We start from the raw sequence: 57,671 nt of genomic DNA on the forward strand, positions 1-57,671 counted from the left end.
CCCATTGCTTGAAGTTGTCTTATCGTTTGATCCAAAAGCGCCAAATCATTTTGACTTGCCGTTTTTCTCCATTCCTTTTCGCATTCCAACGCATCGCAATAAATCACAATGCTTGCTATATCAACTCTATCTTTCATATCATTTCTCCTCGCTCAAAAGAACCTTTACTGCAACCATACACTTGACAAAAATATGTGTTCGCCGACTGCCAAACTCTATTGTTTTTACTATAAAGCTTATCGCCTAAACAATAGCAATACTATATCACACAATGCAACGCTTGTAAATACCTTATATCATTTTTCGCGTCAACGCTCTTTGCTTTTCGTAAGAGGGCGTCTCCCGCCGCAAAGCTGAATTTCTCCTCGATCCGCGGCGCATTTCTGCGAAGCCGTCTTGAATTCGCGCGCGAAACATTGTATAGTATAAGTGATCGCGCGGAAGGATCCGATCGGAACGCGTCCCGCGCGAAAACGAACACACGAGGTAACTATGAAAAAGCGTTTTATCTTTTGGATCCTGCTGATCGCCGCCGCCTGTCTTTTCCTCTCGGTCGGATGCAAACCGCCGAAAAAAGAGACCTTGACCATCGCCTTCCAAACGGGGACGAGCGAAACTCTCGCGGAACGGTCAGTCGATCTTTCGAAAGCGGACGAGCTCTCGCTTCCCTCGCCGTCGCGAGAGGTCTTCCTCGCGGAGAGCGAGAATCAAGACGGTTGGTATTTCGACGGTTGGTATTTCGACCGCGCCTGTCAAGCCGCCTATTCTCCCGATCTTTTACGGGAAAAATCGGAAAACGGGAAAGTTACGCTTTATGCGAAATGGGAGATTTATATGCAGATTAACGGAAAGATCGGCGGGAAAACCGTCCTGAACCCCGAATTTGCTTGGAAAAACCAAGCGAACGACAAAGCTTTCGGCGTCCTCATCCGCGACGAAGCCGGCAACACCGTCCTGCGGGACGACGTCTCGGAGAACTTCTATCAGCTTCCGATCAACTTGGCATACGGAAAGAAATACACGTTCATCGTCTCGGGAAAGACGACGAACGCCACCTTTACCTGCCCCTTCGAGACGATCGCGGGAGAAGGCAAGCCCGACTACCGCTCCGCGGAGTTCTCCGTCTCGGAGCCCTTTAAGTCGCATATGGTCATCCAGCGCGGAAAGCCGATCGAGATCAAAGGCAAAGCGCCCGCGAAAGCGCTCGTCATCGCCGATTTTTACGGAACGCAGTATCTGCAAACCGCAAGCGACGCGGGCGAATTCTCGTTTGCGTTCCCCGCTATGGAAGCGAACGCGACCCCGACCGACCTCTCTTTCCGAATTCTGAAAGAGAAAAAGATCGTCCTCGAAGACGTCCTCGTCGGCGACGTCTATTTGGTCAGCGGACAGTCCAACGTTCAATGGTGCTTGAAAGACTCGGACTACACCGAAGCGGACGTGGATAACGCCGTCCGTAACGACGTCCGTTTTTACTCGATGAGCACCTCGCGCGCGGAGGAACCCATCGACACGGTCAAGGACGGAAAATGGTTTAAGATCAATAAGCTCAACCCCGGTTACACTTGGTACTCCGCGATCGCCTTTATGGTCGGCTCGATGCTCGGGACGGAACTTGCCGAAGCAGGCGTTCCGATCGGCGTGATGTCCGCTTCGCAGGGCGACACGAATATCGTAAGTTGGATGGGTAAGGAGTACTACGACGGACCGATCGCCAATAAAAACCTGCATTACAACGCGATGATCCATCCCCTCAGAAACGGCAATCTCAGCGGCGTGATTTGGTATCAGGGCTGCAATAACTCGGCGAAAGGCTCGGACTACAAAGCCCTGCTCGGAAAACTCAAACAGAACTGGCGCGCCCTGTTCCGAAACGAGGATATGCCTTTTTATATCGTCCAACTCCCCGTCTTCGACGGCGACAGCGGCAATAATTACGACTTCTCGTTCGTCCGCGAATCGCAATACCTTTCCTGCGAAGAGGACGAGGACGCCTACCTGATCGCGACCTGCGACGGCGGCGACCCGACCTATATTCACCCGCGCGAAAAACGCTATATCTGCGAACGGCTCACGAAATCCATCCTTTCGACCGTCTACGGAAAGCCCTATCTCCCCCAAAGCCCGACCTATCTTTCCCACGTCGTCCAAGGGAACCGAGCTATCGTCTCGGTCAAGAACGGCGAAGGGCTGAACGCGAAAGGCGCGATCGTCGGGTTCGAACTCGCGGGCGTGGACGGGAAATATTACGGCGCGACCGCGTCGATCGAGGGCGGCAAACTCGTCGTTACGTCCGAAAGCGTGGCGGCGCCCGTCTATATCAAATACGGGTTCTCGAAGAGCCCCTTCCTGAACGTCTATAATAAAGACGGCTTCCTTTTGAGCCCCTTCCGCACCGACCGCTATAACCGCGGGATCGATCTTTTGGACTATAAGAGCGGCGCGAATTACGCGCAATCGGGCGGCGACGAAATGACCTACGAGATCGTTTCGGTCGGAAACGGAAAGGGTTTCCGCGTCAGCAAAGCAGGCGGCAGCGCGGGCTACGGCATTTTGAAACTCGATAAATGGGGCGCGATCGGCTATGAGGAAAGCGCGATGAAGATCCGCGTCGTCGGGACGAATTCCGGCGCGACCGTCCGCTTCCGCATCCGCGAAAATTCCTACGAGATCTGGGCGTACTCCTTTACGGACGACTTTACGGGCGAGAAAACCTTTACCTTCCCCCTCTCCGACCTGACCTGCCTGGACAGCCCGTCGGACGGCATCCTCGACACCCAAGCCGTCCGCAATATCGATATCGCGATCCAAGCCGACGGCGCGGCTACCGTCACCTTCCTCGACGTCAAGTTCGTCGATCCGCAAGTCTGAATCGAACCATAAGAGACGAAAAAAGGGCGGGAACTTCAAATTCCCGCCCTTTTCGTTTTTATTTCGATTGCCAGCATCAAAAGAACGCGGCGTAACGCCCGATCAATTCGGCGAGGCGATCAAGGGTACTCTTTTTTAAGCATATGAGAACTTTTTCATCGGAGCCGTAACTTTTTGCGGAAGAAACCGTTAAACTTTTTGTTCATTTTCCAACCTCAATTTATAAAAACGACTTCCAAAGTCGTGACGTCCAATTTGTCCAAAACATAACCAAAAACATTTTGCGCATATCTCGGAGCGGTAACGGATTTATTTTTGAATTCTTTTTTAATTCGCATTTTCAAAACGTCGCCATCTTGTTCAAACCCTTCAAATCGATCGTTTCGCTTACTTGTCGTTCGGAAAAAGGCGATTGCGATCATTTGCGTTTCGGGATCGATTTCGGGTAACGTTTCGAATATTTCTTCTAGCTGTTCCGTTTCTTTTATAATATAGCATCGGGTTTCGGGTGAAGTTTTATCATAATCATTTGTGTGTTTTCCATCAATTAACCCAAGGCTTTTCGTTGAATTCTCCTCCATAAAAGACGACTTTAAACCGGAAGTGCCGGTTCTTCCCGAAAGGTCTTCTCTATAAATATGAATAATACGTTTCGCATTGTATCGGGTAATATCATACTCCTCTTTATCGCCGTTCTCTTTATTCGGATGATTGCATGACGCAAAAATCGTAAAACAAAGGATCAAAAGTAATAAAATGCAAATAATCTTTTTCCTCATACTCCCTCCTTTCGTTCGATTTTATGCCTGCGCGCTCCGTGGTTACTCTATATTATCAAAATATTTACAATGTCGTCAATATGGGTTTTACAGAGAAAAAGCCCGTTCGTCCGAGGCGCAGAACGGCAAATTTCCCTGTGGCGAGTATTCGAGCATTTCCATTGTGCTTGCGAAAAAGACGGCGTATCCGTAATCTTCAAAATCAACGTACAAATGATCAGGAGAATCATTAAGGCTGTATAGAATTTCAATTTTTTGAATTTTTTTATTTCCAAAAGTGGCTTCTGAATTCTTTTCTATTCCTAATCCAACTTCTGCTTCCGCCATTCTATCAGTTTCGTTAGATACAATAAAAAAAGAAACCCGCACAAAACATTATGACCGAAATTAATAGTAGTGTTTTTCTCATAGTAATAACTTCCTTCCATTAAGCTATCCTATAGTTATTTTTAATTCTTTTGCAATGGGTTTATCGATTTCAAACAAGAACCATCTTTGATTCGGGCTCGTTGCAGTTCCTCTTGGTTCACCTTTTACAGTTCCGCGACGATAAACGTTTATGTATAATTCATCATTCGCTTTGTTTACACTCGTAACATAATAGCTGTCATTTCCATACACGGTAGTACATGTGTAAAGAACATAGTATTTATGCTCAAAATCGCATGTTAATGTGCAATCATTTAGCATCAACTCTTCAAAATCCGATTTTGTTGAAATCGTCCAAGTGTATTCCGCCGGAAGTCCATCGACATCGGATTCGCACCCTGTTGTATGATAAGAGTTTTTTATTTCATCCTTAACAAAATCACCGTAATTGTCATATAAAACAACCGATCCATCTTTTCTTTTAAAATCACCACAGGAATAAAAAAAGCATAATCCAAAGATAATTAAAGCAATTCCAATATAAAAAGCTTTTCTAAACAACGTACTTTCTCTTTTGGCAAACTGGCGTACACTAATAACAAACTTATATATCCATATCTTTTTCATTTTTCTACCCGCGTAATATGATAACATCATCCTTTTCAGTTTTATCGACTTTTATAACCAAACACTTTTGTAACGGTGCGCTTAATCCCGGGGCGAAAGGATCCATCGATTCGTGCATTATCCTAATATATAATACGCCTAAATCCATATAACTCCTTTTAACATAATAAGGGCGCGGGACATAAGAAGTAAAAATATAGACAAGAAGCGTCTCATTTTTATAATCAATGGAGATATTAAAACTTGAAAAGATATTAGTTTCTTCCTCTTCGTCTTCTAAAATATACAAGTATTCGGTTGAAAATTCTTCGCCGTGCGTATTCAAGTACTCTTCTTGCCCTTCAAGTTTTATAAAGCAACTGTTACGCGTGATGTTTTTCATTAAAAATTCCTCACGCACTTCATATCCTTCGTATAAAACCTCGGCATGAAACGGATTTGATTCTTCAATCGATTCTTTACAAGAAAAAAGCGACATAGAAAATACAATACAAAATGATACTATTAAAATGAATATGTTTTTTTTCATACGCCCTCCTTTCGTTCGATTTTATGCCCGCGCGTTTTGCGGTTACTCTATATTATCAAAATATTTACAATTTCGTCAATATGGGTTTTACAAAGAAAAAGGGCGGGGACTTCATTTCCCGCCCTTTTCTTTTCACTCGTTTATTTCTTTTCGATCAAGCGGATCACGGGGTCTTCGAGGACGCCGCCTTTATCGAGGACATAGCCGCGGACGCGCCAAGGGAGCGACCTGCGATGGAACCAGCTCGGGCTGTCCGACCGCTTATACTTGCGGCGAATATGGACCGCGCCGAACGCGTTCTCGCGCGAAACGTACGCCGTCAGCGCAAGGGAGTTTTCCCCTTCTTTCGACTTGAAAGAGGCTTCGTACGGCGCGAAGAAGATATCTTTTTCCTCGCCGTTCAGATTCGCGGTCAAAAGCGCCGAAGCGTAGCGCGCGGAAAGGACGGCTTTTTCGCCCTGCGCCACGAACGAGGCAAAATAAGTGATCTTGCCGCTGTAAAACGGAAGGAACTGCTTCGTAACGTCGCGGAAGGCGAGCTTCTTCGGAAGCGGAACGATTTTTCCTTTCGTTCCTTTGAGATCGACGCCGAATGCGCCGAGGAGATAGCAGTTCTCGCAACAATCGTAGTTTCCCATCGGGATCGAAAGCTCGACGAGGTTGCGCCCCGCTTTGAGTTCGATCGGGATCGTTCGAATCGCCTGATCGACGTAGTACCCGTCGGGCGCTGCGGTCACGGCTTCCCCATTAACGGAAAGGGAATAATCCTCATACTCGCAGGCGAATTTCGCGGAGACGGAGATTTCGCTCTCGACCTCGAAGAGAAGGGAAACGCGCCCTTTCTCCGTTTCGGGAGCGCGGAGCCAAGGTTGGAGATCGGAGCGATAAGCTCCGAGACCGAGCGACTTTCTCGCGGCGTTCGTCAAAAGATCGAGATCGCGCCTTGCGTGAACCTTCGCGCCGCCCGCCGACCATTTCGCCTTATCGAGAAGCAGGACGTTCGGCTCGCCGAGCGCGTAATCGTATTCGCCCGAAAGGACGATCTCGCGGGAAATCTTTTCTTCCGCCGCCACCTCTTCCTTTCCGCTTTCGCCGCCCTCTTCCAAGCGAAGGAGCAAGCTGTCGTTATTGTATAAAGTCTTTCGGACGTAGGTCGCGCCGCCACGGATCTCAGCCGCAAGCGGTTTGATCTCACCCGTTATCGTGTCGAATTCGGTAACCTTCCAATTTCCCTTGATTTCAATCGTAACGCTGTCTTTTACGACGTTCGGATCGTTCGTCAAGGGGACGGAACGGGGATGGGGGAAGCCCGCGCGCGGCGCGGTCAGGAAAAGCCACCTGCCGCTCTTATCCTCGCGGAGCGTGGAAAGATATTCGTTCGGTCTCTTCTCGGACGAGACGGAAACGGAAACGTTCTCTTTGACTGCGGAAAGGACGGCTTCCTTTTCAAACGGCACGCTCTCGCATTCTTTTTCGAATTCGACCGCGTCGAAGGAAGTCTCTCCGTCGATCATCGCGGGAGGCGCGCCGAGGAAGACGACTTTGCCGCCCGCCTTGCGGAACGCTTTCAGAAAATCGAGCGTCGAGCGGCGCATCGTCAGAAGATCGGGGACGAGAATGGTCTTATATTCGCACTCTCCGACCGCAAGGGGATCTTCCCCTCTTTGCGAAGGGAGAAGCGCCTCGGAAATAAAGTCGAAATCGCACCCGCCGTAAAGCAGGATGTCGGTCAGACGCAGAAAATCCCGATCCGCTTCTTTCCGCCACTTGCGCGACATATTTTTCGCCGCGATATGCAGATAATAGCTTTCGATCGGATGGATCACGGCGACTTCGTTGATCGCCTTGCCGCGCGTCAAAGCGACGTTCAGCCTCGCGAAGTGATCTTCCAGCCCCTTCCATTTCAAATACCACGGAGACTGGTAGAAAAGAGAAGGCGGATAGTCGCGCTTCGCTTCGCCGCGCATGCTGTAATAGGAAAGGTGCGGCACGCGGACGGTGACGCCGAGGCAGGCGAGCCAATCGCCCTCTTCCTTGAATTTCCCGAATTCCGCGACCCAACGCGAAACGCCGTAGAGTTCGCAAAGCATCCCCTCTTTCCCCTCTTGGCGGACGACGGATTCCGTTTGCTTCGCGGTGGTGAATTCGTGTCTGCCGCAAAGCAGGTCGATGCCGGGGATCCCGAAATGCTTATAATGGCGCATCGTCTCGCCGACCGCCTTGCTTTGGGTGTCGAGCGTGGGTTCTTCCATTAAATGCCCCGTAAGGCGCAATCCGAGCGCTTCCGCTCTCTTGCCGAGATTATCCGAGAAGGCTTCCGCGAAACGCTCGGTGCGGTGGGTATGATAACGGAAACGCGTGCGGAACAGCGTCTCGGAAGGAAGATCGAAGAAAAGTTCGGGCAAAAGGTCCAGAATGTCCTCGCCGAAGGTCTTTTCGTAGGTCTCCGCGAAATCGTCCGTCCAAGGAAGGATCGCCTGCCCGGGGAAAAGCGAACACTTGAAGGGGGAAATAAACTTGGTCTGCGGTTCGTCCGTAAAGATCGCGGGAACGGTCTTTCCGAATTCTTCGCCGACGGTTTTTTGGTACGTCCCGTAGGTATAGTCCGCGAAGCGATCGAGCGCCTCTTTGCAGAGGGCGTCGACGTAACCCGCTTGGTTAAACTGGTCGGACGGCTCGTCCACGACGAGATAGGCGTAGAAGCGTCTGCCCGCGGCTTTTTCGCCCTCTTTTAAGCGCGTATAGCCCGAACATTTTCCGCAAAAGAGGCGAACGGCGTAGGTCGCGAGAAGTTTCGCGCCGCCGGTCTGCCTACCGCCCGAAAAGGTCGCCGTCTCGGCTTTCTTTTTCGGCGTAAAGACGAGCCCTCTTCTTCTGAATCTGCCGTCTTTCGTGACTTCGCCGCCGCCGAAGCCCGATGGATAACGGTCTTCGTCATACAGCCACGCAAGCGTCTTCGTCCGCTTCGCGTCTTCAACGCAAGCCCTTACGCACGCATTGAATTTTTCGCCGAGATAGGGCGTAGCGAGCCCCGCGCGCGGGTGCATATGATAGCCGCCGAAGCCCATCTCGCGGAAGATCCCCGCCTGCCTGACGCATTCTTTTTCATCCAGTTCGTCGTTCCAAGACCAAAAAGGCGCGCCGCGGTATTCGGCGGTCGGATCGCGGAACAGTTCTTCGCTTATCCGTTCGGATTTGTTTTTCTCGTATAACATAGGTTTCCTCCCGTTTATTTCGTGAGTTCGTAGACCGCGCACTCAAACGCCGCGTATTCCCCGTTCGCGCCGCCCTTGCGGTTCGCGTTCGAAAGAAGCAATTTCCCTTCGGGAAGACCTTCGATCGTTTGCGCGTTCTCGAAATTGCAAACGACGAGGATCTTTTCCTTTTCGTCCTCGCGCACAAAAACGAATTGATTCTCTCTTTCGGGGAATAGCTGACGGCAATCGCCGCGGCGAAGCGCGTTCTTTTCGCGGCGAAGCGCGAGGAGATCGCGATAATAGCGCCAAATCGATTTTTCGCTCGCAAGGTCGGATGCGAGATTAATCTCGCCGCTCCGCGTGGCGTAGGGAAGCCACGGCGCGGAAGCGGTCGTAAAGCCGTGATTCGGAGTCCCGTCCCAAGCGAAGGGGCGGCGGGTGTTGTCGCGGCTGCCGAAGTTGATCTCTTCGAGGAGTTTATCCTCGGGGATCTTCCCCTGCTGCTCCTTATAGTAGCCCAAACATTCGACATCGTTAAAGAAAGAAAGATCGGAATAATGCGAGTTCGCCGAGCCGATCTCCTGACCCTCGTAGATAAATGGGATCCCTTTTAAGAGACAGACCATCGTCGCGACCGTGGTCGCGCTCTCGTAGCGCAGCGCGCCGTCGTTTCCGACGCGGGAATTGAACCAAGGTCTGTCGTGATTATCGGTCAGAAGGATGTATAAAAGGTCGTGCTTCTCGGTGAAGCGTTCCCACCCCATCAAGATCTCTTTGACTTCGTCCATCCGATGCGGAACGGGCGTGTAGCGGCCTTGCCTGCCAACGTTCAAATGGGAGAATTGGAAGACGCTTTTGAGCTCCTTGCGATCCTGCCCGCAGGTCGCGACGATGCTCTCTTCCGTCGTCTCGGCTTCTCCGACCGTGTAAAGATTCGCGAGATGATCCCGCCCGAAGACTTCGCGAATGTATTCGTGCAAATGCGGTCCGTTTCGGCGCAAGCCTTTCTCGAAGTCCTTGGAAATATGATCGAGGACGTCGCAGCGGAAACCGTCCACGCCCTTTCCGACCCAAAAATCGACGATCGCTTTATACTCTTCGCGGACTTTCGGATTCGTCCAGTTTACGTCCGGCTGCCCGACCGCGAAGGAATGCAAATAATACTCGTTCGTCTGCGCGTTATATTCCCACGCGCTGCCGCCGAATTCCGCCCGCCAATCGGTCAGGGGGCGATCCGCCCAGTAGTAATAATCGTGATAGGGGTTATCCTTGGAAGAGCGGGCTTGCCGAAACCACTCGTGCTCGCTCGAAGTGTGATTCGCGACGAAGTCCATAATGACTTTGATTCCCTTCGCGTGCGCGGCGGCGAGCAGGCGATCGAAATCCGCCATCGTCCCGTACATCGGATCGACGTCCTTATAGTCGGAAATATCGTATCCGTTGTCGCATTGAGGGCTTTTGAAGATCGGGCAAAGCCAGATCGCGTTCACGCCGAGATCCGACAAATAATCAAGCTTGGAAATGACTCCGTTCAGATCGCCGATCCCATCCCCGTTCGTGTCGCAAAAACTCCGCGGGTAGATCTGATAGACGACCAAATCGTAGCAATCGGCGAATTCTTTCTTCATAAAAGCGACTCCTTCCTTTCATCGGAGAGTTTTTCCTATTAGGAAAACTCCTTTTCGCTCCGCACCGTTTATTGTATCGTCGGGGAAAAAGAAAGTCAAGGTTTTCGCATCGGTTCACCCGCCGCGTTTCGTCTCATTCTCTTGATGTTTTTTCGGAAAAATCCATTCATTACAAAGAGAAGCGGCGAACGTTCTCACCGCTTCTTTCACTTTTCGTTCTTTCCCCGTTTCGGGGGTTTTCCCGCGCCGCGACGCTTTCGCCCGAGCGAAGATCAGGAATCGTAAAAATGCCGACCGTCGTCCGTCAAAAGGCGTTCCGCCTTGGGATAGGAAAAGATCGCGTCGTTTTCGGCGTTCGCTTCCAAATAGCGCGCGAATTCTTCGGCGTACCATTTCGCCATTTCGAGGTTATGCATACGGTAACACCCGCAATTAACGGGAGCCGCGCCGGGCACTTCTTCCGCGCGCTCCACCGAGCGAAACGCATCCAAAATCAGCGCGTACAGCTCCCGCGGCGCGCGATTTCCTTTCAGAATCAGATAAAAGCCCGTAAGGCACCCCATCGGCCCCCAGTAGACGACCTCGTCTTTCCAAACGGGATCGTTGCGAAGGTAGGTCGCGATAATATGTTCGAGCGAATGCATCGCCGCGACGTCGATCACGGGCTCCCGATTCGGGCGTTTCAGCCGAACGTCATAGGTCGTTACGGAGTATTCCCCCAGCCGATCGACCCTGCTTTCGAAAATCCCGGGGACAATGCGCATATGATCCACAGAAAAGCTTTGTATCAATTCCATATCGTTCTCCTTCCCGATTTAAGCCCTTGACAAATTAAATAAAAATGTCGGATATTTCCGACATTTTCGAGTTGGTGGGCAATAAGGGACTCGAACCCCTGGCTTCCTCCATGTGACGGAGGCACTCTACCAACTGAGTCAATTGCCCGATTTGGTCTGAGTGAGAAGATTCGAACTTCCGGCCTCTTGAACCCCATTCAAGCGCGCTACCAAACTGCGCCACACCCAGATAAACGTATTAAACTTTTAAGAACCGAACTGCCGCTTGCGTTTGGGAGCGCGCTGCGCGCATATGCCGAAGGCCATGCCGTAAGTCTCCTGAGAGCGAGATCCGATCCTTATCCGAGCAGACACCTTGATTTTGCACTACGATTATGCATACCAAACTGCGCCACACCCAGATAATGCTATGTATTCAGTTGTTTGGGTTCGAGCGGTATTCCCCACGCGAACATAAGAATTGTATCACGATTCAAAAAAGATTTCAACTGTTTTAGACTTTTTTATAGGATTTCTTCAAAAGCGCGCTTTGCGCGGCGAAGGCTCCGCCTTTTCGCGCTCGCGCGGGAAAACGCGCCTACCGCCTTGTTTTTTCTTGACAACAGGGAATGCGTATGCTACAATACGGGAGATTTGAAACGGAATCATAGCTCAGCTGGTAGAGCACATGCCTTACAAGCATGGGGTCATAGGTTCGAGCCCTATTGGTTCCACCACAGGCAGTCTAATACAAATATTTCGTTAAGACTGCCTTCTTTTTTTTCGGAAAATCCATCCGTTTCCCATCCTTAATGGGTTTCGAGTAAGCGGGATTTGTCAACTGCCCTACTTACAGATTGGATACAAACTCCCACAAAGAGTCTTTGCTGTTTGTAAGATCTGACAAAATATCAACCATACGTGATGTCACTTTTAAATTTGGAGAATAAATCCATCCCTCATCACCCTTATGTTTTGTAATGATTTCATCTGTTATCATTTTATTAATAATCTTTTCACAGATTTTGCTATCGCCTTTATCGCCCAATCCACGTAGCAATGCCTCTTCTTTTCTTCCATTTCCTTTTGTAACCGTTGAAAAAATCTTTTTTATTATAGTCACCAAAATTGTTTGCGATCTCGTTAAATTTGCATTTTTTATGCGATTAACGGTACTGACTGGCTCGAACTCATCTACACTACAATTATTATTTATTCCACCAGGCAAGCTTTTTTTCGTTGAAATACCCTTTATTCTTCCAATAGTAGTATCTTCTATACATACAGTTGCAAAATCACAATTCGTTAGGTCTAAGAATTCTATTATTGAACCCCTAATATCTAAATTTGCTATTTGTTTATTTGAAAAGTCAAGAAACGGAATATATACATTTTTTAAAATAATATTCCTGAAATCTATTGATTGATATGTTGCTCCTTTAGCCAGCGCCATAATTATATCTAATGCGAAAAACATATTAACTCGGCGCGACGATAAAAGAGCTGCATTCAAGAATTCTTTTTCACGACTTTCATCAAAAAAAATATAATCCGATAAGATATTTATTCCTTCTTTATTGAGAGAACAATTCCACTTTTCATCATAAACTGTTTTATCCATTTTTTGTACAGATCTTATGACATCTTCGGCTCTTAATCCATTCATTATATATGAGTCAACAAACATGCGCTCATTGCTATTTGAATCTACCCGTCCCAGTCCCGGTAGACGATGTAGCATAATTGCTGATTCTTCATTGGGACGCTCTCCTGTTATATCCTCAAATGCTTGATTAAGTTCGCTAAGCGAAATAGGCCCGAAATCTTTATCCTTCTTTCGGCCAATACGTCCAACTCTAATCATAATATCCTTTATCGTATCTTCATTTAATGCCGGATTAATTCTTGATTCACGCTTTGCCAACAAAGTTAAAAAATTATCCCAAAAGTCGCATTCATTAACAATTGCTCCTTTAACGTCAAATAACTCCCCCAAATTGTGTACTGCAATGCTCATAATTAAAGGGCGTTTTGGCAACCATTGCGGAATATATGACACCTGCTTGTTTGCCGTTTTTTCAAGATAATCTTTTATTTGTTGTTCACTGAATTCTTCAGCGCAACTAAGGATGATGGTATTCTTTGAATTTAATCCAAAACTCGAAAGCATTTCTTCATCCGAATTAAAATAATGTTCTCTCCCAGTTATCAAGCAACCGCCTTGGGTGTTCATAATTAAATCTTTAACTGCACGAACTGCATTTGCTCTAAGTGAACTCATTTTTTCCGGATCTACACTCCATGATTGCGATCCTATTTCGTCAAACCCATCCAAAAGAAAAACCATATCTTTATCGTAGAAGACTTCTTTCAATCCCTCCGATGTGATAGATAAATCATCCAAATGTCTACGCAATAATTCTTTATGGTTTTTTGCGCCCCAGTGTTCTCGCAAATTGATTGCGACAGTATATAAAGGCTTCTCGAAATGTAATTTGCTTATTCTTTCAAATAGTTCTTTTACACATCTACTTTTTCCTGTTCCAAAACCACCTTTTAAAATTATTCTACTTCCTTGCAACAGCTTTTTTACAATATTTTCAATGGTATAACTCTCTCCGGTTTTGGTATTCGTATAATTTACTGGGATATAAACATTATTTTCTATGGAACCAGTTTCTATCTCAACAAGACTCCCAAAAGGTTGCTTAAGACGGTGAAAAACATACAAATCATAATTGAACCACATATTTTCAAATTCTGAAAGGGACATAACTGTGACCTTAGCGGCATCGCCAGTTGTTCTCATACTATTCGTAGGAGTTTCGGTCATTACTATATACTTTTCGGTATAAATATTTTTACTGAATAAAGCGAAACCAACCGACGATAATTTGCTTATATCTGTCCTAATTTTATCTAACGTGTTATTCTTTGAGACTTCAACCAAGCAATAATAATCATTGTTTTTTTCAACATAAGAATCAATTTGCACGCCTTCTATTACCTTGCTAAATGCAGGCTTTCCCCATATTCTAGAAGCTATTTTTCTTACTTGTTCCTCGACATCTTGCCACTTAATCTTTTCTTCCATATTAATGCTCCTTTTTATTTTTCAAAACTATCTTTTTCCAACAAGAAATCCCTCAAAGACAGCATCAAGATGCCCTGCTCGTTATATCCGCTGAGAATCGGTTGATTGACGATGATGATCTTGCGGAAGGCGTCGTTTATGGCGAGCAAGGATGCTTGCTCCTGCTTCATCTTCTCCTCGGAAGGGATATTGTAAGCCGACTGAATGTAATACCTGCGGTTGCCGAGATTGACGACAAAGTCCACTTCCAACTTATTACGCGTAAAGGTGCCCTTCTCTTTTTCAACGGTTTCCACTACCCCGACATCCACGGAATAACCACGTAGGCGAAGCTCGTTGTAGATAACGTTCTCCATAATATGCGTATATTCCTGCTGACGGAAGGAAAGGCGGGCGTTGCGAAGTCCGAGGTCAACGAAATAATACTTTGCGGGCGTGTTGATATATTTTTTGCCCTTGATATCGTAGCGGATCACTTTTTCAATCAAGAAGGCATCCTCCAAATAATCGATATAGGATGCGATCGTATTCGCCGAAAGCTTGACGTTCTTCACGCTGGCAAAGGTGTTGGAAAGCTTCAAAGGATTGGTCAGCGCCCCAATGCTCGACGCAAGCACGTCGGTCAGTTCGCCGATCTCCGAATTCCCGCGCAGATTATTCCGATTGATGATATCCGCGAGGTACGTCGTCTCAAAAAGGCTCGTCAAATACTTTGCCTTATCCTCGGGAGTCTCCATCGAAAGGCAAAGAGGCATTCCGCCGTAATTGCAGTACATTACCCACGCTTTCTCGAATTCGCCGCCGTAAACCGAATAAAACTCCGAGAAACTGAGAGGATAGACTCGAATCTCGTCGCCGCGTCCTCTGAACTCCGTGATGATATCGCTGGATAGGAACTTGGAATTACTACCGGTGATGTAGATATCCGCATTGTCAATATGCAGAAAGCCGTTTACTACGCTTTCAAAATCGGGAACAAGCTGGACCTCATCAAGAAGGATATAGTAGTCCTTGTCGTCAACGATCTTGGAAGTGACGTATTCGTACAGCTTATCCGGGGACTGCAAATGCTTGTTGCCATACCCTTCAAGAGCGATGGAAACAATGTGATCCTCGGGGACGCCGCTATCCAGCAAATGCTTTTTAAAAAGCTTCAAAAGCAAATAAGACTTCCCGCAACGTCTGACGCCGGTAACAATCTTCACCATCCCGTTCTTTTTGTGCCCGATAAGCTTATTCAAATAAAAATCACGCTTGATTTCCATGATTGCTCCTTATGGTCTTGATTGTTTACATTATACCATTGAGCTATGCCCGAGTCAATATAGCCGTTGAGAATTTTTGTAAAAAGTTGCAGTTTTTCTCAATAGAAATGAGCGAAGTGCCCGGATTTTCGTTACCATTGCCCCGCTTTAAACAGCATAATAAGCCCAATTAAGTCATTTTGTTTTATTTGCACATCTTTTGTATTATGAAAAACAAGTAAAAACACCTCGTTTTTAATGGAAAATTCAATATTCGATTTGGTTTGCGTCGTCTCCACCAAAAAACCTCGCCGACAGTCAGCGAGATTTTTTTATTCAAAGCAAAGCCCTATGAATCAAGGAAACGCCCTATCGTCAGCCCTTCACCAACCCGAAGATCACTTCCAAAACCCCGGAACTTATAACCTTATTCAAATAGCGCCAGCCCGCTTCTTCCGAACCCGGAGCGTGGCGATGGATCGTAACGCCACCGAGAAGATCCGCCGTCACTTCCCAAGGCTGGGAGTAATAATCGGCGGGCATGTTCATAATAGACGGGATCGCGATCGCGAAAACGTACTTCAAAAATCCGATCAATTGATACTGCTCGTAATGCCCGTGCTCGTGCTTTAAGAGTTCTTCGAGGAGGAAAAGGTCTTTGATATTTTTGTCGTGCGCGTGCAAACCGAGCAACCGCCCGAAAGAACCGGAGCGCCCGTTCGACCAGTCGCCGAAGAACAAGACTTGCCCTTTGTAACCCGCGAAATAGTAAGCCGCGCTGACGCGAGCGGGATCTTCGTTATCGAGATCGAAAAGCAACGCGTCCGAGACCAATTTGCAGAGGAAGATCGCGAATTTTTCCTTGACCCCGAGTTCTTCGAGATCCGCCGCCCCGTCCGTTTCGGCGCAAACCGCCGACTCTGCCGCGCTCTCCTTTTCTTCCGCGCTCGCATAGACGGCGAACGCGCTCATGCTCGGAGCGAGCAAAACGAGCGCCGAAACGAGGATCAGGATCGTCCGCCCGATCCCCCGCCAAAAAGATCTCCTATTTGAAAAACTCATACCCTTCTCCTTCCTTTCGATTCCTTTCACTTATAACCGCTTCGAAGACACGATCAGTTCTTTTTTCTCGACGCGTTCGTTCAGCGCGGCTTTGGGGATCGGCTTCCCGAAAAGGTACCCTTGCAGGCGATTACAGCCGACCTTATTCAAAAATTCCGCTTGCGCCTTCGTCTCCACGCCTTCCGTCAAAGTCAGCATATGGATGCGGTTCGCCATCTTGATGATGCAATCGATGAGCATCCGCGCCTTCTCGCTGTTTTCGAGGTTGGAGAGGAAACGCATATCGATCTTGATGACGTCGAATTGATAATCTTTCAGAACGTTCAGCGAGGAATAGCCGCTCCCGAAATCGTCCAGCCACAGCGCGTAGCCCAATTCTTTGATCCGATTCATCGCTTCGTTCAGCTTCGTAAAGTTATCCGTCAGCGCGCTTTCCGTGACTTCGACGTGGATCAAGTCTTTCGAGACGCCCTTCCTTTTTGGTGAAGACGACGAAATGGTCGTCGGCTTGCCTCGCGCACAAAGCGCCTCGGAAGGTTTCGGAAAAGTCTTTCCCGATCGAGACCAAGAACGCGTCGCCCGCCTCGAACCCCCGTTGATCGTTAAACTCTTTGAAGTTATAGACGTTCAAAAAGAGCATGACGTTTTCTTCGAAATTCCCGTCGAGCCCTTCGATGCCCTCTTTCGCAAGTTCGGTGAAGTAAGCGTAATTATACAGCCCGGTCAACCCGTCTTCCTTCGCATTCTTTTCGAGTGCTTTGGATTTCCGCGCTTCGTTTAACCGCCCGTGATAGATCGCGAAACAAATCGTCGTCAGAGAAATAAAGAACGTAAGATAGTTCACGGCGTTACCGGAAATGATCTTCCGAACCGCGCCGCCGATGAGGATCTCTTGGTGCTTAAAGGTCAACCCGCCTTGGAAGGTAAGCAGGATGAAATAAAAGCCCAAAAATCCCGCGCCGAGGATCAGGACGGTGATATACGGGCGATAGATTAACAGACAGCCGACGTAAATGACCATCGTCAAAAAGCAAATAATCTCTTTTCCGCCCCAAAAATCGCTGTATGAGACGTAGACGCCGAACGCAAGACAGATTAAGGTAAAGCAAATGATCGCGGCGTGTTCCAAAGCGACGATATTTTGATTCTTAACGAATTTGAAAACCGCGTAAGTGACGATCGCCGCGCCGATCGCAAACAAAAGAACGTAGATCGTGATCAGCATCGCGTTCATAATATTCGCCATAACGGGCGTAACGGTCGCGCTCGTCTTGGTAAAGGTTTCGAGCTTCAAAACCGCGGTGTACAGCATACACGCCGAACCGACCGAAACGAGGGCGATAAACCGCCCTTTCGAAAGCTTTTTGTCCCTTTGGTAAAACATACAAAAGAGCATCAGCGCAAGTCCGATCAATAAAAACAGCCAGTATTTGGACGTGTACTTGACGAGCAATTCGGAAAAGCTTCCGCCGGCTTGAACCTTGGGCGCGATCTTGGAATACGCCTGACGGATCAGCATCCAAAGTTCGAGCATAACGACGATAAAGCCCATATACCGACTGCTGCGGATATTGGCGTCGTGTAAATAATCGTTTTCGTATTTACTCAGTTTTTCAAAACCGAAGAGATGCGAAAAGAAACCGAACGCTTTTTTCATAGTAATCATTTTATCATAAGATCCTATAAAAAGGAATACCCTTCGGTTTTTTTGTTGCGTATGCGGAAAACCTTCGAAGCGAAAATGACAAATACGGCGATCAAAAACGTAAAGCGAGAAAAAAAAATCGAACCGAATAACGCTCAATGCACCTTCTTGCAATGCGGGCAGAGGTAGGCGGAAGGGGTCAGGCGGTTGATGTTGCGGAAGTTCAGGCGCGCTTCGGGTTCGACGATCTCTTTGGGGTTCTTCGGGCGGATGAAGCGGTCGATATAAGTATGATAATACGGCAGTTGCTTTTCGGGGCAGACGAGCTTTTCGACGACCTGATTACAAGCGCCGCAGACGTAACGTTCCTTTTCCCCGTCCTTTTTCATCGCACCCAAGCAAAACGGACAGACCTCGAACGAAGTCGAGGACATAACCATTCCTTTCAAAAGGATCTGCCACAGGCGGCGGAAGGAATCGAGCTCTGTGATCCCGACGAGCCGCGCGCCGTCGGACGGAACGGGCGACAGGAATACGACCTCGTCTGCGCCGAAATCGGCGCTCGCCTTGGGGTTCTTATCGTATTTGCAAACGGGCAAAAGAAAGATCGTGTACGTCCGATGATTGACGAACGTCAGAAGAAAACCGCGGTTTTCCCACGCGCCGACCTTTCGGACGTTCAACCGATAGTTTTTCGCGGCGACGGAGAGATCCAACGCGTCGAACCGAAGCGTCTGCCTCTCTTCCTCCGCAAAGCCGAAATGTTGAAGGGAAAAGAGCAACAGGATCTCGCAAAACCAAAAGTAATTCGCGTTGTCAAAAGGGAGTTGCTTTGCGATCGCGTCGTTTTTGCACGCATCGAAGAAGCGATAAAGGTTATAGATCTTCCGATAGTCTTTATCCATCGAAAGGATATTCGTCTTATAGAGTTTTGCGACGCGCTTGTCGCGGTTCGCGCGATAGACCTTTTTATACAGCCGCCCCGCGATCTTATGATAAAACGCAACGAGTTTGTCTTTGAGCTCGCCCGCCTCGTCCGTGTATCGCCCGAAATTGCGGATATAGCCCGTGTGCAATTTTCCCAAAACGATATAGTATTCGAGATGATTCGTTCGATCCAAAATGTTGACGTTATGGAGTTTTTGGGAAAACATCATATCGTCGAGAAGCCTCACTTTGGCGCGAAGATAGCCGAGGACGAGATCGACGGTGTTCGCGAACACCACGTTTTCATAGATCGAATAATTGTCCTTATAGGTGCGCGACAAAAGTTTGCGCGGTTTGATCCCCTCTTCGTTTACGTCCGCCCATAACTCGATATGGGACGCGACGTGATCGAGGGATTTATTGTTTATATAACGAATGGATTCGACGGGAAGGATCTCTTCTTCTTCGATCAAGTGGATAATGGGTTTGGAGAAAATGCGAGCGACGGAAGGAAGCGCCGCCCCGATCTTTTCCGCGGCGAGTTTGATCTCGGCGAAGTCGGGTTGCTCGTAGACGGCGTACAGGTTCAAATTACGGGTGCAATAATAGTCGAGCTCGGAAAAAAACATTCCGTCGTATTTCCAAACGAACGACCCGAAGGAATCGTACCACGCGTTCAGCGCGTCTGCCTCTCGCATTTAGATATCCTCGTTGAGCTTGCGAATGAATTCGGCGCACTTTTTGAGCCCGATCTCCTCAAACTCCGCCGCGAGTTCTTCTTTATTCTCGACCGTCTTGAATTCGAGTTTGGCGACAACCTTGCTGAGATAGATCTTCTCCGCCGCTTCCGCCACGACGTCTTTCCCCTCGAAACACGCCGAATAGATCTTAACGAAGTTCTCGATCTGACGCTCGATACGATTTCCGAAAGAAAGGTTATACGCCGAGAGAATCTCCTCCGCTTTCGCGATGGGTTTATAACTCGAAAGATCGAACTGCTTGCGCTCGGTCGCCTCTTTCAACAGCCGAGAGAATGCGCCCGCGTCGAGGAAACGCGGCGCCATCGGTTCGCCGAACGACGTGATCTTCTTCGCGCGGCGGGTAAAATTCATCGTGTTCGCGCGATCGTAAACCTTATCCGAGATCTCGAAGGTGGATTCGTCGCGGTTCGCGGTCCCGACGAACCAAACGTTTTTGGGAATGGGCAAAGTCATATCGTCTTTCAACATCTTATAGGAGACGCGCTCGCCCGACTCGCGATTCGCGATCCGGATATTGACGAGCTTGATCTCTCTTTTATCCTCTTCATTCTCCATCAGGGACAGAAAATCGGAGAAGTAGTACTCGATACGCGAGAGGTTCATTTCGTCCAAAACGATGAAAGTAACGACTTCGGGATTCAACTTCGCCTTATAAAGATCCTGCGTAAACTTCTTGGGCGTGTAGGTCTTGGAAAACTCGTTGTAATAGCCGAGAAGTTCGTTTTTATCTTTCCAACTCGATTCGACTTCAATGATGTCGCAGGTCCCGAAGATCGCTTCGGCAAAGATCTTCGGAAGACTCGTCTTACCCGTTCCGCTCATACCCTGCAAGATCGAAAGGCGACTGATCCCGAGCCCCGCGACAAAAGTCGCGATATCTTCGGGAGAGTAAGAAAGGCGCAGGCGGGAGTTTTTCGCGTAATCCACGACGAACTTTACGAGCGCGGGAAGCGTAATCGACGGGAACGCCGCCGCCTTACGCTTTTCGAGAAGCGCGTCGAATTCCGTCTTTTTGGAATCGAGGAAGGTAAAGGGCGGGCATTGGTCGATCGCCGTCTGTTTTACGGCTTGCGTTTCCACGCGCAAAGGAGATTCGGCTGTCCCGACGGACGCGCCGGTTCCCGCAGGCGCGGGCGCGACCGCGCCGCTTCTCCTCTCCGTCTTTTCCCCTTCGGAAACGGGAGAGTCTTTCCCCGAAACGGACGGCGCTCCGCCTTCGAGCGCGAGTTTTCTCACTTTTTCCTCTTCGATCGTCAATTTCGAATAAGGTTTCAATATGAAAAGAGCGGCGATCAAAAGGATCGCGCCAATGAAGAAAAAGATCGTGTCGGTGCGAAAATCCCAGCCTTCGTCCAGCGTAACGCCGTAATACGCAAACAGGGTCGACAGCCGTTCGATGTTGGATTTTTGGACGACCTCGTACGATACGCCGAGAGCGGTCAACGCGCCGACGCTCGCGAAGTCGAGGACGATGGATCCCAAAAAGACGGATTTGAAGGTCTTGGAATCGCGGAAGAACGCCAAAACGGAAAAAAGCGCGCCGAGCGAAACGAAGACGAGGATCCCGAGAAGGAAATACGCGATCAACTGGAAACTCTCTCCGTAATCTTTGTAATGATTCAGGATCTCGTAGCCGTTTAAAGTAAGCACTTGCGAGGAATCGCTTTTCATGGTCGCGACGAGAATATTGGAAAGCGCCGTAACGATCGCGAGGAGGGTCGAGATCAAAACGAAGATCAGCATAACGACGCGAATCTTCGTTCCCCTTTGGGTAGAACCGCGCAAGACTTCGCGATACTTGCCGTTCAGGATCGCCTCCGGCAGCATAAGCGCGGCGGAAAGCGCGAACGGAAGATAGGAAAGCGTGTAGACGGGATCGGAACCCGCGCTCTTTTTATAAAACAGGGAAACATAGACCCCGAGCAAGAAAAACGCGAACGTTATCGAAGCGCAAAGATAGAGGACGCTCCCCGTGTTTTTATTGAACTCGTCGTTCTTTTGAAACAGATAGCGAAAATGCGAGATCGCGTACAGAACGGTCAGCAACAACGGGATCAGATACGACAAAAAGATGATCGAACCGAGGGGTTTGAAAGAATCCCGCGCGAAAACGTTATACAAAAACTTAAAGCGATACGCGGCGCCCGTATCGTCGACGGAATAACACACGGGGACGACGAAGATCAACGCTTCGAACAAGAGCGCCAACGCGATGAAAATGATACTGCGTTTTTTTCCGGCAAGCGACGCGCGTCCGAACTCGACCCGCTCGGCGGATTCTGCGGTTTTCGGAATCGTTTTATTCTTCTCGGTCATAAACACTCCCCTAATGCTCGAATTAAGAAAAGTATATATCAAAAATTCAAAATTTGCAAGACCTTCCGTCGAGGTTGGCGGCTCGAAAAGGTCCCGCGATCTATTTGCGCCGAAAAAAGAAACACGCTATAATGAGATTATGAAAGCTTCGAAATATACGTTGATCGCGCAAGCGATCGGAATGTACGTTATGCACTCGCCGCTGTACGCGCTCCTGATCTTTTTGAGATTCGACATAAGCAACGGCGTGCAAAAAGGATTGCTCATCGCCGCTTTGGTCCTGACGATCCTTCTTTTCCCGCTTTGCGTCGCGAATATCGTCTTGGCGGGATTCTCCGTTTTGTACGGCGATTTCGATCCGCGCAAGACGACGATGGGCGTTAAGCTCGCGCTGATCCCTTGGTACGTCTTGAACTTCGTGATCGGTTTGGCGTTCGTCGGCATCCTCGCGAACCCGTTTTTGATGGTCGCAATCCCCGTCGCGCTCGCCGTCTTGATCGGGACGACCTACTTTTATATGATCGCGACCTCGTTTCCGAACGTCGCGTTTATCATAAAAGGCTTCGTTAAACAAAAAAAGCCCGCCACGGCGGCGACGATCGTTTCTTTGGTCTTTTCTTTTATTTTCGGATTGGATATTATCGGAAGCGTGATCGCCTATCGCGCGAAAAAGCGCGAAGTCGCGGAATCTTCCTACACGATCGAATAACGATTTACAAATTTATTATCAACCGAATAACCCGCCCGATACTTCAAGGATCTGCCCCGTGATATACGAGGCTTCTTCGCTTGCGAGGAAGCGAACGGCGGCGGCGACGTCCGCAGGTTCTCCGATGCGGGCGATCGCGAGTTTATCCACGAAATCCCTTTTTTCTTCTTCGGTAAGGCGGGAATTCATCTTCGTGTCGATGAGCCCCGGAGCGACGGCGTTTACGGTGATCCCGAGCGAACCGACTTCGGCGGCGAAAGACTTGGTAAAGCTTTCCACCGCGGCTTTGGACGCGGCGTAAGCCGCTTCACACGGCGCGGAGCGTGAGCCCCAGATCGAAGACACGTTTACGATCCTGCCGCCCCCTCTCATCAAATTCGCCGCCCATTTCGAGGTCAAAAAGACCGAGCGAACGTTTACGCGAAAGACCTCGTCCCATTCCTCTTCGGACAGATCCAAGACGAGCCCCGCGCGGCTGATCCCCGCCGCGTTCACGAGGACGTCGGGCGCGCCGAATTCTTTTTCAAGCTCCGAAAGCGCCGTTTCCGCGCCGCTTTTCGCGAAGTCGATCTTTTTGAGGACGATCATTTCGCCGTATTGCGCAAGCTCGGAAGCGAGGGCTTTTGCGGCTTCCTCGTTTTTATTCCAGACGAGAGCCACTCCGAACCCTCTTTTCGCAAAATCGCGGGCGATCGCGCTTCCGATCTCGCCCGACGCTCCCGTCACGACCGCTTTCATTCTCTTTCCTCCCAATTCGCGAACAACGCGATCGAACTGCCGTTTACTTTGAACAGTTCTTTTTGATGCGCTTCGACGAAACTCGGCGTCAACGCGCGAACGTATTCGCCGTCCGCCGCGCCTCCGACCGAGAATCCGAGAAAACGCGCGTCGGAGCGCGAAAGGTCTTGAAGAGGGAGTTCCTCTCCGAAGACGTAGAAGGCGGGATTCGGATTTTCCGCGTCTTCCAATCCGATATACAGGACCTCGTAGCGGACGGGCTCGAAGACGGCGCGCAGAACGATCGAGCCTTCCGTCCCCTTTTCAATTCGGGTGACGGTGCTTTCCGGGTCGTCAAAATAACTCCATTTTACGAACTTCCAACCGAACGGCGCGATCGCTTTCGCGAAGTTAAACTCGCTCGTCTTATCATAGGAAGAGGGATTCTCCGAGGCGTTTCTTCCCATTTGCAAAAGATATCGGATCGAATATTTCTTCGGGATCTCCACCGCGTACAGCGTAAAAGATTCGGTAACGGGCGACGAGAAATCGTAGGCATAGGGATCGAGCCCGTCCCGCGCCCAGACGACTTCGTAGCCGGCTTTCGCGTCGTAAGAAGCGGAAGGCTTTTGAAGAAGGTCGCCCCTCTTTACCTTCACGGGATCGGGCGCGAACGCCGAAGACGAAAGGTACGCCGTGCTGAAAGAAACGGTGTAAACCTCGTTTTTGAGATCGCCTTTTTTATCTTTGCAGGAAAAAAAGCAAATCGCGGCGGAAAAGAGAAAAAGGATCGCCGCGAAAAGCGCGAGAGATTTTTTCATAAGCGGGTCTTATATTTCCCGCCGATCTTCGCGAGAATGACCTTGCCCATCAGCCAAGAATCTTGGATCGGACCGTAATCTTCGCTGTCGTAGCTGTTGTTTCGGTTATCGCCGAGGACGAAAAGCTCGCCTTTGCCGACCGTCCAAGAGCCTTCTTTGACGCCGCCCGCCGCGACGAACAGCGTCGGATTCATCGGAAAATCGTTTACGATCCTGCCGTTTCGCAAAAGCTGCGCTTGGGAAACGGAAACGTAACGGATCTCGATCTTATCCCCTTCGACGCCGATCACGCGCTTGATGACGCAGGTATAATCGTTTGAGGATTCCTCGCTGACCTTCGGGATCTTATTGACGAAGGGGAGCGAATTGAAGAAATCCGCGATCGAAATGGAATTCGCCGGATTTTTGCTCGTTACTTCCGTCGAGTTCGGGCGATAAAAGACGATGACGTCGCCCCTGTCGATCTTGTAAAACTTCTTTTGGACGTAGACCTTATCGCCCTCCGAGTTAATGGTCGGCATCATGGATTCGCCGATAACGGCGACGGGCGCGAGGAAAAACTGCTGGATCAGACCGACGAGAATAACGGCGATCAGCAAACACAGCATAACCTCGACGATCACTTTCAGAAGTTTCGTATTCTCTCGTCTTTCTTCCATACCTTACATCCAAAGAAAATTATTATAGTATTTATCGTCCGTATCGGGCAAAATGATACCGAGAAGCCTTTCCCAATCCTTCATCGGGATCAATTCTTCGGTCTTAAAATCATCCGTTTCGAAGGAGAGTCGCGTCCACTCTTCCCCTTCCGCGTGCGCGACGGCGGTATAGGTCACGACCTTGCCGTCCTCATCCTTCATCAGGCAGACTCGGATCTCGGAATCCTCCTTGGAATAGACGCTGATATGAAGCGACGAAGCGGGTTCGTAGCGACCTTGCTCCGAAAGAATATTCGTCCGAAGCGCGCCTTTTCCCCAAAACCCCGGGACGCCGTCCGGCGCTTCTTTGATCGCGAAATCGCTTTCTCTCGCAAGGAAGGTCTCGCGGGAATTATCCGCATACATTCCGTGATCGGAGACGGTGTCGAGCAAGAATTGGCTCACGCGATACGGGATCATCGACGTTACGAGCGTGCCGATCCCTTTCGAAGCGAAGTTCGAGCCGCCGGGCGCCGCGATCGAAGCGTAAGCGAAGACCTCGCGATCCCCTTCCCAAACGGAAGCTTCGACGGAGAAAGAACCGTCCTCGTGGCGTTTCATCGGAAATTCGTGCCAATGGCGATAGGTCGGAGCCGCGTCGTTATAGCAAAGGAAGACGGAAGCGGATTGCGCCTTTCCGATCGGGCAAGACAAAACGAAACGGATCTTGCCGTCGCTCATCGAAGAAGAGAGCTTGATCTCGGGCGCGTTTTCGCCTTTGAGGGTCTTGTCCAGCCAACGATAGGTGGAAAACAGATCGGATTCGGAGATCTGATCGTTCAGTCTCGGAGTAATGGTCATCGCGAACGGGATGCCGTCCTTCATTTGATTCGCGACTTCGCTGATCTTTTCGACGTCGCCGCCGTGCGCGTTCGCGCAAGTCGCGATCAAGCAGGGGCAGGTGATGCGACGCGCCGCGCTCTTCGCGCTGAGCGACATCGTGTAACTGTCCGCATTGGAGCTGTCGCCGTCCGCGGAAACGGGAGGATCGGAATAATCGCCGAGAAGCGCGAGCAAAGCCGAAATGCGGGAATCCGCCGCGGCGACCTGCCAAGCGACGTCCGCCGCCGTCCGCGCGCCCATAACGGACACTTTCAGTTTCGGATAATAGTATTCGAGAAGCGTGATCGCGCGGCGAACGATCTTCGCCCAAAGAAAGACGGGGGAATTCAATGCGGACGGAGTCGCCGAAAAGCGATCGGGAACGCCCGCCGCATACGATGCGTAAGAGAAAGCGGAAGTATACTTCGTCGCGTTTCCGTTTTCGTCCGGAATGCCGCTGACGTCCACCGTCATGACGACGAAGCCGCGCTTCAAAAGTTCGTCGAAACTATCCGCAAGCGCGAGCTGATCCCGCTCGGTAAGGACGCATAAAAGAGCTTTCTTCGGTTGCGCGACGGAAGATTTGATCTCCGCGAACGCGCGCACCTGCTCTTCGCCGTCCTTAACGGCGGTAAAGTACGTTCCTTTCAAATTCGCCTCGCCGTCTTGAGAGGAATAAGCGACCGACAAGTCGAGCGGCTCGCTGATCGGATCGAAATCCTGCCAAAGCTGAGCCGGCGTTAAAAATTTAATAGCCACTACGCTACCTCTTTCTTTTTCTTTTTAGTATTGTACCGCAATTTCTTCTTTCTGTCAATTCCTTTGCCTTCTTAAAAGGGGAGCCGCGGCGCGTTCCTTTGCGCGCGAAGCGGGGGCAAGGGCGCGCTTGCTTTTCCTTTTTCGGCGCGTTTTCGCCCTCTCGCGTAGGATTTCTTTCCTACGCGCCTCGGCGAGACGTTTCTTCTTTTCCCTTTCTATTTCTTTTTTCTCGCGGATCTCGCGTTTTCGCGCGTCTCGTTTCGCTATTCTTTCGTCGCGCTTGACCCTCAGCCTTTCACAGATCGGGGAAAACGCGTCCGCGACCTTCTTTTCCATCTTCTTTTCCAAAGAAAGGACGGGGAAAAGGATGCGCTTCCCGAGCCGCCGCAAAGCAGGATACCATCGCGCGCATAACCCTGCGGAAACGGCGACTCCCGCGACGAAGGCGGCGAAAGAGTACGCGCGAAATTCCCCGCTTGCGGCGAGAAACAGCCCGAAAAAGTACGCCGCCGCAGTCGAGAACGCGATCAAAACGTCCGCGACGCATCTCGCGAAGAAGGAAGCGCGCCCGAAGACGTTCAGGATCGAAGCAAGGATCCCGGACGCCGCGCCCCAAAGAAACAAAAGGCAGGCGACGGTCAACTCCGTTACGATCATTTGAACAGCTTTTTCAAAAATCCTTTCGCGCTCGGCGCGGAGGAATATTTCAGCGCCGTCACATCCCCTTTCAAAACGAGGATCCCCTCTTCGATCGAGAGCTTTTCCGCGAAAAACCCGTTGCCCGTCAAGACGAGCGTCTTCTCTCCGACGGAAAGGCAGACTTCTTTTTCTCCCACGGCTACGACCTGCGTCACCCCCGTTACGGTCGCGCCGTCTTTGATCGTCACGGCGTGCGGCTTTTTGATCGATCCGACGTTCTCCATATTCGCTCCTTTCGCGCGAACCCGCGCGCTGTTTTATCGAGACAGTATATGCTCTTCTCGAAGCCGATAGACCGCGCGCCGAAAAAGCGCATAAAAAAAGAGCGGCGCTTGCCGCTCTTTTCCGAGTTTGGTTCGATTATTTATTCATAACGCCGACAAAGGTCTTGCTGGCTTTGAACGTCGGGACGCATCTTCCGGAAATTTTGATGCGCTCGCCGGTCTTGGGATGCAAACCTTCTTTCGCCGCGCGCTGTTTCGCCTTGAAGCAACCGAATCCCGCAAAGGTCACGGAATCCCCCGCTTTAAGCGCTTGGGCAATGGTTTCGATAAACGCTTCGGAAACACGGCGACAATCGGCTTCGGTAATATTCGTCTTATCCGAAATAATCTTAATAACGTCGCTCTTATTCATAGTACAACCTCCAACTTAGGAATATAGATATAGCATACACTAATCGACCTGTTTTGTCAATACCCTATTTTCACCCAAAAGATCAAATTCCCCCGATCTTTCCGCGGAAATGTAGTAAATCGCGAGTTGAAGACCATAAACGACGGGGCAAAAGATCCCGGGGTTCACGAAGCTCATATAGACGAGCCCGAGATAGGAGAAAAAGACGATCGCCGCATACTCCTTGTCGGGCGCGCGGCGGAGCGCCGAAAAACGCGCTTTGAGCATATAAAGATACGCCGCCACGCCGACGAGCCCCATCGAGCCGACGACCTGCACGGGAAGGCAATGGTAGCAGCCGAACATTCCTTCTTTATTCGCGTAGATGTCGCGCAGTCCGCGATAGCCGATGCCCGTCCCGAAGATCGGGTATTTCTTGAAGTTATTCGCCGCAACGATCATCATCCTGCCGCGATAGGAATCCATTTCGACGGCAAGTTCTTTGACTTTATCCCACAGCGCGATCATCGCGACCAAAGCGAGAACCGCCGCACCCGCCGCGACACAAACGGAAATGCGAAGTTTTTTCCCGTCTTTCATTTTGAAAAGCGCGTACGCGAAGGCGGTGAAAAGGACGGTCGCGAAGGACGCGCCGATCAAAGCGAGGCGCACTTTCGTCGAAGTCGGGACGATCCCTTCCTCAAACAGTTTTACGACTTCTTTTCTCCAAACGAGAATGATGACGACGGCGATCAGGACGAGGACGCCGAGCGCGATCGCATTCCTTACGCGCGTATCTTTATATTTATAAAGCGCAAACAGGACGTAAAAAAGGCAAGTCGCGGAGGTAAAGATCAATCCGCCGCGAGACAGCGACAGGACGGACGCCACACAGGACAACACGCCGACGACGAACGCCGCCGCGCCGCGAACGCCCTTTTTGCGCGAAAGATAGAAGCAGAACGGCATCGTCATAAGGACGGTGGTAGAAAGATTGTTTCCGATCGAAGAAAGCGCGTTCAACGAGAATTCCCACCCCGTGGAGATCACGGACAAATTCGAAAAGTACTGCACCGCGATAATAAAGACGCAATACGCCGCGGAATAAAAAGCGGTCTTCGCGACGTACTCCCTCATATCGTAGGCGCAATGCGGATCAAGCTTATAGTAGAGCGCGGAGTACAAAAGAAGCATTCCGAATCCGAGCCCGAACATATAGTAAAGCGAAGTTCCCGAAAAATAATGCGAAACGGGCAAACTGAAAAGCCCCCCGAGGACGAGCGCGACGGAAAGCGCGAGATAGCCTTTCGTCAACGCGCCTTTATGCGGTTTTACGCGATAAAAGAAGAAGTGGAACAAGACGCCGAGGACCGCGGGCACGCCCATCACGAATTTCAGCGACATAAAGCGATCGAAGCTGTCGTACAATCTCAAAACGACGAGCCCGATCAATATAAAAGGCAAAAACGCCGAAAGAGAATCGTCGGAAAGAATGAGTTTCGCGGAAATGATATAGACGAACGTAACGACGCATTCGACTTCTCTCTTCACCAAAAACAAAACGGCGGCGAGAAGGACTTCGAAAAGCATCATCCACTCGCTCGTCACCGCTTTACGCAAAAGCGCGAGAACTTTTCCCGCACCGTTTTTCATTTCATCGAAAGAAAGCATTATTTCGTGATCGTAACCTTTTTCAGGTTTCTCGGAGCATCGGGGTTATGACCCTTCTGCTTGCTGAGCTCCATCGCGAAAAGGTGCATCGCGACCGAATAGCCGACCGTCGAAGAAAGGTTATCCATCGAGGGCATTTTTACGCCGAAGGTCGCAAGATCCAACAGATCGTCGTTATCGCTGAACGTCAAGACGTTCGCGTTCAAAAGTTGCAATCTCGTCGCGATATCGCGGAAGTTCTCGCTGCACTCGCCGTCCGGCGCGAGAATAATGACGTTTACGCCCTCCTCGATCAAAGCGAACGGACCGTGCATAAAGTCGTTGGTTCCGTAGAACGTCGCGAAGGTGTAGGCGCATTCGTTGAGTTTGAGTTGCAGTTCTTTGCCGACGCCTTGCATAATACCGCGCGAAAGGATAATGAAATTATTCATATCCTTGACCTTTTCCGCCATATCCTCGATGGCGGGCAAAAGAGCGAGCGCTTCTTCGACCCTCTTCGGGAACGCATACACGACGGGCATCGAAGGCTTATCGGAAAGCGCGATCGCCAGCATATAGAGGACGGTGAGTTCCGCGATGTAGCTCTTCGCGCTCGCGATGCTCTTTTCTTCCCCCGCGCTGAGATCGAGATGATATCTGCCCGCTTTGGCGAGAGGAGACGAAGCGTCGTTCGTCACGGCGACGGTGATCGCGCCCTGCTTATTCGCCTGCGTCAGGACGGCGAGCGTGTCGATGCTCTTTCCGCTCTGCGAGACCGCCACGAACAGGTGATCGGAATAATCGACGTTCGCGCCGTACATCGTCGTAACGGAGGGGTGCGCGGTTCCCGCGGGGATCCCCGCTAAGGTTTCCACGGCGTACTTGAAGCAAAGCCCCGCGTTGTCGCTCGTTCCGCGACCGATGATCGTTATGTTTTTAATGCGGCGCTTTTTGACTTCCGCCGCGATCTCCTGAACCTTTTCGGAATTGGCGTGGATCGCGCTTTTGATGACTTCCGGTTCCGTCAAGATCTCATCGTACATGATTCCCATAGCTTTTTCTCCCGTCTCGCTGTGAAATTATTTTTTGAGAACGTCCGTTCCGACGTAGGGAACGAGGACGTCCGGCACGCGAACGCTTCCGTCCGCATTCTGGAATTGTTCGACGATCGCCGGGATCAAACGGCTCGTCGCGAGACCGCTGCCGTTCAAGGTGTGGACGAACAGATTCTTGCCCGTCTTGGGGTCTTTGTAACGCGTTTGATTCCTTCTCGCCTGATAGTCGTTCGCATTGGAAACGGAGCTGACCTCTTTATAGATGCCCATGCTCGGGATCCAGACTTCGATGTCGTACGTCCTCGCCATCGACGCGGAGCAATCGCCCGCCGCGAGTTTGCTGACTCTGAAATGCAAGCCGAGTTTTTCGACGAGAGCGCTCGCTTTGCCGACAAGCTCCTCGAAGGCTTTCTTGCTGTCTTCCTGCGTCGAATAGATGACCATTTCGACTTTGTTGAACTGGTGACCGCGGATCATGCCGCGCTCTTCGCTCCTGTAACTGCCCGCTTCTTTGCGATAGCAAGGCGTGTACGCGAAGAACTTCATCGGAAGTTTCGCTCCGTCGATGATCTCGCCCGCATACATATTGACGAGAGCGGTCTCCGCCGTCGGAAGCATAAAGTGACCTTTCTTTCTCTCCTCGCCTTCGAGCCAATAGACCTCGTCTTCGAACTTCGGGAATTGCCCCGCGCCGAAACCGCAGGAATAAGAAAGCTGATGCGGGGGAAGGATGAATTCGTAGCCGTCTTTCAAATGCTCCGCGATGAAGTAATTGATGAGCGCCCATTCGAGGCGCGCTCCCATATTGCGATAGATCCAATAGCCGCCGCCCGCGAGTTTTACGCCGCGCTCGTAATCGATGAGTCCGAGATCGGTGCAAAGGTCGACGTGATTCTTCGGTTCGAAATCGAACGTCGGTTTTTCTCCGACGACGCGGATCACCTGATTGTTTTCCTTTTCGCCGCCGACGAGGTCGTCGTCCGGGATATTCGGAAGACGGGCGATAAAATCGTTCATCTTTTCTTCCGTTTCCGCGATCTGTTTATCGAGCGCGGAAATCTCTTCTCCGAGCGCGCGCATTTCTTCGAAGATCGCCGTCGTGTCCTTTCCTTGCTTTTTGTAAAGGGGGATCTCGCCGCTGACCTTGTTGCGCTTCGCTTTGTTTTCTTCCACTTTGCGGATCATCGCGCGGCGCTCTTTATCCCATTCGAGCAGCTCCGTGAAATCCACGATCGCGCCCTTCTTTTGAAGAGCGGCTTTAACGCTTTCCGAGTCATTCCTGATAAGTTGTAAATCGATCATATCACACCTTCTTTTATTATTCCGCCTGAGCGGGTGTTTTCGTTTCGTCCGCGACGCCGAGAAGCCGCGCCGCGTTACCGTACAAGATCGCCTCTCTTTCTTCTTCCGTAAGCGGAAGGGAAAGGAAACGGTCGAGTTCTTCTTTATGTTTCCACATCGGGAAATCCGTCCCGAACATATATCTTTCGAATCCGAACGAACGGATCAGATCCGCCGCGCGGGATTTATCCAAAAACGCGAGGGAGGAACTGGTGTCGAAGTAAACGTTCGGCAAGTCTTTTAAGCAACCGACTTTATCCCACACCGAATACCCGCCGAAATGCGCCCCGATAAAGATCTGCTCGGGATACTTTTTCGCCATTTTCTCCAAACGAAGCGGCGAAGAATAATCGTAGCGCACGTCTCCCATATGGAGCAAGACGGGGAGTTTTCCCGCCGTCACGCGGTAAAGATTCTCCGCGTCGTCGATATTGAACTTTTGAAAGTCCGGATGAAGCTTTACGCCTTTCATTCCTCGCGAAAGCGCAAGCTCCACTTCCTGCTCGATCGCTTCGTCCGTCATTTCGTTATGGAGCGTCATAAACCCGACGAATTCGGGATGGCGCTGCATTTCGGAAAAGATATAATCGTTGATCGCGCGGACTTGATGGACGGTCGTGGCGGTCGAATGGACGACATACTTTTCGACGCCGATCGATTCGCCTTCTTTGACGAGCGAGTCGGGCGTCCCGTCTTCTTCCATCTCTTTCCCGTAAAATCTCCCGATCGCCGCGACGGCTTTCGCCGCGATCTTCTCGGGGTAAATATGACAATGCGCGTCGATAATGCGGTATTGTTTTTCTTCCTGTGCGTCGGACGCGGGTTGTCCGTTTACGATGATCATTTTTCTTCCTCTTCTCTTTCGTCCAAATACGTCGCGAGAAAATCCGCGCTGTGAGCGAGCGCGGCAAGCGGATACTTGTAGTACGCCTGCCCCACCGTAAAGCTGCCGCCTCTGACTCTGTCGTCAAAGCCGCCCATATGCCAATTGATCGCCATCGCCTCTTCCCTCGTCAGGCGCATAAAGCCGCTGATGATATAGACGGATTTTTCGCCGTGTCCGTAAGGAAGATCGTCCTCGACCGAGTAAAAGGGCTTCTTTTCCCAAGCGCCCGTTTCTTCGTTCTTCACGTTGCGATACGAGACCTTGTAGTAATTGATCTTGCAAAGGTCGTGCAAAAGCCCGATGATCGCCACGGATTCGGGGCTGTACGTCTCTTTCCAAGCCGCTCCGTACTCGCTTTCGAGAAGTTTGACGAGTCGATTATAGACGTTCAAGCTATGCGCGCAAAGCCCGCCCTCGAAATCATAGTGAAAGCGGGAGGACGCCGGCGCGGTAAAGAAATCCGATTTCGTCATAAGATAATCGAGAAGCTTGTCCGCGCCTTCGCGCTTGATCAGCGCGCGATAGGTGGTGATGAATTCGTTGTCGCGTTTTTCCGTTCGTTCCATTTTTCGTCGCCTTCGTTTAGCAGGCGGCGGAAATGCTCCGCCGCCGCAAGTTCGTCAGTTTCTGAGATCCGACGCCGCGAAGCTCGCAAACGTGAGAAGCGGAAGCCCGGGAGCGACGGAAGTAAAGAGAGTCAAAAGATTGGTCACGTCGAGCTCTTTACCGACGTAAGAGAGGACGACGATCGCCGCGTAGAACAAGGTCATCGCGGTCAAAAGCGCCCAAGTAAGCCAGCCGTTTACGCCGCGCGAGGTCGAACCGTTATGGATGCCGATCAGGGTAAAGAGCAAGCTGACGCCCCAAACGCCGAGGATCGCGTAGCGCATGATCGTCGCGGTGATCGTGATCTTCATCACGCCGGGGAGGACGAGGATCGCCGCGTAACCTGCGACGAGGATCGCCATATAGATGATCGGAAGGACCGCGGTTCCCGCCGTCGTCCCGAATTCGGAAGAACCGGACGAGAGCGAGACGGCGAACGCGATCGCCGCGAGAAGCAGCAGACCGTACACGCCGTAATCGACGTACTTACCGTACTCCGCAAGGATCTCCGGGAGCTTTTCGATCGTAATGAAATAAGGCGTGCCGCCGTGCATCGACCAGAGGGTGTAGAAGCAGAAGACCGCGTCCGCGAGAAGGACGAACAGGAATCCGAGTTTGCCCTTCTTCCCGGTCAAGCCGAGAATCGAGATCAAGGCGACCGCGCCGCAGAAACCGATCGTCGCGTATTGCAGGAAGTAGTCGCCGCCGATCAAGGGTAACTTGTCGATAAAAACGGAAAGCCACGTCTTCGGGAGTTGACCGAGAAGCGAGGGCGCGCCTGCGATCAAGTCCGCGGTGATCTTGCCTTCCGCCATGACGGCGAGACCGTAATCCGCCCAATGCGTGATGAAGAGACCGTATGCGAGATAGATCAAAACACCCGCGATGGACAAAAGCATCAAAAGAAATGCGATCGGTTTTTTGTAGATTCCCATAGTTTTCCCTCCTGCCGGTGCGGCTTTCTGCTCGCGCTCGGCTTTATTCTGTTTTTTGCCGTTCTCCATTCCCGGAGCAACGTAACGGATCGCTTTCTTTGCGCCCGCCGACTTCGGAGCCACGTATCTTCTGGTTCCGAGATCGGAAAGGCTTGCGGCGAACGCCATATCTTCATCGGTATAAGCGGGGGTTTCCTGCGCCGCCGCCTCTTCTTCGGCTTTCTTCGCGGCTTTTTCCCTCGCGCGTCTTTCTTTTCTCGTTTCTTCGACCTCGGGCTCGGCTTCTTGCTTCACCTCTTCCGAAGCAGACTCCGCGGGCGCGGGTTCTTCGACCTCGGGCGATTCGATTTCGAGCGTGGATTCGGGCTCCGCGACCTCGGGCTCCGCCGTTTCGGGTTCGGCAACCTCGGGTTCCGCGACCTCGGGTTCGACCGACGCGGATTCTTCGGTTTCGGGTTCCGCGATTTCGGGAACGTCAAGTTCCGCTTCTTCCGCAGCGGTTTCTTCCGCAACGGACTCTTCGACGGGAGCCTCTTCCGCAGCGGTTTCTTCAACGGCGCTTTCTTCCGCGGAGTCGGGCGTCAGGAACGCGGGCGTTTCGTCGTCGAAAAGCGCGGCGTCTTCGTCCGAGACTTCGCTTTCTTCATTTTCCGCCGCCTCTTCCGCGGGAGCGGTTTCGGGCGCGGCGTCCGAGATCAGATCGGGAGAAATATCGTCAAACGAAGAACCGTCGTCTTCCAAAGCGACCTCTCCTTTTTTCGAAAGGTCCTCTTCTTCCTCGGGTTCATCGTCTTCCTCTTCGGATTCTTCTTTTTCGGCGGGAACGTCGTCGTCCATCGCGATCGAGCTGTACACCATCGTCTCGTCCGAAGCGGGCGCGGGAGCTTCTTCTTCGGGGACTTCGTCCGAAATCAAATCGGAAGTCTCTTCGGCGGATTGCTCTTCGACGGGAGTCTCTTCGGCGGGAATTTCGCCGACGATCGCGTCGGGAATATCCGCGAGTAAGGATTCGTCGAAATCATCCGCAGACTCTTCCGCGGGCGTTTCTTCAACAGGCGCTTCCTCAACGGGCGTTTCCGCTTCGGATTCCGCCGCTTCTTCCGCGGGAATCTCTTCCGATGCGGGTGTTTCTTCGGTCGCTTCGATCGGTTCGGCTTCCTCGGCGGGGGCTTCTTCCGCTTTTTCTTCCTCGGGGAAAGTCTCGTCCATCATCGCGAGTTCTTCGTCCGAAATTTCGTTCGCCGCGTTCAAAGCTTCTTGCTTCAACGCGTCTTCACCGAATTCGCTTTCCTCTTCGTCCGCTGCGGGCGTTTCTTTTTCTTCCTTCGCTTTCTCGGCGGCGAGCGCTTCTTCTTTCGCTTTTTCTTCCGCAGCCTTTTGCTCCGCGAGCGCTTTTTCTTCCGCGGCTTTCTTTTCGGCAAGCGCCTTTTCTTCGGCTGCCTTTTCCGCGGCAAGAGCTTCTTCCTTCGCCTTTTCTTCGGCGATCAAACGCTCTTTTTCCGCTTCCTCTTCGGCGGCGATCCTCTCTTTTTCTTTCTCTTCGGCGGCTTTGATCCTCGCCTTTTCCTCAGCTTTTACCTCCGAGACCGATTTCGCGCTCTTCTTCAAAAGAGCGTTGCAATACGGGCAACGAAGTTCCGGCTGATCGAGATCGATAACGATGGTTTCTTTACATTGCGGGCACTTGCCTCTTCCGGATCTCATTTCTCCTCCTTTATTATCGCGCTTTCCGCGCGCGCACCGAGCGCGGTCGCACGCTATCTACGATAAAATTAATATACTACATAATATCGGAGAAACGCAAGCGATAATGACCGATTTGTCGAGAAGGAAAGATTTACCGCGAAACGCGAGCCGCGAGACGCCGCGAAAAGCCTTTCGAGCGGCGCGTTTCTCCGAAAAAAGGCATTGCATTTCCTTTTCGCTTGCGGTATAATGATTTCGACGCTTTAACGCATTATAGTGCGAAACAAAGCGCGGAGGGCGTATGACGCAGGAAGAAAGAAAAGAAGAACTCAAACGGGAGCTTTGCGAGGTTTTCGCCGAGATCGACAATGCGGACGATTTCGCGCGGCTCCTCGAAGACCTTTGCACCTATAACGAGTACGAGCAGCTCGCGCAGAGGCTTTACGCGGCGAAGCTGTTTCTCCAAGGCGGGACGTACAGCAAGATCAACGAAGAGACGAGCGTCTCTTCCGCGACGCTCAGCCGCATTTCCCGCTGCATCCGACACGGAAGCGGCGGCTACGGGGAAGTCCTGAAAAAGCTCATCGAAAAATAAGCAAAAAATCCCCGAGGTTCGGGGGTTTTTCTTTCGGATCGGGCGGGGAAACCCGTTCGAACGATCAAAAAAATCGGAGGTGTTTTATGATTAAAGACAATTTGACCTACGCTTCTCTTTACGAAGGCGTGAATCCCTTATTTCCCGCCGCGTTCGCCTTTTTGAAAGAGGCGATGAAAGAGAAAAAGGAAGTCGGGCGTTACGAGCTCGAAGGCGGCGCGTTCGCCCTCGTCCAGAGCTATGATTCGAAGAGCGCGGAAAATTGCAAGATCGAAGCGCATAAAAAGTTTATCGACATTCAATGCGTCCTGAAAGGCAAAGAGCTGTTCGGCGTGGCGGATCTTTCGACGCAGACGATGGTCGAAGACAAATTCGCGGAAAAGGACGTCGCGTTTTATAAAGGCGAAGTCGACCTTTTGACCCTGACGGACGGGGATTTCGTGATCGTCTTCCCCGAGGACGCGCATCGCCCGCAACAAGGCGACGGAAGCCGCGTCGAAAAAGTCGTCGTCAAAGTCCCCGTGGCGTAATCACAAAAACCGCAGAAATTTACGGAAAGCCGCGGAGATCGGGTAGTTCCCACCGGAACCCGGAAAGGGATGTTTTTCGTCGAGACCGTCGATCGGGACGAAAGAGATCCCTTTTTCTTTTATTTTCGTCGGAGCGTCGAGGACGGCTTCGAACCCGCGCATCTCCCAAATCATATGAGTAAAAACGTGGGAAATCGGCGGGAGTTCCCGACAAGGCGCGCCGATCTTCTTCTCCGCTTCTTCCTTCGATAAAACGCCTTCGACGTAGGGAAACTCATAAAGTCCCGCGAGGAGCCTCGCCCCCTCGCGATAGCGGACGGCGACGGCGTCTCCGACGCGAATCAAAAAGACGGTGATCGCCTCTCTTCTTTTCTCCCTTTTTGCGGATTTTACGGGAAATTTGTCTTGCGTTTTATTGCGATACGCGGCACAGTTTTCTTTGACGGGGCACTCCTCGCATTTCGGCGCGCCCGGCAAGCAGATCAAAGCGCCGAGCTCAAAAAACGACTGCGTAAAAGAAGACGTTTTCCCCTCTTCCATATACAGTTGCAAGATATCTTCGACCGTCGCGCGAACCGTCGATTTGGAGACGTCGGACGCATTCTCCATCAGTCGGGCGTACACGCGTAAAACGTTCCCATCCACGGCGGGTTCTTTTTCTCCGAACGCGATCGAAAGGATCGCTCCGACCGTGTAATCCCCGATCCCGGGCAAAAGGGAAAGTTCCTTTTTATTTCGCGGCAATTCCCCGCCGTATCGCTCCGCAACGATCTTCGCCGCCGCGTGAAGATTGCGCGCCCGCGTATAATATCCGAGCCCTTCCCACGCTTTCAAAACCAAGTCTTCGCTCGCCGAAGCAAGATCGGAAACCGTCGGAAAAAGGGTCATCCAACGCTCGTAATACGGGATGACGGCGGCGACGCGCGTCTGTTGGAGCATAATTTCCGAGATCCAAACCGCATAGGGAGAGGGATCTCTGCGCCAAGGGAGATCGCGTTTGTTCGCTTCGTACCAAGTTATGAGTTTCTTTACCGTTTCTTTCATTACTTCGTTCATATCGGTATTATACAAAAATTCCGACGCTCGGTAAAGAGGAAGCCGACTTTTTATTCGATTCGTATCGTTTTACGCCGAGAAAAAAGAAAAAACTATGCGTTACTTTTTCGGCCAGATAAAGTTGGATTTCAAAATTTCGCCGTTATCGACGAGGACGTCCTCCCCCGTCATGCTCTTGTTGACCACGGTCAGGAAGTACGCCCATTCCGCGATCTCTTCGGGATCCGCCCACTTTCCGAGCAGGCTTTCCGCGTAGACCGCCGCCCGCAAGGCGTCGTCTTCCAAAACGGGGGCGTTCGAAGCCGTTACGACGCCGCCCGGAGAAAGCGTGTTGCAGGTCGCGCCGAACCGCGCGAGACGAAGCGCGACGTTTTTGGTATAGCCGACGACGCCCGCTTTACTCGCGACGTACAAGGGAAATTCCGCGCCGTTTCGCGCGCTCGCCGAAGCGATATTCAAGACGGAGCGGATCGCGGGCTGAAACGCGTAGGTTTCAACCGTGTTGACGACGCCTTTCAAGTTGACGTCGATCGCGTCTTCTTCGGGGAGTTGGATGCCTGCCGCCGTGATCAGGACGTTTACGTCGTCGATGGCGGGGAGTTTGCCGCGAACGTCCGCTTGCAGATGCGTATAACGCGGATGAGAAAAATGCGCGGGAGCGTCAACGTCGATCCCGACGACGTTCCAGTTTTGCTTCAAGAATTTTACGGCGATCGCCATCCCGATCCCACCGTTTGCGCCCGTTAAAACAAGTTTCATTTTACCTCCGCTTTCGAAGCCTTGCGCTCCGCAATGTAATCGAGATACTCCTTGCCGACGTTCTCTTTTTCCATTCGAAGCATCGCGCGGTAGCCGATCGGCGAGAAGACGACCTCGAACAAAAGCTCCGCGAGCGCGCCCGTTACCGCGCACATCACGCATTGGAGCGGCGTCCAACCGAAGAAGTTATAGCTGACGATGAACGCGAAGATCAAGTTGTCCGCGAACTGCGCAAGGAAAGTCGACGCATAGGAACTGATCGAAAACGCGGCGAAGTTGTTTTTGCCGATTTTTTTCGTTATGAACGCGTTCAAAAAGTTGTTTGCGACGGCGGAAGCGGCGAACGCGACCGAACTGCCGAAGATGACGTACCACGCGGAGCGGAACGTCCCGTCCAGCGCGCCGTTGATGACGCCCTCCGAACCTTCGACGTAACTCATCGACCAAGTCCCCGGAATGAAGGACGCCAAGATATAAAAAGCGGAGAAGACGAGATTGATGCAAAGAGCGACGAAAGCGAGCTCGTTTGCCGCGCGCGGACCGTATCTTTTGGTCACGATATCCATCAAAAGGAACGCGAGCCAAGAAAGGATCACGCCGCAATCCAAAGCAAGCCAACTCAAATTGAGGTCGATGCTTTTATTCGCAAGCAGATTCATCGAAACGACCGACGTTACGAAGAGCGCGGTGATGAGAGACGGCAAGCTGCGGAGTAAGAGTTTGATTTCGTAAAAAAGGTTTTTGATAATCGTCACGATCGTGACCTCCTTGTTTTTTATTCGGAAGATGGTTAAGCAAGGAACATCTCCTATGGTTCGCGGAAACCCGCGATTTCCTCACCATTATAGCAATTGCCCGCGGAAAAGTCCAACGAAAAAAAGCGAATTTTTCTCCCATAAAGAAAAAATCGAAAAAACGCTTGCAAACGCCGCCGTAATGCTCTATAATACAAAAGTGCTTGGGGATATGGCTCAGTTGGTAGAGCGATACGTTCGCATCGTATAGGTCAGGGGTTCGAATCCCCTTATCTCCACCAAAATGCCGCGGCAGTTCGCCGCGGTTTTTTTTGTTCACTTGGGGATTCCGCACTTTGCTCTCAAAGTGCGCGCCTTCGGCGCAAACCCCTGCGGGCTGACGCTCGCACCTGCCTTTAACCGCTTTTCGATAAAATCCCCTTGCTTCCTTGCTTTCCTTCGCCTTTTCGCTCGCTATTCCGTCGCTTCGCTCCTCGCGAATCCCCTTATCTCCACCAAGCAAACTCAGTCGAATTTTCGACTGAGTTTTTTTTACACTTAACAAGGGGATGAGAACCGAGAGCGTTAAAAAATCGGCAAGTGATTTTTGCCGATTTTAGCGACTGACCGAAGCGCAGAACAAGGCATTACTTAAACAAAACGATTTGCCTTGCGAAGCGCAAGAGGAGAATCCCCTTATCTCCACCAAGATAGGTTCAAAGTAAAAACTTTGGACTTTTTGTACTCAAATGAGAGATAAGATTGCCATAAAGTGAGAGATGATTCACCACGATATAAAAAGCAAACTCATTCCAAAAGCGGCATAGCGAACAACGGCGCACGCTTTAACTTGTTTTAATAAAATCACTCCAAACTGCCAATTGAGATTTAAGAGAGGGATCATCAGCCTTCGTCTGCTCTTTTTAACCTAATAAGGCCTTCTGCTTTCACCTTATATCTAAAGACAATTGTATAGATGACATATCTTGCTTTTACTCTCTTTAAGACATCCTCCCTCTTCATAAATACACCCTCGTAAAGATATTGTCCATCTGCACGACGATACTGATCCACCATTTTATTTAATTCTTGTTCTGATAGATCATCAACAGAGAATTCATCAATGCGGATATTAACACCATACCCATCTTTTTTCACAATGAAACCATCTGACAGTATTCGACTCTTCGCTATGATAGTGGTCATTTTTTGCAAAAGTGCATCTTTCAAACTGTGATCTTTTATATCATAAATTAGATGCCGTGCATAATTGGTTATCCCCTGAATCTCATCACATAAGAATGCGGACAAAGCATCGTCATTATCCGTTGTTATCTCATTGCATCGGATGCTTTTATGAATATCATCAAGTATACCCTCGGATATATACTCTACGATAAACTCATCATGATTTATCGCGTTAGATTTCTTTTCATAAAGAAAACGGATATATCTTTGCGATGCATCGTCAAGAACAATTTTGTTGTCAAAGCCCCATTCTGCGAAAAGAATAGCTTCTACTTTTGGCTTGTACTTGAGAACTAAATCTTCATTACTAATGCTATTGCATTCGTCCACAAATGAATCCAGCTTTTCTTTTTTTCTTTTTTCATAGAAGGAATAAAACCTATGATTCCTTTTTTCATCGCTGATAAAACAATCGAACAACCGGGGTTCACTAGAAAAAAAACTAACTGCATTGCGCAATTCTTCCGAGGGGAGAAAAACACCCTCTTTATAATTCTCTTGCATAAACTGTTCGAGATAATAATCCGTTTTTCCTATAGAATAATCCTTAAGGATATCAGCATAATCATCATTAAGAGTCATTTCTTTGTTTAATAAATGAGCAATATACCAATCGCTTGCAATCTTTTCAGATAAAACAACCCAATGGGCAAAGCCGCTCATCGTTATATAATCCAAGCTGTCCTCATTCCGTCTAAATGCATCTATAAACTCTGAATAGTCCAGTTTAAACTCGCTAGAATACTTTTCAAATAGTTTTTTCCATGACACAATACTAGTAGTTCCAATCTTTTCCCCCTCTTGTATAAAGGCGGTAATGTTTTCACGGAGTTCTTTAGGAGCTTCATTGCTCAATTTGACAAGATAAAAAAGCTGAAAGCTAATTATCGCAAAGATCAAACCGCTTACGCCCTTATCAAAAGTAAAATAATATAGCGAGAACTGCTTTCTGATTTCAGACAGAAGTCGGAAATCCGACCGTTTTACAGAAAAAGATACAAGTATTATCATAATGTCTATGTACATCTTTTTTTGTAGCGGATCCATTTTCCGCCCATCGATCCAGATGAGTTCCCCACAAATTCTTTCAATAACTTTTTGAGCTAAATCGCATTCCATAAGTTGGAAAAGCACCCTTGTTATGTGATATCGATAATTCTCGGGGGTTTCCCCAAGGATTTTGATAATATCAAAAGACCCATTTAATATATTCAAAGTCCCATCTAAAAGCCCATCCACTGTCTTTTCCAATTCTTTTTTGTCGGTTATATTCTTCAAACCAAACGCTATCGCCTCTTGGATATCCAATAATTGATTTAATAATTTCTTGTTATAGACATCATCATCTTTGGATTTAAACCATTCATATGTTGGTTGTATATCCTTTTCGCAAATGCAATATTTAATTGCATTTATGTACTTGTTTTGTAGCAGATTTTTCATTTCTAACTGTTTGCTTTGTGAGATGATTTGATCTTTAACAATAGTCAACAAGGCGTTTCGCTTCATCATAAGAAGCGGTGTTTCTATATAAATAATATAAACACAAAAGAGAAACGCACACAAGGAAGTCCCTATACATACAAAAAACCAGTAGAACAAATAGCTTACTACATTGATGAGCAACAAAGTGAGAGAAAGGACCGTACTTGCTCGAAATGAAAAATGCTTGTCTTTTCGCAACTCTCTGTATTCATACAACTTCATTCCGGCAAATTCATTTGTTTGTACGGAAAAAGCGATTCCCATTATTTGCAGAATACAAACCACTATGGCAGTAATGATTTGCGTGACTAGCCCAAACGATGCAAGCGCCTTATCTATGCTAAGATTCTCCGGACGGTAAAAAATCTGCAAAAAAACTGAAATCATCCACAAAACAGATAGCATTATAATGAACGGAATGAATCCATGATGATTGATTTTTATCTTTTTTTCTTTTGATTCCTTTTTCATATTATTTTTCATCTTCATACTTTTTTGCATAATATAATAACCTCATTCACCGCCAAAATAAAATCCATCCCTTTATTTCATCCTGACATATCGAATGCTTTTCCCTTCGCCTTCCCGTTTAAGTTCACCTGATTCGACGAGCTTGCGCAACGCGCCTTCAATCGAACTGATACTGAGAGACGGGCAAAGCTCGCGAATGTCTTGCTTCCCGAATCTGCCGATTTTATTTTGCGCAGCCAAACGGACCGTTTCCAGCGCGGAACGCTTTACTTCCACGAGCGCGAAACGATCCTCAAAGTCTCTGTATGCGGCGAGGATCGTTCCGAGCAAGTACTTAATGAAAGGAACGGGATCGTCCTTCCCTTCGCGCCAGCCCTCTTGCGAAAGCGCCAAGGTTTCGTAATACAAGTCTTTGTTTTGGGCGATCTTCGCTTCAAGCGAAATATATTTGCCGACGTAGAAGCCGCTTCGATATAAAAGGAGCGTCGTCAAAAGGCGGCTCATTCTTCCGTTTCCGTCGTTAAAAGGATGTATGCAAAGAAAATCGTGGATGAAGACGGGGATCGCGATCAAAGGATCAAGCTCCGCATTCCCGATCACGCGATTATATTCTTCGCAGATCCGATCCAGCGCCTCGGGCGTTTCAAAAGGCGCAAGCGGAGTAAAAAGCGTTTCCCGATGCCCGTCGGGATAGGTTGCGCTGATATAATTCTGCACGGTCTTCGTCCGCCCGGCAAAAGAATTCTGCATGTGTCTGTAAAGGATCTTGTGCAATTGAAGAATATAGTTTTGCGTAATTGAGATCACGTCAAAACTTTCGTGGATAACCGCAAGCACGTCACGGTACCCCGCAATTTCCTGCTCGTTTCGGTTTTTCGGCGCCGTCTTTTCCGCGACGAGTTGCTTCATTCGCGTATTGGTCGTGACGATGCCTTCAATGGCGTTGGATGCTTCGGTACTCTGCACCTTGGCGATCTCAACCAGTTTTTCAAGCGCTTCGGGGCGTTGTTTGAGATACAGCTCCTGCTTACCCACCTCTTTATAAATGGCGGCGATCAGCCCGAGCGTCTCGGAATCCCACTTTTGATCCTTGATTATGCTGTAATTAAACGACCTCATACCCCTACCTCTCGGATTATTCCCTTAAATCGTAGCATATTATAAGGGGAAAATCAAGAGTTAAGGGAAAATCGCTCGAAAGAATTCTATCCGTTTTCATCATAATCTATAAATCGCGGAATTCTTTTTCCTTACAAGTTGCCCACCACATCGGACTTATCCGCACACCTGCATCGATTATTCGGGTGTGCGGATATTTCTTTATTTGCCGGAAGACTTCAATTCCGTTATTTTCGATCAGTCGAAGATTGATTATTTTAAGGGAGCCTAATCGCTCCTTTTTTCGTTTTTTTAACCCGATATTCCAATAATCTTTTTATTTGCCTATGATTTGATAACCGTTTTGCGCAAAAATACCGCAAATGGTTCTTATCACAACAACATACTTAATTTCAATAGCTTTCATGTTTTCATTAATACCATTGCTGGTCGACGAACATCTTCGTCCGATATGAGCGCAAGCCGCGATCGGGCGAACTTTTGGCGACAAATTTCCCGTTTTCCGAAAAACGCTATTTGAAAAACGATTTCCCATAAGCGTTTTCCTGCGGGGCGGCGAAAGTCCGCGGCTTTCGAATATAAACGGAGCTTCCTTTTTGCCCCGAATATCGAGCGATTTCGAGGGTATTTTTTCGATTCCAAGGATAAATCGTTTCTTAATTTTTTTTTATTTATACGCAAACGCGTCGCCAATCGTTTGCCTTTTGAAGGGTGAAAAGCATACAATGGTTTCGTAAACGAAATCACACGTTCGATCGGACGCAAGGAGAAAAAACGTTTTATGAGGAAAATGAGCTTAACGGCAAAGATCGTTTTGATCGTCTCGGCAGTATTCGTCATCGCCGGAACGGTGCTTGGCGTTATTTTCGTTGGACATACCCGATCGAACCTCAGAAAGATAAGTCACGAGCACATGCTCGACATCTCAAACACCGCGGCGGCTTCCCTAAACGGAGACGATCTCGCCGCATTGACCGCGGGGAGTGAAGGTTCCGAAGCCTATCGAGCCGCATTTTCCACACTCTCCGTCTTCCGCGACAACGCCAGCCTCAAAGACATCTACTGCATCCGCGAAACGAGCACGGGCTATATTTATATCATCGACACGAAGAAAGAAGATCCCGCAGCGTTCGGAGAACCAATCTCCGCAAATTCTTCTTTGAAACTTGCCGCCGAAGGGTCTCCCTCGGCAAACGAGAAAGCGAGCAAGAGCCGCGGAGAGAAGTATTACAGCGCATATTCCCCCGTTTTCGATTCCTCGAATCAAGTCGCGGCGATCGTCGCGGTTGATTTTTACGCAGACTGGTACGAAGCGCCCATTCGTCAAATTACCTTGATCTTCACCGCGGTCGGCATTATGTTTACGCTGTTCGCGGCGGCTTTGATCTTCCTCGTCATGAACCGAGTAAAGATCCGCCTCGACAAGGTATATGAAGACCTTTCCGCTCTTTCGAGCGACGCGGAGCATCTTTCCGACGAGATCCCGAACGATTACGGAACGAGGCGAGACGTCCGCCCGGAAAAGACCGCGGTGGACGACATCGGCGCACTCAGCTATCGCGTCCACGGGCTGCAAGCGCAGATCCGCCGCTACTTGGATTTCGTCCGCGAAAAAGCCTTTACGGACGGGCTTACCGGCGTTAAAAACCGCACGGCGTTTGCGGACGTCGTCCGACGCATAAACGAAAAGATCGACGCGGGAGACGCCGCTTTCTCTCTCGCGGTCTTCGATATCAACGGTCTCAAAAAGCTGAACGATTACTTCGGACACGAAACGGGCGACGTCATCATAACCGACGCCGCGGAGATTCTGACCGAATTCTTCGGAGAGAATTGCTATCGCATCGGCGGCGACGAATTTATCGCGATTCTGCAAGATGTCTCCCTCGAAGAAATGAAAAAGAAAGTCGCCGCGCTGACGGAAAAAGTCGAGGGGCTCGCCCCCGTGACCGAAGACGGCGCGGTCCTCGCCTTCTCCAAAGGCTGCGCCGCGTTCGATCCCGAGCAGGACGTCTTCTTCAACGACGTCTTCAAACGCGCGGACGAGGAAATGTACGCCGACAAAGCGTCGTTCTATAATCACAATAAATGCACATGAACTTAGCATTATCTGATATGACATTTCTCTCTAAGCGTTATAAACTTCTTGTTTTTTAGAGATAAAAATGTTATAATCATCTTACAAGAACAAAAGAGAAGCTATTTTATGAAACAGTCGATAGAAAGAAACATGGGGATAATTGGTTTTGTAATCACCATTTTGTCATTTGTTTATATTATTATAAGTATTTTCTTACCGAATAAAACAGCTGCTATCGTTGTCTCCTCATTTTGCGGAGTTGCTATAATCGCTCGAATCATATATCAAGTACTCAAGAAAAAAAAAGGCGGCGGCGATATATCCGATTTAATGGATATCATAGATGGCATATTCGAAATTAACCGAATAATATATGAAGCCGGACCCAGATTAAGTGATTGTAAGAAATTCTACGATAAAAGAGCGTGCGTTAAAAACGACTTATCAGATATTCTTGATAACTTTTGTAACTCTATCCAAAAATATGCAAAGCAAAAGTATTCTGCTTCCATTAAGATTATAGAAAACGATAATAAAATTCCCTCTATAATGGATAAAAAAATTTGGACAATTTGCCGATCAAAGAATTCAAACAAAAAGCGTAAGAATCTAGATAAACAATCGACAACGGCAAAAGAAAACACCTGCTATAAAGTAATTTTGGAAGATAACCAACAAAACCTTTTTATTTGCGGAGATTTGACCAATTATTCAAAGGAAACTTCGTCAGTCTATTTGAATCACAATCACGACTATTTACAGTACTACAAAAGCATAATCGTCGTTCCGATTGCAACAGAAGAAGCATATACTGAAGAAGAAATAAGCAGTCACAATATCATCTACGGCTTTTTGTGTGTAGACTCCAAAGAAGCCTCCGATGAAAAAAATATTACTATGGTTTATGAAGCATCATTACGACAAGCTGACTTGCTTGTTAAATACATACAGACTTATAATGGGATTACAGGAGGCTATATCAGTGAGATGTGCAAAACTGTATTATGATCAATCTGCCAATGTAAACGTAGATGGAAGACAACTGTCAGGACGGACAAATAACAGAAGCTCTTTGATAAGAGTTGGTTCTATGTATTATTCGAAAAATCCGACAAAAAAAAGGTTCCGCCTTGAATCCGAGACTGACCGTAAGCGATTAACAGAAGGATATATCGCTATGCCCATAAAAAAGTCACATTAATCTACCTATTACAATTTCCTCTCATTTTGTAAACGATCCATAACCGCGCTTTTTATTCGTTTTTTACAAAATGCGAGAATGGTTAAAATTTTTTAATTTTCCTCTTGACAGAGGGCGAAATCAAACATATAATGAGGAAAAAGAATACGGGCAAAATTGTCGAAAGGCAATGACGCAAAACTACAGGGTCCCTGAACGAGATAGCCAGCTGCACAAATCGCGAGAGCGAAACTGCAGCCGGCTTTTTTAATCAAGGGAGAGGAGCGCGAGATGTCGGAAGTCATTGAAAAAATCATAGCGGAAACGCTGGCGTCCGGTGTCAAACCCATCGAAAGGAAATACCGCGGCGTGTACGACGGATACGGGGAAACCCCGATCGCGTACGTCGGCGAAACCGAGGTATTTACGACGGCGTCCGGCGTCCTGACCGATTATCAAAGCGCGATCGAAGATCACGAGATCGGGATAAAATGGTCGATCGGAAACGTAAAAAGCGCGATCCGCGCCCTCGACGAACTCGAAAAAGCGGATAATCGCCCGGCATTCATCGCGGCGTTCGTGACGAGGTCCTTCCTCGAAAGCGACGTAGCGGAAAACCTTGCGGCGTTCGAAGAGACGGCAGACGAAAGAAAAGAAAGGATATGCCTTATATTCTCCGAGAACGCGCTTGAAAGTGCGATCGCCGAAAAAGGCGCGTCGGAAGCACGCGGCGCGGGATTCAAAACCGCGATCGACGGCTTCTCGGGGGAGAGATCCCTTGCGGCGTTGACCGCCTGCCCCACGGATTACGTCTTCTTTTCCGAAAAGATGACGGCGCTCGCGGGCGACAGGAACAAACCCGGCGTCTTTACGGCGTTTACGAGCTTGCTTCGCTCGCTTCGGACGGAGATCATCCTGACGGGCGTTCGATCGGACGACCAGATTCGCGAAGCGATCGCGGCGGAATGCTTCGGCATCATGCCCTCGAAAGACTACGCGGGCGAATTCAACTTTCCGACGGAAACGCGGGACCTTGAAAGCATCAAAAAGGACGTGGAGGCATCTTTATGAAACTCAGAAACCGAACGCTTAAATACGCGGCGGATAAAGATGTCGAGGACGCAGCCTCCACGACGGGCAGAAAACGCAGAATCACGATCCTTCGAAGAAACGCCGCGGAAGTTATGCATTACCGCATCCTGAAAAAGATCCTTCTGATCTTCGTGGCGATCGGATTTACGGGATTGATGGTCGGTTACTCCTTCGTCCTGCTCTACAACCGAACCGGAAGGTTCTCCGTAGCGGTAGACAATCCCGACGCAAGCTACTCGATCACGCTGTCCGAAAGTCCGGACTTCCGTTCGAGAAGTTCCCGCCTCGTCTGCGACCAGCAGGTTAAGATCACGAACATCTGCGGCGCGGGTCTTCCGAAGAACATCGACAACGTGGACGGGCAACACAACGGAGACAACCACCTCGCCTACACGTTCTACTGCAAGAACGTCAGCAGAACCCCCGTCGCGATGGCGTATGAAATGACCTTCAACAACGTGACGAACAATATAGACGAATGTATGCGCGTTCGCTTGTACGTCAACGGGACCCCGACCGATTACGCGAAGACGCGTTCGGACGGAACGGGCAAAGAAGATCACTTCTGCGACAGACCGTTTGCGGGAAAATACGTCGTCTGTCGAGACGCGATCGATTACGTCCTTCCCGAAGAGTACGTCAAATTCACCGTCGTGATCTGGGTCGAAGGAGACGATACCGATTGCAACGACAGCATCGTAAACGGAAAGATCAAATTCGATATGGAGATCGAAGGAAGATCGGTAACGGTACAACAAAACGACTGAAAAACGGCGCAAGCCGATGATATATAAAAAGAAATCAAATTAAAGGAGATTTGAGAAAAATGAAAAAAGCACTCAGAAAAATGATCCCTTCCATTCTTATGATGCTCATCGCGGCGGCGTTCGTCGGCACTTCGACCTTCGCTTGGTTCTCGATGAACAGGACGGTCACCGTCACCGGCATGAGCGTCGATACCAGAGTCGACGATAACTTGAAGATCGCGACGACCAATTCGGAAGCGAGCTACGACATCGCGCTTACGCAAAACCGCTCCGGTCACCTCCGCCCGGTTTCGACCGTGAACGGCGTCAGCTTCTTCTACACCGGCGCAGCGAACGTTAACGATTCCACCGGCGCAGCGAAAGCCGCGGCCTACACCGCTTACAGCGAAGCGGCGACCGGCAACCCCGTCACCAACGCTCTCGAGAACACCAACGCGGGCAAGACCAACTACGACGTCGCGTTCCAAACCGCGTACGGCATCGAGTCTCCCACGACGAGCACCGTCGTTTACGGCTACATCGACTACGTCTTCTACCTCAGAGCGACCAACGTTTCCGGCGCTGCGGAAGACCTGAAACTCACGAAGCTCAATCTTCTCTATAACGGAGCTGCGATCACGACCGAAAAGGCGTGGAGAGTTGCGGTCTTTGCGCAAAGCACCAGCGCGAATACCGCCCTCGACACCGCGGTGAGCGCTTCCGATTTGAAAACGATCCTTACGCTCTCCGACGCGGCGAACCAAACCGCCGGCAAAGCCGTTAACGCGACGGACTCCGTAAACACCGTTACCTACGGAACCGCAGCGGTCATCGACAGCATCGCGGCGAATGCGACCGAATACAACAAAGTCACCGTCCGCTTGTGGCTCGAAGGCGAAGACACGACCTGCAAGAACGACACCTACGCGTCCTTGACCAATGCATACACCCTCGGACTCCAATTCCACATCGGCGGAACGGAGACGGCGGTCACCGCAATCGGTTCCGTTGTGGCATAATCGCTGACGAAACTACGCTCCGACGGGCTTTTCCGCTCGCCGGAGCGCTCTTTTCGAAAGCGGGGGTTTCTTCTCCGCTATTGACAATCCCCTTGTATCTATGATACAATTTTTAAGTATTCTTATCGGGCTCGGTAATGATTCTTAAAAAAATCGGAGAAAATTGCTATGGAAAATACTTCCCAAACGAAGAAATCGAACGCGAATAAAGTCGTAAAGATCGTCCTCAACGTCCTGTTGTGGATTTTTCTGATCTTTGCCTTCCTTATGATGGTTTTCGCTTTTGCGTCCGTGTCCAATGATTACGGAGTTCCGATCCTCGGAGACAAGGTCATTTTGAACGTCGTCTCCGATTCGATGAAGCCGACTTTCGAAAAAGGCGATATGCTCGCCGGTAAGACGCTCACTTTGGAGCAAAAGAAAGCGTTGGAAGAGGGCGAAATCATTACGTTCTTCGCCGATATCAACGGCGACGGCGTGAAGGAGATCAACACCCACCGCATCGTCAAAAAGACGGTCAACGGAGAGGACTGTTCCTTCCGCACGAAAGGCGACAATAAAGATATGTATCCCGTGAACGTCGATGACGACGGCTATTCCGTTAGGCCGGACGACATCATCTGCACTTGGAAAGAGGGCGACACGAAAGTTCACGGCATGGGTTCTTTCCTCGCCTTTATGCAAAGCCGCACGGGCTTCTTGTGTCTCGTCGTCATTCCGCTGATCCTCTTCTTCCTCTATGAGATCGTCCGCTTCTTCCTGACCCTCTCCAAGGTCAAAGGCAAGAAGACCGAGATCTCCCAAGAAGAAAAAGACGAGATCCGCCGTCAAGCGATCGAGGAGTACAAACGCTCCCTCACGCAAGACGAAAGCGAAGAAAGCAAAGACGAAAACGACAAGGCTTAATTCACGATCGACACGACAAACTTTTTCTCCGAAAAACGGCAGACTTTCGGAGCGTAAGCGCGGAGAAAGGCTCTCGCGCGCCTCGCTTTATGGCATCAAAGGATAGATATGGTTTATTTCGATAACTTCCGAAATTGGTTCTTGATGTTTATGAAACAAATGCTCGGCGGCATTTGGCAAGCCATTTCCAACCTCTTCCTCGGAATCGGACAAATATTTAATTTCGGCGTGTACGGCAGGCAACTTGCCGGGCAGCAATTCGGATGGGCGTGGGTCCTCGTTATCCTCGTCCTTTTGCTGACGCTCGCGATCTGGGGCGCGCTGATCTTCCTTATCGTCCTTGCCATCCGTAAGTACATTCGCTTCCGTCGCACCGCGGTCGGAAGAGAAGACCTTCTCGAAGAGATCGCGGAGCTCCACCGCGACGTCATCCGCTTGACTGCGGAAAAAGAGAAGATTATGAACCTCAAAGTCGCTTCCGCGGGGCTCAGCCGCGAAGAAATGCAAGCCGTCCTCGGCGTCTCGGACGAATTCCCGAAAGAAGGCGAGGAAGCGCAAGCGGAAGGCGCCGCCGGCGCGGTCGAAGAAGAAGGCAATCGCTTTGCGAGGCTCTCCGCGGTGGACGAAAAGTACGTCTACTACAACCCGCCCCATTATAACCGCGAAATGGATCTCGCCGCGCTTTGCGAAGACATCCGCAATTTCGCCTGCTATCACTCCCATCTCTATTACGAGATCAAGACGATCCGCTTAATGATCGCGGGGCTTTCCTGCACGAAGCTCATCGTCCTGCAAGGTATCTCCGGTACCGGTAAAACCTCTCTCCCCTATACGCTCGGAAAATATTTCCTGAACGACGCGACGATCGCTTCCGTCCAGCCTTCTTGGAGAGACCGAAGCGAACTTTTCGGCTACTTCAACGAATTTACCAAGAAGTTCAACGAAACCGAAGTCCTGAAAAGGATCTACGAATCTTCGTATAATGACGACGTCAATATCATCGTCCTCGACGAAATGAACATCGCGCGTATCGAATACTATTTCGCGGAGATGCTCTCCGTCCTCGAAATGCCGAACCCCGCCGAGTGGAAGATCGAGCTCGTTCCTTCCTCTTGGCCGGACGATCCGAAGAAACTCGTGGACGGCAAACTGACCATCCCGCAAAACGTCTGGTACATCGGCACCGCAAACAACGACGATTCGACTTTCGCCGTCTCCGATAAGGTCTACGACCGCGCCCTCGTCATCAACCTCGACAGCAAGGGTATGCCCTTCGACGCGCCTCCGACCGAAGCGAAGAACATCAGCTTCTCTTATATCGAAAGCCTTTATAAGAAAGCGGTCGAAGAGTATCCGATCCGCGAAGAATCGCTGAAAAAGATCGAAAAACTCGATCTCTACGTCATCGAGCGCTTCCGCGTCGCCTTCGGTAACCGTATTATGAAGCAAATGAAGATCTTCGTCCCCGTCTATATCGCTTGCGGCGGAACGGAGACCGACGGCATCGACTACGTCCTCGCGACGAAAGTTTTCCGCAAATTCGACGCTTTGAACCTCTCCTTGATCCGCGGCGAGATCCGTGGTTTGATCCTCCAACTCGACGCCCTTTTCGGCAAGGATCAAATGAAAGAGAGCATCGCCTATCTAAGGCGTTTGCAGAAGTCCTGATAAGGGGCGACCCCTATGAATCCGAAGAACGAAACCGCCAAATTCGGCGCGGCGGAAACCGATACGCGCGCCCCGTGGGTCCAAAACCTTCGTTATACGAAGTCCTTTTTGGCGAAACTCTGTTTGAGCGGAAAGGACGTCAAGGAGACCTATGCCGCCCTGTTCAACGCGCTCTCCTCTTTTGACGGCGTTACGGCGAAGACTTCTTTTTCCTGCGCGACCTTTTCTTACAAGCGCAAACCTCTCGCGAGGATCTCCCTTTCGGGAAAATCCCTGACGATCTATTTTGCGATCGACCCCGCGACGCACGCCGAGGGTCGCTATCGCCTTTCTCCTTCGAGCGCAGCCAAAAAGAACGCGCTTCTCCCCTCGAAATTCCGCATCAAGAGCCAAAAAGGTCTCGCTTTTGCGCTCCGCGTCATTAAAGAAGTCGCGGAAAGTTTCTCTTTGAAAGAAAAGGAGCATCCGCTCCCGCCCGTTACGGCGAAAAGCTTCCCCGCTTCTTCGATCCCCGTCCTTTTGTCGAGAGGATTGATCCGCCAGATCGGCGCAAAGAGGAACGTCATCACCGTCGAAAAAGAGAACCTGATCTACGTCGAAACCGAGAAAAAAGTCCCGGGAGAGACGATCGAAGAGCTCGAAAAAGGCGCAGGCGGCGCGGAAGGCGCGGAAAACGCGGAAAGCGAATCGGTCGAAGAAGGGACCGCGATCGTCGAAGGCGAAGCGCTTAACCCGATCTTTTTCGCGACCGAGCAAAACGCGCACGCGGACGATATTTTCGCCGACACCGCCGCGACCAACGTCGCCCTGACCGAGCGCCACGGAAAGTACGTCGAGATCTTAAACTCCTTTACTGGAGAAGGCGATATCCGTTTCGTCAGAAGATCGGTCATTCGCGCGATCGACGAACGCTGGGTAACCGCGATCGAAGATTGCCTGCTCGCGCTCGACGAAGTTACGCGCTCTCCTTCTCACTTCATCGAAGAGACCGAAGAGCTTTTGCCGATCGAACGCACGAAGAAAGTGACGACGCGCTCGATCAAACACCTTTGCCAACACACGGGGCTTATCTCCCGCATAGAAAAAGGCGTCGTGATCCCGTCCAAACTTCTGAACGTCTTCCGCGACGAATCCGTCATGACCTATGAAAACAAATTCGTGAACACCCTTCTTTTGCGCCTGTTCTCTTTCGTTACGGCGCGCTACGAAGAGGCTCTCGAATACGGCGCGAACCGCCACGCATGCGTCTTTTCCTTTACGGACAAGATCGAGTCGGACGAAGAAAAAGGCAAGATCTCTTTCGAGATCGAGCTTTCCACCCCGACCGAAGAAAGGGAAAAGACCCGCTTTTTCCAAAGCGATCTTTGGGCGCGCGTCAAAAAATTGAACGAAGTCATCACCGACTATCAATCGAGCGAGTTCTGCGCGCAGATGGGGAACGCGGTCATCAAACCGCCCGTCGTCCACACGAACCCGATCTTGAAAAACAAAAATCTTCGCCAATGCTTGGATCTTTGGGAGTTCTTGGAAGGCTATGACGACGAGGGCGTAACGACCAAAGAGCGCGACCTAGTGATCCAAGAGGAGCAAGCGGACCTCGTCCGCCGTTCGCTCGCGGAACAGTACGTCTTCTTCCGCCATTTCTCCGACACCGCGATCCGAAACGAGGACGAGCCGGAGCGCGTCGTCACGCAAAAAGCCTACGGCGCAGCCAAACGCGCGGAAGAGCAAGAAGAAGCCGCAGTCACCGAGATCGTCCGAGACGCCGAACCGGAAGAAAACGAGATCGCGTTTTACGTCTCCGTTGCGCTCGCCGCGGAAGAACTCGCGGAGAACGAGGCGAAAGAAGCGATCGAAGAGATCGAAAAAGAGCGCGAAGACCTTTTGGAAGAAGAATCGCCCGAAGAAGAAATCAAGTCGGCGGTGGATACCCTCCCCGTCGAATATCCGACGACCGAGCCGAAGGAAGAAGAAACGAGCGCGCCCGCGCCCGAATCCGCGCCCGAAGTCGCGGACGAGCAAGGGGAAGAAGCCGAATCGGACGAAGAGGACGAAGCGAACGAAGAAAAGATCCTTTTCGTCAAATCCTTCTCCGCGAAACTCGCTTCGGCGAGCGACTTTATCAAGGACGCGTACTGCCGCTTCGCGAACGCCCTTCTCTCCAAAGAAGGCGTTAAAGAGCGCAAAGCGTTCGACCATATCGACTTTTACAGGGGCAGAAAGACCATCGCGCGCGTCTCGCTCATCGGAAAGACGCTTCGCGTCTATTTCGCCCTCGACCCCGCTTCTCTCGACGGGAAGTACGGCGTCACCGACCGTTCGTCCGTTAAAAAATTCGAGCAGACGCCTTCCCTTCTCAAAGTCAAAGGACCGCGCAGCTTGAAGCGCGCTTTGGAGCTTTGCGACCTCGCGACCGAAGATCTCGAAGCCGCGAAAAAGCCCGTGACCGTCGCCTCGACCGATTTCAAGGAAATGACGACGGAAGAAGCGCTCGCCGCGGGAGAGATCCGCCGCCGCGTCTTCAAAGGGCAAGCTTCCGAAGAATTCCGCCCGAGAAAGAGAAAAGTCGTCCGCGAAAAGATCGATTGGTCGGAAGAAGTCGCGGAGTACAACAAAGAGCGCGAAAAGGCGAACAAAAAAGAAAAGGAAAAGACCGTCGTCCTCGACCTCGTCTCCCCCGCGGAATATCTCCGCGCCGTGGAAAAAGCCGAGGAAGAAGAGATTCAAAAGCAGATCGAAGAAGCGCCGGCGGTCGAAAAGCCCCATATCGCGGAAGGCGGCGCGGGCGACCCCTTGTTCCTGCGCGAAGAAGCCGAAATTTCCGAGCCCGTCGCCCTCGAAGAGCCGAAACAACCCGAAGCGGAAGAAATCAAGCCCGCTCCGAAACCCGTTCCGGTCGGCGGCGACAAGCTGAACCCCAAGCCCATCACGATGGAAGAACTCGAAGGGAATTCCCGCGGCGCGAACCGACGTAATCAACGCTCGAACGCCGCGAGCGAGCAAACGAGAAAAGGATTTTTCTCCCGTTTGTTCGGAAGGAAGAATAAGAGATGAAGAATGGAAAGATCGCAAAGGCATTGAAGCTCGGATTGAAGATCCTGTTCGGGATCTTCGTCTTCGCGTTTCTCGCCCTTTTCGTCGCCTCGAAGGTAACGACCTCTCCGATCTTCCTCTTTAATAAAACGACGATGTGGGTCATGACCCAAAGCATGGATCCGACGATTCCCCCGCGAACGTACATCCTCGTGGAAAAAGCCACGGCGGACGACGTAAACGTCGGCGACGTCATCGTCTTTCGCTCGACCGACCCGAGGATCAAGGGAAGTTTCAACACCCACCGCATCATCGCGAAATCGGGCAACACGATCGTCACCAAAGGCGACAACAACGACCAAGACGACGGGATCTATTCGGCAAAGCCCGAGGACGTCGTCGGACGCTACGTCAAGAAGATCGGTTTTCTGACCTTCCTCGGAAGGATCGCCATGACGCCGATCGGGTTCGCGGTCCTGTTGATCCTGTTTATCATAACGATGAGTTTTTCGGTCTTCCCGGACGTCAAAGAGGCGATCGCGGCGAAGACGGAGGACGACGAGAAAAAAAAGAGCGACGAGATCCGTCGCCTGATTGAAGAAGAAGTGCAGCGCCTGAAAGAAAGCGGCGCGGGGCTTGAAGACCTGCCGCAGACAGACGAAAAATCGGAAAAAGGAGGAGAATGACGGTATGGATAAATTCAAAGCGCACAGAGTCGATATCGCGTTCGTTATCCTGATCCTGATCACGATCGCGGCGTTCGTCAACGTCATCGTTCTTACGATGCAGTATTACACCGGATCGAGCGAACAAGCGGTCTCGACCGCCGAAACCTACGCGCTCGACGTTCGCGAAAAATTCGCGAGTAAAATGGATTACATACGCGAAAAGACCCAAGCCGTCGCGCTCGTCGCGGGGAGTATGACCTCGGATTTCGATCTGCAATCCTTCCTGCGCGGCGTCCTTCACTCCACCGGCGACGAGGACGAGATCTCCGCGGTCGCCTATTTCCGAAACGAAAAAGAGTACGATCATAACGGGCTCTCCGTCGACCCCGAAGAAGAAAGCGTCTACGTCCTCGATATGGCGCGAAACGGAAAAGTCGCGACGTACGGAATGCTGTACGACCGAGCCGGCGTCAAACCGAGAGTCGCTTGCTATTGCCCGACTCCGAACGGGATCTTGACGGACGGCGTCGTCCTTTATTTCTCGCAAGACGTCGTCCTCTCCTTCGCGAAAGATATCGATATGAAAAAAGCGGAGTACTCCGACCTCAGCGTTATTTGTTGCGCAAACAACGCGAGCGACGCGCAGATCCTTTCGATCTTATACGACAAAAAGGGCAACGTCCAGTTAAATAACTCCTTCTTCACCTACCTCAGCGAACAATCCAACGACACGAAGCCCGAGACGCTCGTCCGCGAGGCGCTCGAATCGGGAGAAAACAAGACGCTTTCCGTCATCTTGCACGGCGAACGTTACGTCGTCGTCATCGGGCGCGCGTCGGAGAAGGACGAAGGGCTTTTCGTCGCGAGCGTGTTCAATGAAAAGACCGTCTACGCCAACGGCTTTACCCTCGTCGAAACATGTATCGTGACGATGGTCATTTTGCTCCTCGTCGTCGTTATGTTCTCGATCTATTACGTCATCTCTCGTCGCCGCATCTATCAAAAGATCGAGAAGATCGACACGGTCAACACGCTGCTCCAATGCCCCACGCTTTTGAAATTCGAGCGTGACGCGAAAGACATTCTTTCCATGCATAGATACACGTCGTTCGCCGTCGTCGTCTCTCACTTGCAGCATTTCAGTTACATCAGCGAAAGATTCGGCGACGCCGCCACGACCGCGATCCTGCGCCATATCCGCAGCATCTTCGCGCGAGCGATGATGGAAGGCGAAGTCTTCGGCTACGTCGACGACGGAGAATTCGTCCTTCTCCTGCATTACGGCGAAGACGCCAGCCTCGAAAACCGCTTGGTCAGTTTGTTCGAAGCCGCGAGAAGGCATTACGTCGGCGACGAACTCCCCGACGATTACGATATGAAGATGCTCTTCGGCGTCTATAAAATCGGAAAGGACAGAAGCACTTCCGTTACGAAGATGGTGGAAAAGGCGATGGAAGT

46 protein-coding genes, 4 tRNA genes and 1 riboswitch (1 of these 51 running past the window's edge) are annotated in these 57,671 nt (G+C 50.3%); of the genes, 16 read left to right on the plus strand and 34 right to left on the minus strand.

The window, feature by feature from the left end:
* Positions 1 to 492 precede the first annotated feature (492 nt).
* A complete protein-coding gene (locus K5753_04650; GenBank protein MCR4726493.1) occupies positions 493 to 2,871 on the plus strand; it encodes a hypothetical protein in 2,379 nt (792 codons plus the stop codon).
* Between the two features lie 215 nt (positions 2,872 to 3,086).
* On the opposite strand, the gene K5753_04655 is transcribed toward K5753_04650, so the two are convergent.
* The 9 genes from K5753_04655 to K5753_04695 all read right to left on the minus strand — a co-directional run bounded on the left by K5753_04655 (position 3,087) and on the right by K5753_04695 (position 11,026).
* Positions 3,087 to 3,650, minus strand: a complete 564-nt coding sequence (locus K5753_04655) for a hypothetical protein (GenBank protein MCR4726494.1) — start codon at positions 3,648 to 3,650, stop codon at positions 3,087 to 3,089.
* A gap of 87 nt (positions 3,651 to 3,737) precedes the next feature.
* On the minus strand, positions 3,738 to 3,977 hold the full coding sequence (locus tag K5753_04660; protein ID MCR4726495.1) for a hypothetical protein: 240 nt from the start codon (positions 3,975 to 3,977) through the stop codon (positions 3,738 to 3,740).
* A 105-nt stretch (positions 3,978 to 4,082) separates the two neighbouring features.
* The gene (locus K5753_04665; protein MCR4726496.1) at positions 4,083 to 4,646 is read right to left on the minus strand and encodes a hypothetical protein; all 564 of its coding nucleotides are present in this window, start codon (positions 4,644 to 4,646) and stop codon (positions 4,083 to 4,085) included.
* A gap of 4 nt (positions 4,647 to 4,650) precedes the next feature.
* Positions 4,651 to 5,175 (minus strand): hypothetical protein, encoded by a 525-nt coding sequence (locus K5753_04670; GenBank protein ID MCR4726497.1) that lies wholly within the window; start codon positions 5,173 to 5,175, stop codon positions 4,651 to 4,653.
* Between the two features lie 140 nt (positions 5,176 to 5,315).
* Entirely contained in the window at positions 5,316 to 8,390 is a 3,075-nt protein-coding gene (locus tag K5753_04675) for a hypothetical protein (protein ID MCR4726498.1), read from the minus strand.
* A gap of 14 nt (positions 8,391 to 8,404) precedes the next feature.
* Complete coding sequence (locus tag K5753_04680; protein ID MCR4726499.1) at positions 8,405 to 10,000, minus strand: alpha-glucosidase; 1,596 nt, start codon at positions 9,998 to 10,000, stop codon at positions 8,405 to 8,407.
* A 272-nt stretch (positions 10,001 to 10,272) separates the two neighbouring features.
* A complete protein-coding gene (locus K5753_04685) occupies positions 10,273 to 10,797 on the minus strand; it encodes an S-ribosylhomocysteine lyase (protein ID MCR4726500.1) in 525 nt (174 codons plus the stop codon).
* Between the two features lie 72 nt (positions 10,798 to 10,869).
* Positions 10,870 to 10,945: transfer RNA gene (locus tag K5753_04690), tRNA-Val, on the minus strand.
* Between the two features lie 4 nt (positions 10,946 to 10,949).
* A tRNA-Pro gene (locus tag K5753_04695) sits at positions 10,950 to 11,026 on the minus strand.
* 411 nt (positions 11,027 to 11,437) lie between these two features.
* On the opposite strand from K5753_04695, the gene K5753_04700 reads away from it, so the two are divergent.
* Positions 11,438 to 11,513 (plus strand) — tRNA-Val (locus K5753_04700).
* Between the two features lie 113 nt (positions 11,514 to 11,626).
* Here the strand turns inward: K5753_04700 and K5753_04705 are convergent.
* The 7 genes from K5753_04705 to K5753_04735 all read right to left on the minus strand — a co-directional run bounded on the left by K5753_04705 (position 11,627) and on the right by K5753_04735 (position 21,825).
* Entirely contained in the window at positions 11,627 to 13,870 is a 2,244-nt protein-coding gene (locus K5753_04705; protein ID MCR4726501.1) for a hypothetical protein, read from the minus strand.
* A 14-nt stretch (positions 13,871 to 13,884) separates the two neighbouring features.
* The gene (locus tag K5753_04710; protein MCR4726502.1) at positions 13,885 to 15,135 is read right to left on the minus strand and encodes an ATP-binding protein; all 1,251 of its coding nucleotides are present in this window, start codon (positions 15,133 to 15,135) and stop codon (positions 13,885 to 13,887) included.
* A 354-nt stretch (positions 15,136 to 15,489) separates the two neighbouring features.
* Positions 15,490 to 16,176 (minus strand): hypothetical protein, encoded by a 687-nt coding sequence (locus tag K5753_04715; GenBank protein MCR4726503.1) that lies wholly within the window; start codon positions 16,174 to 16,176, stop codon positions 15,490 to 15,492.
* A gap of 30 nt (positions 16,177 to 16,206) precedes the next feature.
* A complete protein-coding gene (locus tag K5753_04720) occupies positions 16,207 to 16,674 on the minus strand; it encodes an EAL domain-containing protein (GenBank protein MCR4726504.1) in 468 nt (155 codons plus the stop codon).
* A complete protein-coding gene (locus K5753_04725; protein MCR4726505.1) occupies positions 16,592 to 17,833 on the minus strand; it encodes a diguanylate cyclase in 1,242 nt (413 codons plus the stop codon). Before K5753_04725 ends, K5753_04720 begins: the two co-directional genes overlap by 83 nt.
* A 143-nt stretch (positions 17,834 to 17,976) precedes the next feature.
* Entirely contained in the window at positions 17,977 to 19,446 is a 1,470-nt protein-coding gene (locus K5753_04730) for a hypothetical protein (protein ID MCR4726506.1), read from the minus strand.
* Entirely contained in the window at positions 19,447 to 21,825 is a 2,379-nt protein-coding gene (locus tag K5753_04735) for a hypothetical protein (protein ID MCR4726507.1), read from the minus strand.
* A gap of 139 nt (positions 21,826 to 21,964) precedes the next feature.
* Between K5753_04735 and K5753_04740 the strand changes: the two genes are divergently transcribed.
* On the plus strand, positions 21,965 to 22,534 hold the full coding sequence (locus K5753_04740) for a hypothetical protein (GenBank protein MCR4726508.1): 570 nt from the start codon (positions 21,965 to 21,967) through the stop codon (positions 22,532 to 22,534).
* An 18-nt stretch (positions 22,535 to 22,552) separates the two neighbouring features.
* Here K5753_04740 and K5753_04745 read toward each other — a convergent pair whose 3' ends face one another.
* The 13 genes from K5753_04745 to K5753_04805 all read right to left on the minus strand — a co-directional run bounded on the left by K5753_04745 (position 22,553) and on the right by K5753_04805 (position 35,842).
* Complete coding sequence (locus K5753_04745) at positions 22,553 to 23,272, minus strand: SDR family oxidoreductase (GenBank protein ID MCR4726509.1); 720 nt, start codon at positions 23,270 to 23,272, stop codon at positions 22,553 to 22,555.
* Entirely contained in the window at positions 23,269 to 24,072 is an 804-nt protein-coding gene (locus tag K5753_04750) for a hypothetical protein (GenBank protein MCR4726510.1), read from the minus strand. Before K5753_04750 ends, K5753_04745 begins: the two co-directional genes overlap by 4 nt.
* Positions 24,069 to 24,731 carry a signal peptidase I gene (lepB, locus tag K5753_04755; GenBank protein ID MCR4726511.1) on the minus strand — a complete coding sequence of 221 codons (663 nt, stop codon included), beginning with the start codon at positions 24,729 to 24,731 and terminating at the stop codon, positions 24,069 to 24,071. The genes K5753_04750 and lepB overlap by 4 nt, the downstream gene beginning before the upstream one ends.
* A gap of 3 nt (positions 24,732 to 24,734) precedes the next feature.
* Positions 24,735 to 26,351 carry a hypothetical protein gene (locus tag K5753_04760; protein ID MCR4726512.1) on the minus strand — a complete coding sequence of 539 codons (1,617 nt, stop codon included), beginning with the start codon at positions 26,349 to 26,351 and terminating at the stop codon, positions 24,735 to 24,737.
* Between the two features lie 54 nt (positions 26,352 to 26,405).
* Positions 26,406 to 27,008 carry a spore cortex biosynthesis protein YabQ gene (locus tag K5753_04765; protein MCR4726513.1) on the minus strand — a complete coding sequence of 201 codons (603 nt, stop codon included), beginning with the start codon at positions 27,006 to 27,008 and terminating at the stop codon, positions 26,406 to 26,408.
* Positions 27,005 to 27,274: a hypothetical protein gene (locus K5753_04770; GenBank protein ID MCR4726514.1), complete on the minus strand. Its 270-nt coding sequence runs from the start codon at positions 27,272 to 27,274 to the stop codon at positions 27,005 to 27,007. The genes K5753_04765 and K5753_04770 overlap by 4 nt, the downstream gene beginning before the upstream one ends.
* Positions 27,275 to 27,410: 136 nt before the next feature.
* Positions 27,411 to 27,686 (minus strand): HU family DNA-binding protein, encoded by a 276-nt coding sequence (locus K5753_04775; protein ID MCR4726515.1) that lies wholly within the window; start codon positions 27,684 to 27,686, stop codon positions 27,411 to 27,413.
* Positions 27,687 to 27,725: 39 nt separating this feature from the next.
* Positions 27,726 to 29,318 (minus strand): O-antigen ligase family protein, encoded by a 1,593-nt coding sequence (locus K5753_04780; GenBank protein MCR4726516.1) that lies wholly within the window; start codon positions 29,316 to 29,318, stop codon positions 27,726 to 27,728.
* 17 nt (positions 29,319 to 29,335) lie between these two features.
* The gene (locus tag K5753_04785; GenBank protein ID MCR4726517.1) at positions 29,336 to 30,367 is read right to left on the minus strand and encodes an SIS domain-containing protein; all 1,032 of its coding nucleotides are present in this window, start codon (positions 30,365 to 30,367) and stop codon (positions 29,336 to 29,338) included.
* A gap of 27 nt (positions 30,368 to 30,394) precedes the next feature.
* Positions 30,395 to 31,672 (minus strand): serine--tRNA ligase, encoded by a 1,278-nt coding sequence (gene serS / locus K5753_04790; GenBank protein ID MCR4726518.1) that lies wholly within the window; start codon positions 31,670 to 31,672, stop codon positions 30,395 to 30,397.
* 16 nt (positions 31,673 to 31,688) lie between these two features.
* Complete coding sequence (locus K5753_04795; GenBank protein ID MCR4726519.1) at positions 31,689 to 32,555, minus strand: amidohydrolase; 867 nt, start codon at positions 32,553 to 32,555, stop codon at positions 31,689 to 31,691.
* Complete coding sequence (locus K5753_04800) at positions 32,552 to 33,163, minus strand: hydrolase (GenBank protein MCR4726520.1); 612 nt, start codon at positions 33,161 to 33,163, stop codon at positions 32,552 to 32,554. Before K5753_04800 ends, K5753_04795 begins: the two co-directional genes overlap by 4 nt.
* 54 nt (positions 33,164 to 33,217) lie before the next feature.
* Complete coding sequence (locus tag K5753_04805; GenBank protein MCR4726521.1) at positions 33,218 to 35,842, minus strand: hypothetical protein; 2,625 nt, start codon at positions 35,840 to 35,842, stop codon at positions 33,218 to 33,220.
* A gap of 283 nt (positions 35,843 to 36,125) precedes the next feature.
* On the opposite strand from K5753_04805, the gene K5753_04810 reads away from it, so the two are divergent.
* Together K5753_04810 and K5753_04815 are read left to right on the plus strand one after the other, a co-directional pair.
* Positions 36,126 to 36,419 (plus strand): hypothetical protein, encoded by a 294-nt coding sequence (locus K5753_04810; GenBank protein ID MCR4726522.1) that lies wholly within the window; start codon positions 36,126 to 36,128, stop codon positions 36,417 to 36,419.
* Positions 36,420 to 36,505: 86 nt separating this feature from the next.
* On the plus strand, positions 36,506 to 36,949 hold the full coding sequence (locus K5753_04815) for a YhcH/YjgK/YiaL family protein (protein MCR4726523.1): 444 nt from the start codon (positions 36,506 to 36,508) through the stop codon (positions 36,947 to 36,949).
* Here K5753_04815 and mutY read toward each other — a convergent pair whose 3' ends face one another.
* The 3 genes from mutY to K5753_04830 form a co-directional block, all read right to left on the minus strand.
* The gene (mutY, locus tag K5753_04820; GenBank protein ID MCR4726524.1) at positions 36,950 to 38,005 is read right to left on the minus strand and encodes an A/G-specific adenine glycosylase; all 1,056 of its coding nucleotides are present in this window, start codon (positions 38,003 to 38,005) and stop codon (positions 36,950 to 36,952) included. It lies immediately after the preceding gene.
* 99 nt (positions 38,006 to 38,104) lie between these two features.
* Positions 38,105 to 38,764, minus strand: coding sequence for an SDR family oxidoreductase (locus K5753_04825; GenBank protein ID MCR4726525.1), 660 nt, complete (start codon positions 38,762 to 38,764; stop codon positions 38,105 to 38,107).
* The gene (locus tag K5753_04830; protein MCR4726526.1) at positions 38,761 to 39,423 is read right to left on the minus strand and encodes a VUT family protein; all 663 of its coding nucleotides are present in this window, start codon (positions 39,421 to 39,423) and stop codon (positions 38,761 to 38,763) included. The genes K5753_04825 and K5753_04830 overlap by 4 nt, the downstream gene beginning before the upstream one ends.
* Before the next feature lie 301 nt (positions 39,424 to 39,724).
* Here K5753_04830 and K5753_04835 point away from each other — a divergent pair.
* Positions 39,725 to 39,800, plus strand: a tRNA-Ala gene (locus K5753_04835).
* A 601-nt stretch (positions 39,801 to 40,401) separates the two neighbouring features.
* Here K5753_04835 and K5753_04840 read toward each other — a convergent pair.
* Both K5753_04840 and K5753_04845 read right to left on the minus strand, forming a co-directional pair.
* Entirely contained in the window at positions 40,402 to 42,720 is a 2,319-nt protein-coding gene (locus K5753_04840) for a hypothetical protein (GenBank protein MCR4726527.1), read from the minus strand.
* 54 nt (positions 42,721 to 42,774) lie between these two features.
* Positions 42,775 to 43,821 carry a Fic family protein gene (locus tag K5753_04845; protein ID MCR4726528.1) on the minus strand — a complete coding sequence of 349 codons (1,047 nt, stop codon included), beginning with the start codon at positions 43,819 to 43,821 and terminating at the stop codon, positions 42,775 to 42,777.
* Positions 43,822 to 44,611: 790 nt separating this feature from the next.
* Here K5753_04845 and K5753_04850 point away from each other — a divergent pair.
* From K5753_04850 to K5753_04895, 10 genes are all read left to right on the plus strand, one after another.
* Positions 44,612 to 45,919, plus strand: coding sequence for a GGDEF domain-containing protein (locus tag K5753_04850; GenBank protein MCR4726529.1), 1,308 nt, complete (start codon positions 44,612 to 44,614; stop codon positions 45,917 to 45,919).
* Positions 45,920 to 46,027: 108 nt separating this feature from the next.
* Positions 46,028 to 46,909, plus strand: coding sequence for a hypothetical protein (locus tag K5753_04855; protein MCR4726530.1), 882 nt, complete (start codon positions 46,028 to 46,030; stop codon positions 46,907 to 46,909).
* A gap of 332 nt (positions 46,910 to 47,241) precedes the next feature.
* Positions 47,242 to 47,318, plus strand: a riboswitch (cyclic di-GMP riboswitch).
* Between the two features lie 54 nt (positions 47,319 to 47,372).
* Positions 47,373 to 48,152 carry an EAL domain-containing protein gene (locus K5753_04860; protein ID MCR4726531.1) on the plus strand — a complete coding sequence of 260 codons (780 nt, stop codon included), beginning with the start codon at positions 47,373 to 47,375 and terminating at the stop codon, positions 48,150 to 48,152.
* Positions 48,149 to 48,940: a hypothetical protein gene (locus K5753_04865; protein MCR4726532.1), complete on the plus strand. Its 792-nt coding sequence runs from the start codon at positions 48,149 to 48,151 to the stop codon at positions 48,938 to 48,940. Before K5753_04860 ends, K5753_04865 begins: the two co-directional genes overlap by 4 nt.
* Positions 48,941 to 48,999: 59 nt before the next feature.
* The gene (locus K5753_04870; GenBank protein ID MCR4726533.1) at positions 49,000 to 49,938 is read left to right on the plus strand and encodes a hypothetical protein; all 939 of its coding nucleotides are present in this window, start codon (positions 49,000 to 49,002) and stop codon (positions 49,936 to 49,938) included.
* Positions 49,939 to 50,106: 168 nt separating this feature from the next.
* A complete protein-coding gene (locus K5753_04875) occupies positions 50,107 to 50,844 on the plus strand; it encodes a signal peptidase I (GenBank protein ID MCR4726534.1) in 738 nt (245 codons plus the stop codon).
* Between the two features lie 108 nt (positions 50,845 to 50,952).
* Positions 50,953 to 52,512 (plus strand): hypothetical protein, encoded by a 1,560-nt coding sequence (locus tag K5753_04880; protein ID MCR4726535.1) that lies wholly within the window; start codon positions 50,953 to 50,955, stop codon positions 52,510 to 52,512.
* A 15-nt stretch (positions 52,513 to 52,527) separates the two neighbouring features.
* A complete protein-coding gene (locus K5753_04885) occupies positions 52,528 to 55,566 on the plus strand; it encodes a DUF2357 domain-containing protein (GenBank protein MCR4726536.1) in 3,039 nt (1,012 codons plus the stop codon).
* Entirely contained in the window at positions 55,563 to 56,231 is a 669-nt protein-coding gene (locus K5753_04890; protein ID MCR4726537.1) for a signal peptidase I, read from the plus strand. The genes K5753_04885 and K5753_04890 overlap by 4 nt, the downstream gene beginning before the upstream one ends.
* A gap of 4 nt (positions 56,232 to 56,235) precedes the next feature.
* Positions 56,236 to 57,671: the 5' portion of an EAL domain-containing protein gene (locus tag K5753_04895; GenBank protein MCR4726538.1), read on the plus strand. The gene runs 898 nt beyond the window's last position; the window shows 1,436 of its 2,334 coding nt (coding positions 1–1,436); the start codon lies at positions 56,236 to 56,238; the stop codon falls past the right edge of the window.

The organism is Clostridia bacterium (assembly GCA_024685775.1).
In the GTDB taxonomy this organism is placed as follows: Bacteria; Bacillota; Clostridia; order Christensenellales; family CAG-1252; genus CAG-1252.

What these genes read in the sequence shown, in the direction of transcription:
- K5753_04650 (MCR4726493.1), top strand. Translation starts at nt 493, where the DNA reads ATGAAAAAGCGTTTTATCTTTTGGATCCTGCTGATCGCCGCCGCCTGT.
- K5753_04655 (MCR4726494.1), bottom strand. Translation starts at nt 3,650, where the DNA reads ATGAGGAAAAAGATTATTTGCATTTTATTACTTTTGATCCTTTGTTTT.
- K5753_04660 (MCR4726495.1), bottom strand. Translation starts at nt 3,977, where the DNA reads ATGGCGGAAGCAGAAGTTGGATTAGGAATAGAAAAGAATTCAGAAGCC.
- K5753_04665 (MCR4726496.1), bottom strand. Translation starts at nt 4,646, where the DNA reads ATGAAAAAGATATGGATATATAAGTTTGTTATTAGTGTACGCCAGTTT.
- K5753_04670 (MCR4726497.1), bottom strand. Translation starts at nt 5,175, where the DNA reads ATGAAAAAAAACATATTCATTTTAATAGTATCATTTTGTATTGTATTT.
- K5753_04675 (MCR4726498.1), bottom strand. Translation starts at nt 8,390, where the DNA reads ATGTTATACGAGAAAAACAAATCCGAACGGATAAGCGAAGAACTGTTC.
- K5753_04680 (MCR4726499.1), bottom strand. Translation starts at nt 10,000, where the DNA reads ATGAAGAAAGAATTCGCCGATTGCTACGATTTGGTCGTCTATCAGATC.
- K5753_04685 (MCR4726500.1), bottom strand. Translation starts at nt 10,797, where the DNA reads ATGGAATTGATACAAAGCTTTTCTGTGGATCATATGCGCATTGTCCCC.
- K5753_04705 (MCR4726501.1), bottom strand. Translation starts at nt 13,870, where the DNA reads ATGGAAGAAAAGATTAAGTGGCAAGATGTCGAGGAACAAGTAAGAAAA.
- K5753_04710 (MCR4726502.1), bottom strand. Translation starts at nt 15,135, where the DNA reads ATGGAAATCAAGCGTGATTTTTATTTGAATAAGCTTATCGGGCACAAA.
- K5753_04715 (MCR4726503.1), bottom strand. Translation starts at nt 16,176, where the DNA reads ATGAGTTTTTCAAATAGGAGATCTTTTTGGCGGGGGATCGGGCGGACG.
- K5753_04725 (MCR4726505.1), bottom strand. Translation starts at nt 17,833, where the DNA reads ATGAAAAAAGCGTTCGGTTTCTTTTCGCATCTCTTCGGTTTTGAAAAA.
- K5753_04730 (MCR4726506.1), bottom strand. Translation starts at nt 19,446, where the DNA reads ATGCGAGAGGCAGACGCGCTGAACGCGTGGTACGATTCCTTCGGGTCG.
- K5753_04735 (MCR4726507.1), bottom strand. Translation starts at nt 21,825, where the DNA reads ATGACCGAGAAGAATAAAACGATTCCGAAAACCGCAGAATCCGCCGAG.
- K5753_04740 (MCR4726508.1), top strand. Translation starts at nt 21,965, where the DNA reads ATGAAAGCTTCGAAATATACGTTGATCGCGCAAGCGATCGGAATGTAC.
- K5753_04745 (MCR4726509.1), bottom strand. Translation starts at nt 23,272, where the DNA reads ATGAAAGCGGTCGTGACGGGAGCGTCGGGCGAGATCGGAAGCGCGATC.
- K5753_04750 (MCR4726510.1), bottom strand. Translation starts at nt 24,072, where the DNA reads ATGAAAAAATCTCTCGCGCTTTTCGCGGCGATCCTTTTTCTCTTTTCC.
- lepB (MCR4726511.1), bottom strand. Translation starts at nt 24,731, where the DNA reads ATGGAAGAAAGACGAGAGAATACGAAACTTCTGAAAGTGATCGTCGAG.
- K5753_04765 (MCR4726513.1), bottom strand. Translation starts at nt 27,008, where the DNA reads ATGATCGTAACGGAGTTGACCGTCGCCTGCCTTTTGTTTCTTTGGGGC.
- K5753_04770 (MCR4726514.1), bottom strand. Translation starts at nt 27,274, where the DNA reads ATGGAGAACGTCGGATCGATCAAAAAGCCGCACGCCGTGACGATCAAA.
- K5753_04775 (MCR4726515.1), bottom strand. Translation starts at nt 27,686, where the DNA reads ATGAATAAGAGCGACGTTATTAAGATTATTTCGGATAAGACGAATATT.
- K5753_04780 (MCR4726516.1), bottom strand. Translation starts at nt 29,318, where the DNA reads ATGAAAAACGGTGCGGGAAAAGTTCTCGCGCTTTTGCGTAAAGCGGTG.
- K5753_04785 (MCR4726517.1), bottom strand. Translation starts at nt 30,367, where the DNA reads ATGGGAATCATGTACGATGAGATCTTGACGGAACCGGAAGTCATCAAA.
- serS (MCR4726518.1), bottom strand. Translation starts at nt 31,672, where the DNA reads ATGATCGATTTACAACTTATCAGGAATGACTCGGAAAGCGTTAAAGCC.
- K5753_04795 (MCR4726519.1), bottom strand. Translation starts at nt 32,555, where the DNA reads ATGATCATCGTAAACGGACAACCCGCGTCCGACGCACAGGAAGAAAAA.
- K5753_04800 (MCR4726520.1), bottom strand. Translation starts at nt 33,163, where the DNA reads ATGGAACGAACGGAAAAACGCGACAACGAATTCATCACCACCTATCGC.
- K5753_04805 (MCR4726521.1), bottom strand. Translation starts at nt 35,842, where the DNA reads ATGAGATCCGGAAGAGGCAAGTGCCCGCAATGTAAAGAAACCATCGTT.
- K5753_04810 (MCR4726522.1), top strand. Translation starts at nt 36,126, where the DNA reads ATGACGCAGGAAGAAAGAAAAGAAGAACTCAAACGGGAGCTTTGCGAG.
- K5753_04815 (MCR4726523.1), top strand. Translation starts at nt 36,506, where the DNA reads ATGATTAAAGACAATTTGACCTACGCTTCTCTTTACGAAGGCGTGAAT.
- mutY (MCR4726524.1), bottom strand. Translation starts at nt 38,005, where the DNA reads ATGAACGAAGTAATGAAAGAAACGGTAAAGAAACTCATAACTTGGTAC.
- K5753_04825 (MCR4726525.1), bottom strand. Translation starts at nt 38,764, where the DNA reads ATGAAACTTGTTTTAACGGGCGCAAACGGTGGGATCGGGATGGCGATC.
- K5753_04830 (MCR4726526.1), bottom strand. Translation starts at nt 39,423, where the DNA reads ATGAATCTGCTTGCGAATAAAAGCATCGACCTCAATTTGAGTTGGCTT.
- K5753_04840 (MCR4726527.1), bottom strand. Translation starts at nt 42,720, where the DNA reads ATGAAGATGAAAAATAATATGAAAAAGGAATCAAAAGAAAAAAAGATA.
- K5753_04845 (MCR4726528.1), bottom strand. Translation starts at nt 43,821, where the DNA reads ATGAGGTCGTTTAATTACAGCATAATCAAGGATCAAAAGTGGGATTCC.
- K5753_04850 (MCR4726529.1), top strand. Translation starts at nt 44,612, where the DNA reads ATGAGCTTAACGGCAAAGATCGTTTTGATCGTCTCGGCAGTATTCGTC.
- K5753_04855 (MCR4726530.1), top strand. Translation starts at nt 46,028, where the DNA reads ATGAAACAGTCGATAGAAAGAAACATGGGGATAATTGGTTTTGTAATC.
- K5753_04860 (MCR4726531.1), top strand. Translation starts at nt 47,373, where the DNA reads ATGTCGGAAGTCATTGAAAAAATCATAGCGGAAACGCTGGCGTCCGGT.
- K5753_04865 (MCR4726532.1), top strand. Translation starts at nt 48,149, where the DNA reads ATGAAACTCAGAAACCGAACGCTTAAATACGCGGCGGATAAAGATGTC.
- K5753_04870 (MCR4726533.1), top strand. Translation starts at nt 49,000, where the DNA reads ATGAAAAAAGCACTCAGAAAAATGATCCCTTCCATTCTTATGATGCTC.
- K5753_04875 (MCR4726534.1), top strand. Translation starts at nt 50,107, where the DNA reads ATGGAAAATACTTCCCAAACGAAGAAATCGAACGCGAATAAAGTCGTA.
- K5753_04880 (MCR4726535.1), top strand. Translation starts at nt 50,953, where the DNA reads ATGGTTTATTTCGATAACTTCCGAAATTGGTTCTTGATGTTTATGAAA.
- K5753_04885 (MCR4726536.1), top strand. Translation starts at nt 52,528, where the DNA reads ATGAATCCGAAGAACGAAACCGCCAAATTCGGCGCGGCGGAAACCGAT.
- K5753_04890 (MCR4726537.1), top strand. Translation starts at nt 55,563, where the DNA reads ATGAAGAATGGAAAGATCGCAAAGGCATTGAAGCTCGGATTGAAGATC.